56 protein-coding genes are annotated in these 57,671 nt (G+C 41.8%); 21 read left to right on the forward strand and 35 right to left on the reverse strand.

The features are described from left to right. Positions 1-1,136 (forward strand): T9SS type A sorting domain-containing protein (locus tag ABS766_RS06680; protein ID WP_408084354.1); only part of this gene is annotated, 1,136 nt, incomplete at its 5' end. Between the two features lie 86 nt (positions 1,137-1,222). On the opposite strand, the gene ABS766_RS06685 is transcribed toward ABS766_RS06680, so the two are convergent. From ABS766_RS06685 to ABS766_RS06720, 8 genes are all read right to left on the reverse strand, one after another. Then, complete coding sequence (locus tag ABS766_RS06685) at positions 1,223-1,936, reverse strand: 3'-5' exonuclease (protein WP_408084355.1); 714 nt, start codon at positions 1,934-1,936, stop codon at positions 1,223-1,225. 10 nt (positions 1,937-1,946) lie between these two features. Next, entirely contained in the window at positions 1,947-3,167 is a 1,221-nt protein-coding gene (locus ABS766_RS06690) for a serine hydrolase domain-containing protein (RefSeq protein WP_408084356.1), read from the reverse strand. A 72-nt stretch (positions 3,168-3,239) separates the two neighbouring features. Continuing rightward, positions 3,240-3,830, reverse strand: a complete 591-nt coding sequence (locus ABS766_RS06695; RefSeq protein WP_408084357.1) for an SMI1/KNR4 family protein — start codon at positions 3,828-3,830, stop codon at positions 3,240-3,242. A 34-nt stretch (positions 3,831-3,864) separates the two neighbouring features. Next, positions 3,865-4,338 carry a methylated-DNA--[protein]-cysteine S-methyltransferase gene (locus ABS766_RS06700; RefSeq protein WP_408084358.1) on the reverse strand — a complete coding sequence of 158 codons (474 nt, stop codon included), beginning with the start codon at positions 4,336-4,338 and terminating at the stop codon, positions 3,865-3,867. 9 nt (positions 4,339-4,347) lie between these two features. Beyond that, a complete protein-coding gene (locus tag ABS766_RS06705; RefSeq protein ID WP_408084359.1) occupies positions 4,348-5,190 on the reverse strand; it encodes an alpha/beta hydrolase fold domain-containing protein in 843 nt (280 codons plus the stop codon). A 36-nt stretch (positions 5,191-5,226) separates the two neighbouring features. Next, positions 5,227-5,427, reverse strand: coding sequence for a helix-turn-helix transcriptional regulator (locus ABS766_RS06710; RefSeq protein WP_408084360.1), 201 nt, complete (start codon positions 5,425-5,427; stop codon positions 5,227-5,229). Further along, positions 5,417-5,896, reverse strand: coding sequence for a hypothetical protein (locus tag ABS766_RS06715; protein ID WP_408084361.1), 480 nt, complete (start codon positions 5,894-5,896; stop codon positions 5,417-5,419). Before ABS766_RS06715 ends, ABS766_RS06710 begins: the two co-directional genes overlap by 11 nt. Positions 5,897-6,055: 159 nt before the next feature. Next, the gene (locus ABS766_RS06720; RefSeq protein WP_408084362.1) at positions 6,056-6,700 is read right to left on the reverse strand and encodes a DUF1573 domain-containing protein; all 645 of its coding nucleotides are present in this window, start codon (positions 6,698-6,700) and stop codon (positions 6,056-6,058) included. 187 nt (positions 6,701-6,887) lie between these two features. Between ABS766_RS06720 and ABS766_RS06725 the strand changes: the two genes are divergently transcribed. Next, on the forward strand, positions 6,888-8,168 hold the full coding sequence (locus tag ABS766_RS06725; protein ID WP_408084363.1) for a sensor histidine kinase: 1,281 nt from the start codon (positions 6,888-6,890) through the stop codon (positions 8,166-8,168). Further along, positions 8,165-8,845 carry a response regulator transcription factor gene (locus tag ABS766_RS06730; protein ID WP_408084364.1) on the forward strand — a complete coding sequence of 227 codons (681 nt, stop codon included), beginning with the start codon at positions 8,165-8,167 and terminating at the stop codon, positions 8,843-8,845. The genes ABS766_RS06725 and ABS766_RS06730 overlap by 4 nt, the downstream gene beginning before the upstream one ends. Positions 8,846-8,928: 83 nt before the next feature. Here ABS766_RS06730 and ABS766_RS06735 read toward each other — a convergent pair whose 3' ends face one another. The 11 genes from ABS766_RS06735 to hemA form a co-directional block, all read right to left on the reverse strand. Then, a complete protein-coding gene (locus tag ABS766_RS06735) occupies positions 8,929-9,333 on the reverse strand; it encodes a c-type cytochrome (protein ID WP_408084365.1) in 405 nt (134 codons plus the stop codon). A gap of 4 nt (positions 9,334-9,337) precedes the next feature. Continuing rightward, complete coding sequence (gene hemB / locus ABS766_RS06740; protein WP_408084366.1) at positions 9,338-10,333, reverse strand: porphobilinogen synthase; 996 nt, start codon at positions 10,331-10,333, stop codon at positions 9,338-9,340. Between the two features lie 4 nt (positions 10,334-10,337). Then, positions 10,338-11,279 carry a DUF4421 family protein gene (locus ABS766_RS06745; RefSeq protein ID WP_408084367.1) on the reverse strand — a complete coding sequence of 314 codons (942 nt, stop codon included), beginning with the start codon at positions 11,277-11,279 and terminating at the stop codon, positions 10,338-10,340. Further along, positions 11,276-12,178 carry an oxygen-dependent coproporphyrinogen oxidase gene (gene hemF / locus ABS766_RS06750; RefSeq protein ID WP_408084368.1) on the reverse strand — a complete coding sequence of 301 codons (903 nt, stop codon included), beginning with the start codon at positions 12,176-12,178 and terminating at the stop codon, positions 11,276-11,278. The genes ABS766_RS06745 and hemF overlap by 4 nt, the downstream gene beginning before the upstream one ends. A gap of 44 nt (positions 12,179-12,222) precedes the next feature. Then, a complete protein-coding gene (locus tag ABS766_RS06755; protein ID WP_408084369.1) occupies positions 12,223-12,591 on the reverse strand; it encodes a hypothetical protein in 369 nt (122 codons plus the stop codon). Between the two features lie 97 nt (positions 12,592-12,688). Then, the gene (hemE, locus tag ABS766_RS06760) at positions 12,689-13,717 is read right to left on the reverse strand and encodes a uroporphyrinogen decarboxylase (protein WP_408084370.1); all 1,029 of its coding nucleotides are present in this window, start codon (positions 13,715-13,717) and stop codon (positions 12,689-12,691) included. Positions 13,718-13,780: 63 nt separating this feature from the next. Beyond that, entirely contained in the window at positions 13,781-14,470 is a 690-nt protein-coding gene (locus ABS766_RS06765) for a uroporphyrinogen-III synthase (RefSeq protein ID WP_408084371.1), read from the reverse strand. A gap of 5 nt (positions 14,471-14,475) precedes the next feature. Further along, complete coding sequence (locus ABS766_RS06770) at positions 14,476-15,168, reverse strand: potassium channel family protein (protein WP_408084372.1); 693 nt, start codon at positions 15,166-15,168, stop codon at positions 14,476-14,478. A gap of 12 nt (positions 15,169-15,180) precedes the next feature. Next, on the reverse strand, positions 15,181-16,917 hold the full coding sequence (locus tag ABS766_RS06775; protein WP_408084373.1) for a TrkH family potassium uptake protein: 1,737 nt from the start codon (positions 16,915-16,917) through the stop codon (positions 15,181-15,183). A gap of 4 nt (positions 16,918-16,921) precedes the next feature. After that, positions 16,922-17,878: a hydroxymethylbilane synthase gene (gene hemC / locus ABS766_RS06780; RefSeq protein WP_408084374.1), complete on the reverse strand. Its 957-nt coding sequence runs from the start codon at positions 17,876-17,878 to the stop codon at positions 16,922-16,924. Further along, positions 17,871-19,130, reverse strand: a complete 1,260-nt coding sequence (gene hemA, locus ABS766_RS06785; protein WP_408084375.1) for a glutamyl-tRNA reductase — start codon at positions 19,128-19,130, stop codon at positions 17,871-17,873. The genes hemC and hemA overlap by 8 nt, the downstream gene beginning before the upstream one ends. Before the next feature lie 228 nt (positions 19,131-19,358). Between hemA and ABS766_RS06790 the strand changes: the two genes are divergently transcribed. From ABS766_RS06790 to ABS766_RS06825, 8 genes are read left to right on the forward strand one after another with little or no spacing between them, the layout of a single operon-like run. Continuing rightward, positions 19,359-20,231 carry a helix-turn-helix transcriptional regulator gene (locus tag ABS766_RS06790; RefSeq protein ID WP_408084376.1) on the forward strand — a complete coding sequence of 291 codons (873 nt, stop codon included), beginning with the start codon at positions 19,359-19,361 and terminating at the stop codon, positions 20,229-20,231. After that, the gene (locus ABS766_RS06795) at positions 20,231-20,554 is read left to right on the forward strand and encodes a hypothetical protein (RefSeq protein WP_408084377.1); all 324 of its coding nucleotides are present in this window, start codon (positions 20,231-20,233) and stop codon (positions 20,552-20,554) included. Before ABS766_RS06790 ends, ABS766_RS06795 begins: the two co-directional genes overlap by 1 nt. A 34-nt stretch (positions 20,555-20,588) precedes the next feature. Further along, positions 20,589-21,626: a ferrochelatase gene (hemH, locus tag ABS766_RS06800; RefSeq protein WP_408084378.1), complete on the forward strand. Its 1,038-nt coding sequence runs from the start codon at positions 20,589-20,591 to the stop codon at positions 21,624-21,626. Positions 21,627-21,629: 3 nt separating this feature from the next. Then, entirely contained in the window at positions 21,630-22,973 is a 1,344-nt protein-coding gene (locus tag ABS766_RS06805) for an MATE family efflux transporter (RefSeq protein WP_408084379.1), read from the forward strand. Position 22,974: 1 nt separating this feature from the next. Further along, positions 22,975-23,667, forward strand: a complete 693-nt coding sequence (locus ABS766_RS06810) for a hypothetical protein (RefSeq protein ID WP_408084380.1) — start codon at positions 22,975-22,977, stop codon at positions 23,665-23,667. A gap of 1 nt (position 23,668) precedes the next feature. Next, positions 23,669-24,226, forward strand: coding sequence for a CopD family protein (locus ABS766_RS06815; protein WP_408084381.1), 558 nt, complete (start codon positions 23,669-23,671; stop codon positions 24,224-24,226). A gap of 5 nt (positions 24,227-24,231) precedes the next feature. Then, positions 24,232-25,731, forward strand: coding sequence for a sensor histidine kinase (locus ABS766_RS06820; protein WP_408084382.1), 1,500 nt, complete (start codon positions 24,232-24,234; stop codon positions 25,729-25,731). A 13-nt stretch (positions 25,732-25,744) separates the two neighbouring features. Then, positions 25,745-26,527 carry an enoyl-CoA hydratase/isomerase family protein gene (locus ABS766_RS06825; protein WP_408084383.1) on the forward strand — a complete coding sequence of 261 codons (783 nt, stop codon included), beginning with the start codon at positions 25,745-25,747 and terminating at the stop codon, positions 26,525-26,527. A 46-nt stretch (positions 26,528-26,573) separates the two neighbouring features. On the opposite strand, the gene ABS766_RS06830 is transcribed toward ABS766_RS06825, so the two are convergent. From ABS766_RS06830 to yiaA, 3 genes are all read right to left on the reverse strand, one after another. Further along, complete coding sequence (locus ABS766_RS06830; protein ID WP_408084384.1) at positions 26,574-27,137, reverse strand: GDYXXLXY domain-containing protein; 564 nt, start codon at positions 27,135-27,137, stop codon at positions 26,574-26,576. Next, positions 27,127-28,383, reverse strand: a complete 1,257-nt coding sequence (locus tag ABS766_RS06835; protein WP_408084385.1) for a DUF2157 domain-containing protein — start codon at positions 28,381-28,383, stop codon at positions 27,127-27,129. Before ABS766_RS06835 ends, ABS766_RS06830 begins: the two co-directional genes overlap by 11 nt. Before the next feature lie 71 nt (positions 28,384-28,454). Next, on the reverse strand, positions 28,455-28,904 hold the full coding sequence (gene yiaA, locus ABS766_RS06840) for an inner membrane protein YiaA (protein WP_408084502.1): 450 nt from the start codon (positions 28,902-28,904) through the stop codon (positions 28,455-28,457). A 144-nt stretch (positions 28,905-29,048) separates the two neighbouring features. Here yiaA and ABS766_RS06845 point away from each other — a divergent pair, with 144 nt between their 5' ends. Next, positions 29,049-30,560 carry a hypothetical protein gene (locus tag ABS766_RS06845; RefSeq protein WP_408084386.1) on the forward strand — a complete coding sequence of 504 codons (1,512 nt, stop codon included), beginning with the start codon at positions 29,049-29,051 and terminating at the stop codon, positions 30,558-30,560. Here the strand turns inward: ABS766_RS06845 and ABS766_RS06850 are convergent. From ABS766_RS06850 to ABS766_RS06865, 4 genes are all read right to left on the reverse strand, one after another. Beyond that, on the reverse strand, positions 30,533-31,186 hold the full coding sequence (locus ABS766_RS06850) for an HD domain-containing protein (RefSeq protein WP_408084387.1): 654 nt from the start codon (positions 31,184-31,186) through the stop codon (positions 30,533-30,535). The two genes, ABS766_RS06845 and ABS766_RS06850, sit on opposite strands and share 28 nt — an antisense overlap. A gap of 42 nt (positions 31,187-31,228) precedes the next feature. Further along, on the reverse strand, positions 31,229-32,035 hold the full coding sequence (locus tag ABS766_RS06855; RefSeq protein WP_408084388.1) for a helix-turn-helix domain-containing protein: 807 nt from the start codon (positions 32,033-32,035) through the stop codon (positions 31,229-31,231). 65 nt (positions 32,036-32,100) lie between these two features. Further along, positions 32,101-33,513 (reverse strand): aldehyde dehydrogenase family protein, encoded by a 1,413-nt coding sequence (locus ABS766_RS06860; RefSeq protein WP_408084389.1) that lies wholly within the window; start codon positions 33,511-33,513, stop codon positions 32,101-32,103. Between the two features lie 142 nt (positions 33,514-33,655). After that, positions 33,656-35,710, reverse strand: coding sequence for a M13 family metallopeptidase (locus tag ABS766_RS06865; RefSeq protein ID WP_408084390.1), 2,055 nt, complete (start codon positions 35,708-35,710; stop codon positions 33,656-33,658). A gap of 163 nt (positions 35,711-35,873) precedes the next feature. Between ABS766_RS06865 and ABS766_RS06870 the strand changes: the two genes are divergently transcribed. From ABS766_RS06870 to ABS766_RS06885, 4 genes are all read left to right on the forward strand, one after another. Beyond that, on the forward strand, positions 35,874-36,569 hold the full coding sequence (locus tag ABS766_RS06870; protein ID WP_408084391.1) for an SCO family protein: 696 nt from the start codon (positions 35,874-35,876) through the stop codon (positions 36,567-36,569). A gap of 55 nt (positions 36,570-36,624) precedes the next feature. Beyond that, positions 36,625-36,858: a FeoA family protein gene (locus tag ABS766_RS06875; protein ID WP_408084392.1), complete on the forward strand. Its 234-nt coding sequence runs from the start codon at positions 36,625-36,627 to the stop codon at positions 36,856-36,858. Between the two features lie 2 nt (positions 36,859-36,860). Further along, entirely contained in the window at positions 36,861-38,975 is a 2,115-nt protein-coding gene (gene feoB / locus ABS766_RS06880; protein ID WP_408084393.1) for a ferrous iron transport protein B, read from the forward strand. 66 nt (positions 38,976-39,041) lie between these two features. After that, positions 39,042-39,182 (forward strand): FeoB-associated Cys-rich membrane protein, encoded by a 141-nt coding sequence (locus ABS766_RS06885; RefSeq protein WP_408084394.1) that lies wholly within the window; start codon positions 39,042-39,044, stop codon positions 39,180-39,182. Here ABS766_RS06885 and ABS766_RS06890 read toward each other — a convergent pair. The 9 genes from ABS766_RS06890 to ABS766_RS06930 form a co-directional block, all read right to left on the reverse strand. Further along, positions 39,179-41,062: an Nramp family divalent metal transporter gene (locus ABS766_RS06890; RefSeq protein ID WP_408084395.1), complete on the reverse strand. Its 1,884-nt coding sequence runs from the start codon at positions 41,060-41,062 to the stop codon at positions 39,179-39,181. The two genes, ABS766_RS06885 and ABS766_RS06890, sit on opposite strands and share 4 nt — an antisense overlap. A gap of 3 nt (positions 41,063-41,065) precedes the next feature. Then, positions 41,066-41,719, reverse strand: coding sequence for a metal-dependent transcriptional regulator (locus ABS766_RS06895; protein WP_408084396.1), 654 nt, complete (start codon positions 41,717-41,719; stop codon positions 41,066-41,068). Positions 41,720-41,794: 75 nt separating this feature from the next. Next, positions 41,795-42,895, reverse strand: coding sequence for an MBL fold metallo-hydrolase (locus ABS766_RS06900; protein ID WP_408084397.1), 1,101 nt, complete (start codon positions 42,893-42,895; stop codon positions 41,795-41,797). Positions 42,896-42,905: 10 nt separating this feature from the next. After that, complete coding sequence (locus ABS766_RS06905; protein ID WP_408084398.1) at positions 42,906-45,068, reverse strand: M12 family metallo-peptidase; 2,163 nt, start codon at positions 45,066-45,068, stop codon at positions 42,906-42,908. A gap of 36 nt (positions 45,069-45,104) precedes the next feature. Then, entirely contained in the window at positions 45,105-45,764 is a 660-nt protein-coding gene (locus tag ABS766_RS06910; RefSeq protein WP_408084399.1) for an aspartate kinase, read from the reverse strand. Positions 45,765-45,841: 77 nt separating this feature from the next. Continuing rightward, positions 45,842-46,201, reverse strand: a complete 360-nt coding sequence (locus ABS766_RS06915; protein ID WP_408084400.1) for a YraN family protein — start codon at positions 46,199-46,201, stop codon at positions 45,842-45,844. Then, entirely contained in the window at positions 46,201-47,100 is a 900-nt protein-coding gene (locus ABS766_RS06920; RefSeq protein WP_408084401.1) for a S66 peptidase family protein, read from the reverse strand. The genes ABS766_RS06915 and ABS766_RS06920 overlap by 1 nt, the downstream gene beginning before the upstream one ends. A 95-nt stretch (positions 47,101-47,195) precedes the next feature. Next, positions 47,196-47,591: a hypothetical protein gene (locus ABS766_RS06925; protein WP_408084402.1), complete on the reverse strand. Its 396-nt coding sequence runs from the start codon at positions 47,589-47,591 to the stop codon at positions 47,196-47,198. Positions 47,592-47,611: 20 nt separating this feature from the next. After that, the gene (locus ABS766_RS06930) at positions 47,612-48,367 is read right to left on the reverse strand and encodes a helix-turn-helix transcriptional regulator (protein WP_408084403.1); all 756 of its coding nucleotides are present in this window, start codon (positions 48,365-48,367) and stop codon (positions 47,612-47,614) included. A gap of 203 nt (positions 48,368-48,570) precedes the next feature. Between ABS766_RS06930 and ABS766_RS06935 the strand changes: the two genes are divergently transcribed. The 5 genes from ABS766_RS06935 (at position 48,571) to ABS766_RS06955 (ending at position 57,590) form a co-directional block, all read left to right on the forward strand. After that, positions 48,571-48,966: a YbjN domain-containing protein gene (locus ABS766_RS06935; protein WP_408084404.1), complete on the forward strand. Its 396-nt coding sequence runs from the start codon at positions 48,571-48,573 to the stop codon at positions 48,964-48,966. A gap of 5 nt (positions 48,967-48,971) precedes the next feature. Beyond that, positions 48,972-49,688, forward strand: coding sequence for a PspA/IM30 family protein (locus tag ABS766_RS06940; protein WP_408084405.1), 717 nt, complete (start codon positions 48,972-48,974; stop codon positions 49,686-49,688). Between the two features lie 17 nt (positions 49,689-49,705). Beyond that, on the forward strand, positions 49,706-50,368 hold the full coding sequence (locus ABS766_RS06945; RefSeq protein ID WP_408084406.1) for a hypothetical protein: 663 nt from the start codon (positions 49,706-49,708) through the stop codon (positions 50,366-50,368). A gap of 127 nt (positions 50,369-50,495) precedes the next feature. Continuing rightward, positions 50,496-52,553 (forward strand): flotillin family protein, encoded by a 2,058-nt coding sequence (locus ABS766_RS06950; protein ID WP_408084407.1) that lies wholly within the window; start codon positions 50,496-50,498, stop codon positions 52,551-52,553. A 183-nt stretch (positions 52,554-52,736) separates the two neighbouring features. Beyond that, on the forward strand, positions 52,737-57,590 hold the full coding sequence (locus tag ABS766_RS06955; protein ID WP_408084408.1) for a DNA repair ATPase: 4,854 nt from the start codon (positions 52,737-52,739) through the stop codon (positions 57,588-57,590). Positions 57,591-57,671: the final 81 nt, after the last annotated feature.

Here is a 57,671-nt window from a genome sequence, read left to right on the forward strand (position 1 = left end):
CACAGGATTTTTGTACAGGCGCTACTGCCGAAGAGCTTGAAGCTACCGCATCAGAAGGTGCTACCCTTGTTTGGTATGATTCAGACAATGTAGTAATTGAAGGTACGGATGAACTTACAGCCGGCACCTATTATGTAAGCCAGGCTGCTAACGGTTGCGAGAGTGTACAAACCGAAGTAACAGTGGTTATTAACCCAACTCCTGATGCTCCTGCTGCAGCAGCCACACAGGATTTTTGTACAGGCGCTACTGCCGAAGAGCTTGAAGCTACCGCATCAGAAGGTGCTACCCTTGTTTGGTATTATTCAGACAATGTAGTAATTGAAGGTACGGAAGAACTTGCCGCTGGTACCTATTACGTATCTCAGGTAACAGGTGATTGCGAAAGTGTACAGACCGAAGTAACAGTGGTTGTTAACGCAACTCCTGATGCTCCTGTTGCTGAAGCTACACAGGATTTTTGTACAGGCGCTACTGCCGATGAGCTTGAAGCTACCGCATCAGAAGGTGCTACCCTTGTTTGGTATGATTCAGACAACGTAGAAATTGAAGGTACGGAAGAACTTGCCGCAGGTACCTATTATGTATCTCAGGTAACAGGTGATTGCGAAAGTGTAATGGTTGAAGTTACTGTTACAGTAAACGCTATTCCTGATGCGCCTACGGGTGAAGCTACACAAAGTTTTGATGCAGGCGATACTGTGGGCGATCTTGAGGTGACTTACGCTGAAGGTACAACGGCTAACTGGTATATGTTAAACCTTGCTGGCGAACTGGTTGCTGTAAGTGCCGAAGATGCACTTGTTGATGGAGGCGTATATTATGTATCTCAAACAGCTAATGGTTGTGATAGTGATTACCTGATAATTACTGTTGACCAAACTACTGCAACAGATAAATTTGATACAAAAGCCCTTATGGTATATCCTAATCCTGCACAGGAACTACTTACTGTAACCTACAGGGATGCCATTACCAAAGTGGTAATAACTAACGTACTTGGACAAACTGTGCTTGAGCAAACTGCCAACACTACTACAGTTCAGGTTAATGTAGCCTCACTACCGGGCGGTAACTACCTTGTACAGGTACAAACTGCAAGCGGAGCGGCTAACGTAAAAATTGTAAAGCAATAATATAATTTGCGATATAAAAACTAAAAGGGGCTGCCAACTGGCAGCCCCTTTTTTTATTACTTCTTTTTTAATAAAAAATGCGATTATTAAACGTGTTTTATTTCTTCAGGAACAAGCAGTTCCTCCCGGCGGAAACGCAATAACACTTGGGCAACTGCCACTACATCTTTTTCGCAGTAGGTAACAATACGGTCAATATCTTTTTCTACATGGTAAACATGGCCTACCTGGCTGCCGTTAATATCGCCTTTTGGCGAGGGGATGCCCAGTATTTTTGTGAGTAGTTTAAGCGATGTGTAGCTTTTAAAATCGCCAAATTTCCATAACTCCATAGTATCGAGATGGGGTACTTCCCATGGCTTTTTGCCGAAAAGGTTCAGTTTATCGGGTATGGGCATATTATTAATAATCATACGCCTTGCAATAAACGGAAAATCAAATTCTTTGGCATTATGGCCGCATAAAATATGCTGCGGCTGGTTAAAATGGTTTATAAGCAGGTTGGTGAAATCTTTGAGTATTTGCTTTTCATCTCCAAAAAAAGATGTCACCCTAAAATGGCGCACATCATTCCTGAAGGTAAAAAAACCCACCGACAGGCACACAATTTTACCAAACTCTGCCCATATCCCCGCACGGTCATAAAATTCCTCAGCAGAAAATTCTTCTTTCCGTTGGTATTGTGTCTTTAAGCTGTAAAGTTCTTTGGTTTCATCATCCAGAAGCCCGTAATGCTCATGCTCTGGCACGGTTTCTATATCCAGGAAAAGTATATTCTCTAATCGTACTTTATCTATCATTCTAGTGTGTTTATTGCCTGTCAGCGCTTTCTGCCTCTGCTTTGGTAAGTGGCAGTGTATTGCCTTTGCCTTCATTGGGTTTCATCATGCCCATCATTTTATAAGCTTCATCAACATACACATAAAAGTCGTTGCTATGCGGGTCTGTTTCAGTTTGCAGCCCTTTTTGGTGTCCTAAACGGGTTATAATAATTTTATCTTCGGGTATTACAATTACAAACTGGCCTAAATGCCCGCGCATGTAATACATTTTTTTGCCCAGGTAATTATTAATCCACCATCCGTATCCGTACTGTGGTGATGCGGCAAAGCGCGGTGTAACCATTTTTTGTATCGCTGTAGTGTCTAAAATCTGTGTGCCGTTCCAGTTTCCGTCATGTAAAAATAATTTTCCAAACCGGGAAAAATCCCTGGCATTGCTTCCAATACAACAATAAGCTTTTTCAATACCGTTTTTCTCATCCAATTGCCAAAGGGCATTGTTTGCCATACCCATAGGCTTCCAGAATTTTTCTGAAACATATTCCGTAAGCGGTTTCCCAATGGCTTTTGTAATCACCATATCCAGCAGTTCTGTAGCGCCACTTTGGTAGTCAAATACTTTGCCGGGGGTATTAATTACGCCTGCTTTTAGCATTGTTTCGGGCAGGTTGCTATCAAAATAGGCACGGGTGGTTATAGAAAAAGGGCTGCTGTAAGCTTCATCCCAATTAAGCCCCGCCGCCATTGATGAAAGGTCGCCCACGGTAAGTTCAGCAGCCAGGCCGGTACTGTACTCGGGGAAATAATCGCCCACTTTTGTATCTAAGCTTTTAATTTTTCCTTCTTCAATAGCCTTAAAAAGTGCCGCCGATACCACGCTTTTTGCCATACTGAAGGAGTTTGACTTAGAATCCGGGCCATACCCATCATAATACGCTTCGTGCCATATACTGTCATTTTTAATGATGATGTAGGCTACCGTGCCCAGTTCATCATGTGCATGTTGCAGCCTTTTTGTGGGCTTAACCGAGTTATATCCTTTTGCTTCTGCCCAGGGTTGTGGTGTGCCCGCCTCAATAGTGCGGTTATCAAAATGGGTATAATCATCCAGATAGGCAGTGGTCTTGCCATGAAAATATACCACGCGTACGGCTTTTAAAAGGTAGTCTATATCAAAAATATAGGCGAGTATAACAATGCCTGCAAAAATAGCTATAAGCCATACAAGGAGTTTTTTCAGGAATTTCATAATTGTTTGTATAAGGTTTGCCAGATGTTACGAATTTACATAAAAATTCATCATGTCTTTCTTTGTACAGGCTTATGTTTTATAGGGTATGGTTGGGTTATCTTCATCAATTTCAACACCTTCATCATCAAAAAAAGTATATAACCTTTCTAATTCAGATAAAATCATTTCTTCTAACGAGTTCCATGTTTTTTTAGATGTGGCATCCCATCTTTCACAACAATGTATACTATTTGTTTCTTTATCAATATAAACAAGAGAACCATCCCAATTATAGCCTCCTATAAAAAAATAGTTAGGCTTTGAATTATCCGGCCTTTCATATATGTTTGGTGTAATAATAGAGTAAGGCTGACACATATCAACGTCCGGGCTTCGGTTAATGTGTCTCCTTAAACCGTATAAACTTAGTGTTGATGAAAGCACGTCCATGCCATTACTAAAATGTAATAAAAAATCTGAATACTCTTTTGGTATCTCAGTTTTTAGCTCTGCCTCTAAAAGCTTTAACTCTTCCTTGCTCAAAGGGGGGTATAAAATATTTAACCATCCCTTAGGGCCTTGATGTGGCGCTCTTCCAATCATGGTAGCCCCATCATCGGATACTTTTTCTCCCTGTTTTTTGAATTTATATAATAAATTCAGGATTACATCTCGGTTCATCTGATAGTATGTATTTACATTGATTACACACGTATTAAAACAAACGCTGCTGTACCGGTGGATTTTCATGCTCCAGCAGCCATTTTTTGCGCCACAACCCGCCGGCATAGCCGGTAAGTTGCCCGTCAGACCCTATAACCCTGTGGCAGGGCACTACTACCCACAACGGATTTTTACCATTGGCTGAAGCCACAGCACGGATGGCTTTAACATCGCCCAGTTTTATAGAAAGTTCCTGGTATGATGTTGTTTTTCCAAACGGAATCTCTAACAGAGCCTGCCACACTTTTTTTTGGAAATCAGTTCCTTTTGGGTTAATCAGGAAAGAAAATGTAGTGCGGCTGCCTTCAAAATATTCCTGCAATTGCAGTGCGGCATCTTTTAGCTCATCCGGTAAAATACAGGTTACGGGCAGGTTGTCATCAAGCACGTGTACTTTGCTGATGCCCTTGGTATCGCCTTCCAGTAATGCGGTGCCAAGCGGGGTTTTTATATAGGCTTGTGCCATAATTTAACTTTAATCAAACTTCTTTATCCAGATATCTATAGCTTCAAGGTTAGCCTGTTCGGTATCGGGGCTGTTCATCCCCACATCGTGCCCTTTACCGGGGCGCAAAATAAGGTTGGCAGGCACATTCATTTCCTTTAGTTTTTCATTAAATTTTACCGAAATATGGTAATCAACCAGCTCATCACTTGTGCCGTGTATCAACTGTGTCGGGATGTTTTTTATATGAAAATACGGGCTCACTTTTTTAAAGGCGCTGATGTCGGCACCCGGTGCGGGGTTGTATTTAGCATTTGCGAGATCCTCCAGAATTTTAATGCGCCCCTGTTTATAGAGCGGCGCTAAAAAGGTTTTCTCATCAAAAACAGATGGTGCACACATAGCCGTAATAGATTTTATCTCTCTTTTGGCATTTGCAGTATACCCATACAATAACGAAAGGTGTGCCCCGGCGCTTATACCCACAAGATTAAAACTTTTGGCATTATACCCATATTTTTTTGCATTATCCTGCACCCATTGTACTGCGTTGTTAATATCATCCAGCAAATCGTCACCATGTACAGAGTCATTAACGTAACGGTAGTCTACATTGGCCACAACAAAACCGCGGCTGCACATATCCCGTGCATGCTTATCTGTATATTCATTGCCGCCTAAAGTCCAGGCACCACCGTGCAGCATAATAATAACAGGTGTTTTTTTAGTTGGGTCCTTTGGTAAAAAAAGGTCGAGTGTTTGCTGTTTTGCACTGCCGTATTTTTGGTGGTACATATGCTGTTGGGCAAATACAGCAGGGGAAGCAACAAGCAATAAGGCTAAAAAAGGTAATATAAAACTATAGTTTTTCATGCGGATAGCTCAATGTTAGTGTTGCTAAGTTAGTAATTAATCGTTTTCTTCAAGGGCAAAAATATCATTAACGGGCGTATCAAAAAGTTGCGATATTTTAAGTGCCAATACTGTGGAGGGTACATATTTTCCTGCTTCAAGGGTGTTAATAGTCTGTCGGCTTACCCCAATGCGGTCTGCCAGTTCCTGCTGTGTAAGGTTATGTATGGCGCGTTGTACTTTTATGTTATTCTTCATCGTGGCGGGTATTATAAAAACGGAATATTTTGTAGCGGAACAGCAATATAAAAATAATTAATTGCGAAAACATAGCACCCATAAGTACATTTAAGAAAGGCAACCCGTAAATAAATATATAGCAAAATAACAAAATAGCATAGTTGGCAATTGTTGCCCATGCCAGGCTCTGCAGCCTTATAGAAGCAACCAGTTCATCTTCATGCTCTTCTTTGCTAAAGGCATATATAATACCAGAGGCAATTATTATACTTACTAAAATTTCGTCAACAATATTGTTTTCTACCCACCCAAAATAGACTTCTTTCCCAAAAAGCATATTATCCATCAGTGCAAACACTTTAGCTTTAATAATAATTGTTTCAGAAAGGTTAAAGGCAAAAAAGCCAATAAGCAGTAAAAAACAAAGTACAAACAAAATGCCGCTTAAGGTTTTAAAGCGGTGCGGAAATAAATAGTTCGTTTTCATAATGATTGATTTAATATTTCCGCTAATGTAAAAAATATTTTATATAAAGTAAAATAAACTTTACATTTTGTAAAATATATAAGATTTTGAATAAATGTATGATACAAAAAAGCCCCCACATTAATGTGGAGGCTTTTAAAATATCTTTTTATAATGCGCTTACATAGCAGCAGGTATTTTTATAACCTGGCCAGGATAGATAAGTTTAGAGTCGGCAATAATATCTTTATTGGCGTTATAAATAACATTGTATTTGTAGATATCGCCATAATATTTTCCGGCAAGTATAGAAAGTGTTTCACCTTCAGCAACAGTGTGTGTTTTAGATGGTGCAGCAGCTTTAGGCTGTGGTTTTATGGGCTTGGCAGAAGCTACAGCTTTTGCAGGAGCTGAGGCAGCTGAAGCGCCGTCTTCTTTATCTTTAGCAATTACGTTACCTTTAATAATAAGTACTTTGTTTTTATCAGTATCATTACTGGTTACGGTAACTGTTTTTGTAAAGTGGTTGGGGTTACGTGCGTTATATGTAGCAGTTACGCTTCCGGTTTCACCCGGCTTAATAGCCGTTTTAGTATAGTTTGTAGCAGTACACCCACAAGAAGCCTTTACGTTGGTAATGGTAATATCTTTGTCAGAATTGTTTGTAAATTCAAACTCATGAGATACAGGTACGCCCTGTTCCACATCACCAAAGTTAAAAGAGTCTTCGTTAAATTTAAGTCCGGTTTCATCTTGTGCATTAGCACCAAAAGAAATAAATAAAACACCGGCTACGGCTAATAATGATTGTTTAAATAATTTCATAGTCAATTACGTATTAGTTACTAAATTTTTTACTGTATAACATATATTACAAATATATTTACTAAACCCGTTATATTTGTTAACTGCCTTCAAAGTATTGTTAATAACATGTTAACCCTGTAGTTACCGTATATAATGGTTGTGCAAGGTAGCTAATTTTATCAAAAATTACCTAATTTGCTGTTGTTTGAAGCTCACAAAACTTAATATTATTATTTTTATTGGCCTTATTGCCATTGTAGGGGTGATAACCATGCAGCTGATAATGTTGCATGAAGCCTACCTGTTTGAGAAGAAAGAAACCGGCGAAAAAATACATTTTGCCCTTCAGGATGTAGTAACCCGTATTTACCGCGATAACCAAAGCGAGCTACCAACAGAAACCCCTATCAAAAAAATATCTGAAGATTATTATGTGGTTAATGTAGACGACTACTTTGAAGCTTCTACATTAAAATACTACCTTAGAAGTGAATTTGAAAAGGTAAAGCTGGATATGGATTATGAGTATGCCATGTACAATTGCGCTTCGGATGAAATGGTTTATGGCGAATATGTCTCGATGGGCCAAAATGAAATTGAAAAAAAACAGAAATGTGAAAACTGTTTTACCAAACGCCCCGACCTTATATATTATTTCGGAGTGCGTTTCCCACGCCTACAGTACGGTTATGTAAATTCGTTAAAACTCTACTGGATGTATACCGGAGTGCTGTTTTTGGTGCTGGTTATTTATGTATACTCTGTGTTTTTACTTTTAAAGCAAAAAGCCTATACCGAGCTGCAGAAAGATTTTATTAATAACATGACGCATGAATTCAAAACACCTTTATCATCAATACTTATTGCCAGTAATTATGCCGCTAAGCAGGAGGCCATTACTGCCAACCCTAAACTGAATAAATACCTGGGTATTATTATAGAGCAAAGCAACCGGCTTAACCAGCATATAGAGCGTATACTATCAGTAGCCAAAACAGATAATAACCTGGTGAGCCTGCAAAAAAAGCCATTTAATGCTGCCGAAACGCTGGAACTGGTTTGCGAAAATGCCTCAATAAAATTTGAAAATGCCAATATAACGTTTACACCCCAAAACAGGCAGCAATTACTTATAGCCGATGAGTTTCACTTTTATAATATAGCCTATAACATTGTTGAGAACGCTATTAAATACGGAAATGCGGCCGCCAAAGTTCACATAACCCTTACACAGGCAGAAGAAGGCCTTTTGCTGGCCTTTACCGATAATGGCCCCGGTATAGCCCCGGAGCATATTGACTTTGTGTTTGACCGCTTTTACAGGGTTCCGCGTGAAAATAAAAAAGAGATTGAAGGCTTTGGCCTTGGCCTTTTTTACGTTAAAAAAATATGCGAACTCCACAAGTGGCGCATAAGTATTAAAAATAATGTACCGCCACCCGGCATAACCATAACCATTTATATACCTAAAAAAAGCCTGGCATGAAAAAAAAACTACTTTATGCGGAAGACGACAGTACACTGGCGTTTCTTACCACAGACAGCTTGGAGCAATACTATGAGGTAGTGCATTTTACCAATGGTAAAGAGGCTTTTGAAGCCTTTGGGCATGAAGCGTTTGACCTTTGTATACTGGATGTTATGCTGCCCGGTATGGATGGTTTTGAGCTGGCAGCTGCCATACGGAAATGCGACATAGAAGTTCCCATAATTTTTCTTTCGGCCAAAACGCTGAAAGAAGACCGTATTAAAGGCCTTAAGCTGGGTGCCGACGATTATCTGGTAAAGCCATACAGCATAGAAGAACTAATGCTGAAAATAGAAGTGTTTTTGCAACGCAGCCAAAAACAGGCCAGTGTAAAAAATGTTACCTATAGTATTGGGAGTTTTGTTTTTGACCCTGAAAATTATTCGCTAATAAAAGATGGACAAAGTATACAGCTCACTGAGCGCGAAGCGGCATTACTGAAGTTATTTATTGAGAATAAGAATACTATACTAAAACGCGAAAACATACTTAAGCAGCTTTGGGGTACTAACGATTATTTTATGGGCCGGAGTATGGATGTATTCATCTCCCGTTTGCGAAAAATATTTAAGGAAGATGAAAACATCCGCATAGAAAATATACCACGTATCGGTTTTAAGCTGGTAGCCCCATAAATTTGTGTTTGGTTGTGCGTTGGCAGTTGTTGGCAACCTGAAATATATATATCACCTAACAACCGATAACCAGCAACCGGCAACTACTCTGAAAAGCTGTAAAAATAAGCCTCTAAAGCTTTTAACTCATCGTCAGTAAAAGTTTTGGTAAGGTATAAATTGGTTTTCATAACCGGATATTGATCCGGATCAACAATAGGGTCAGCTTTCTCTTTAAGAAATGCTACCATGTCGCCATTTTTTTGTTTATATACTGTTGCAATATCTTTTACGGCAGGCCCAATGGCTTTGCTTTCGGTTTTATGGCAGCTGATGCAGTTACCCTTCCCCTCAAAAATCTCTTTCCCTTTTTGGGCTTCAGCGCTTAGTGCAGGCGCTTGTTTACCTTCCTGAACGCTCCTTGGGGTATATTCCGGCGTTTCTTCTTTTTTGTTTTTGCCACAGGCAATTATCAACAGGGCCGGGATAATATATACTAATTTTTTCATGGTATTATTTGTTTAACAAAATGGCAGCCTCTTTAGCAAAATAGGTTGAAATAATATCAGCCCCGGCACGTTTGATGCTGTGCAGCTGCTCTAAGATTACTTTATCGTTCTCTATCCATCCTTTTTCGGCAGCAGCCTTAACCATAGCATATTCCCCTGAAACATTATACACGGCTACCGGAACGGTAACGGCATTTTTTACTTCGCGCACAATATCAAGATAGGCAAGCCCCGGTTTTACCATAACAATATCAGCACCTTCTTCTACATCATGCAGGGCTTCTCTAATGGCTTCGGTACGGTTGGCATAATCCATCTGGTAGGTTTTTTTGTCTTTAGGCACCACAACACCGGTTTCTTTTGGGGCGCTGTCCAGTGCATCTCTAAATGGCCCGTAAAATGATGACGCATATTTTGCGGCATAGCTCATAATACCCACGTTTTGGTAACCGGCACTATCCAGCCCTTCGCGAAGTCGAAGCACACGTCCATCCATCATATCGCTTGGCGCTACAAAATCGGCACCCGCTTCGGCATGGCTTACTGCCATTTTTACCAGCGCTTCAACGGTTTCATCATTAGCGATATCGCCATTTTTTATAATACCGTCATGCCCGTAAACCGAGTAAGGGTCCAGCGCAACATCGGGCATTACAATCATTTCAGGTACCGCATCTTTTATAGCTTTAATGGCCTGCTGCATCAGCCCGTCGGGGTTCCAGGCTTCTTTGCCTTCGTTATCCTTTAAGTGGTCGCCCACTTTTACATAAATGTTTACGGCCTTGATGCCCAGGTTCCATAACTCCTTAACTTCTTTTACCGTAAGGTCAATAGAGCGACGGTAAATACCCGGCATAGAAGGAATAGGCACTTCTACATTATTCCCTTCTGCAATAAACATAGGGAACATAAAATCGTTTGGTGTCAGTATGGTTTCACGTACTAAAGAACGTATACTTTCGTTGGTGCGTAGCCTGCGGTTTCTGTGTATTGGGAACATACTGTTATAATTTAATTTTATCTTTAATTTGTTTTACTTTTTTTTCAAGCAGCTCTGGCGGATCAAATCGATACCCTGCAAAAATGGTAAAATAACTTATTGTGTCATCTATAGAAACGGCAGATTCTACACTATGGTTGAATACAAAAGCCCGGTCGTTTATTCCGCAAAAAAAGCGGTCTGAATTGTAGCCCAGAGCCAGGTGTAAAGATGCCATTGTTAAAAAGGAAGTATTTTTTTCATCATCATCTGTGTAGTCAAGTCCTGCTCCCAGTGCTGCGCCGCCGGACAGCAGGAAGTTTTTGGCAATTACCCAGTTGTAATAATAGGAAGGTGCTATGGCAACATTTATAAAATAGGCATTACTACCCAACCCTTCCTGTTTTTTACCATTAAGGCTGGTATAATAATACAGTAGCGAAGGGGCAAAGCTCCCGGCACTTTTTAATTGCTTTTTATTTTGAAATGCGGTAGCGGCATACGAAAAGTTCTTGTTTAAGAAATAGGAAGTGCTTCCGCCTATTTTAAGGCTTTTAAGCTCATGGAGGTAAACACTGCCACCTGAACCGGACTCTAATGTAAATCCTTTCTGGTAGTAAAAATCAAGGTGCTGCATCCATTGCCCCGGGGAAAGGTTAACGCCAAAGGATATCATTTTGGAGTTGCCGTTATCTTTGTTGTTGGCAAAAAAAGAGGGTGCAACACCAAAGCTGAAAGAAATAAAATCGTAGTTAAAACTGATACCCATAGTTGTTTTCCTGTTGGGTATAAGCTTCACCTGAATGTCATCATTGGTATAATCCAACGTAAAATCATTAGAGGTGTTAAGTACAAAAAATTGAAGGAAAAGTCTGTCCTGAAACTCTTTATAGTATGCAGTACTGATCGTATCGGTTTGGGAATAACCGGTAATGCTTAACAGTAATGTTACTATCAGTTTTCTCATAGCCAGTTTATAGGTTTGCCTAATATTTTCAGTAATCGTTCTTCCTCACTGCCCGGTTCAGGATGATGGTCATACACCCACTGCACATGTGGCGGCAGGCTCATGAGTATACTCTCTATACGGCCGTTGGTTTTAAGGCCAAAAAGGGTTCCTTTATCATGCACCAGGTTGAATTCTACATAACGGCCGCGGCGTATTTCCTGCCACGTCCTGTTTTCAGGGGTATATTCAATATTTTTTCTTCGTTCTACAATCGGCACATAGGCTTCAAGAAAGCTGTTTCCTACTTCGGTTACAAAATTATACCACTGCTCCATGCTGAAATCGTCTGTTGCTTTACAATGGTCAAAAAACAGGCCGCCTATGCCACGCGCCTCATTGCGGTGCGTGTTGCGGAAGTACTCATCGCACTGCTTTTTAAACTTAGGGTAAAACTCCGTGTTGTGCTTATCGCAGGCTGTTTTACAGGTTTGGTGAAAGTGTATAGCATCTTCATCAAACAGGTAATAGGGTGTTAAGTCCTGCCCGCCGCCAAACCAGCTGTCTACAATATTTCCGGTTTTATCATACATTTCAAAATAACGCCAGTTGGCGTGTACAGTAGGGGCAAACGGATTTTTAGGGTGGATTACCAGGCTGAGCCCGCAGGCAAAAAAATCAACCTCGCCTACACCAAAATAGGCCTGCATAGTTTTAGGTAGCGGACCATGCACAGCCGATATGTTTACCCCGCCTTTTTCTATTACATTGCCGTTTTCGATAATACGGGTGCGGCCACCGCCCCCTTCGGGGCGTTCCCATAAATCCTGTCGGAATTTGGCTTTACCGTCCACCTCTTCAAGCTTTGAGGTGATTTTGTCCTGTAACTGTTGTATGTATGCGTAAAATGTATCTTTCATAAGTTTTCAGTTAACCCGGTACGGTTGGTACGGTTAACATTTTATCAGTGTAAAGCATTTACTTTATTCATAATATCAAACGAAAACATTTTGCTCTCTGCCTGAATGTAATTGTAAACAGCAAGAGCTTTTTGTTTAAGCGCAGATAATTCAGGCTTTGCAGCAAGCTTAGCCAGTACATCGGCAAGCTGCTCCATATTTGCCCAATCGAAATGGCATTTCACCAAAAAATCAAGCAATTCTTCATTACTTATAGTTTGCAGTGTATCCAGGTCAAGGTTAAGCCCTTTTAAAAGCTTTTCCAACTCATCATCATTCCATCCTTCGGGTACAAATACCAAGGCAACCAGCTTATTGAGTTGGTTGTTAATGCGTTGGTTTTCTTCGTCCCGTAATCCTAAACTTAATGGCATTTTTAGTTGTTTGTTATCGGTTGATGGTTGTTAGAAGCTAAAATTCCCTGAAACTGTAAGATAAAGTTGCCAATAACTGACAACCAATAACCAGCAACTATTTTTTATATTCTTTTACAGCATCAATAAATGCTTTGGCATGGTCTACCGGAATGTTGGGCAATATGCCGTGGCCTAAGTTTACTATATAATTGTCTTTGCCAAACTCGTCTATCATTTCATGCACCATTTTTTTGATGACAGGTATTGGCGATAGCAAACGGCTAGGGTCAAAGTTGCCTTGTAGTGTAATTTTACCACCGCTCAGGTAACGTGCATTGCGTGCAGAGCAGGTCCAGTCTACCCCCAGTGCCGAAGCCTTGCTTTGTCCCATTTCTCCAAGGGCAAACCAGCAGCCTTTACCAAATACAATAACATGTGTTTCGGGGGCCAGTGCCTCTACAATCTGGTTGATGTATTTCCATGAAAATTCCTGGTAATCAACCGGGCTTAGCATACCGCCCCAGCTATCAAAAATTTGCACGGCGTTAACCCCGGCCTTTACTTTTTCTTTAAGGTAGGCAATAGTGGTATCGGTAATTTTTTGCAATAACACATGTGCCGCTTCGGGATGGCTAAAGCAGAATCCTTTTGCAGTATCAAAACTTTTAGAGCCTTTACCTTCTACTGCATAACAAAAAATCGTCCAGGGTGATCCTGCAAAACCTATGAGTGGAACTTCATCGTTCAGCATTTCCTTAGTAAGTTTTATGGCATCCATCACATAGCCCAGCGTTTCATCAATATCCGGAACAATTACCTGTTCTACATCTTTAGCCGAACGAATAGGATTGGGCAGGTAGGGGCCAAAGTTTGGTTTCATTTGCACCTCAATACCCATAGCCTGTGGTATCACTAAAATATCGCTGAATAATATGGCGGCATCAGGCTGTACAATTCTAATGGGCTGTACCGTTATTTCCGCAGCCAGCTCCGGGGTGCGGCAGCGGGTAAAGAAATCATATTTATCACGCAGTGCCATAAATTCCGGCAGGTAGCGGCCTGCCTGGCGCATCATCCATACCGGTGGTCGTTCTACCGTTTCGTTACGTAATGCTTTTAAAAAAAGATCGTTCTTTATGCTCATTTTTTTTGATTATTTATCTTGTTTTTATATTTGACTGTCTCTAACAAGGGCAAACTCGTTTTTTTACACCCCTCTTTTTTGAAACAATGGGTTATACTGATTACGTACCTGTATAATTACATTTTCTATACTGGGCTTATTGGCAACTACAATGTTTTGGGTAATGTCCTTTAAAGCCGAAGCAGTGGTAGCTCCAATACAAAAACAGGTTTCGGTTGTAATACTATTTTCTTTTAAAAAACTTTCAATTCCGCTGGGGCTAAAAAACATAATGCCGTTAAGGCTACTATTTATTTTATGCGATGCCAACACGGTTTCATATACTTCTACCTCATTAAAGTCAACACCTGCCGATGTAAGGGTAACAGGTAGTTCATCACGGCTCATGTTGCCGGAAAAAAAGGTAAAGCTTTCTGTTTTGTAATTATTTACAATTGTTTCGGCAAGCTGTTGTGCGTTATCTGCTTCAACTACTACCGTATAACCGTTTTGCCTTATAAAGGTTGCCGTAGTGCTACCCACACAAAACATGTTGCTGCCCCGGTAGGTTACACTTAATTTGTTCTTCAAAAAACTTTTAAACGCATTGCGGCTGGTAAATATCAGGTTTGCTTTTGTGGCATTTATATCAAAATTTTTAGACTGAACTTTTATAAAATCGCCTTCAATTACAGATAACCCTGCGTTAAGCAGAAACTGCCTTTGGTTGGGCAATAGCTTTTTGGTAGATAATATGCGTGCTGAGGTTTGCAAAACGATTACATGTTTGCGCGGTTACAAAACTTGCCAATATCTTTATTCAGTCCAAAAACTACCAATACATCATCAGCAGTAATAACAGTGTCTTTATCTATAAAGCCTTCAGACTGGTGTACCAGGCTTGTAGTGCCTAATATAGATTTACGTACTTTTCTGCGGATGATGGTAACTATTGTAAGATGAAATTTTTCGCGAAACTCCAGTTCTTCCAGTGTTTTACCTTCAAATTCCGGTAGTGCCTTAAGTTCAGATATAGAGTAATTTTTATCGATGCTAAAGTTATCTACAATGCCTTTAAGATTTATTTTTTTGGCAAGCCTTTCGGCAAAATCCTGCTCCGGATGGATAATTGTTTCAATACCCATGGCATTAAGTACCGTATCGTGAATGGGTGACAGCGAGCGGCCAATAATACGCGCTTTGGTAAGTTTTTTTACCACTGCAGTGGCTATAATAGCCGCCCCTTCATTTTCTCCAATGGCTATAACGGCCAGGTCGGCATTGGTAATGGGTAGCGCCTGGTAAGCCATTTCGTTAGTGGCATCCATGCAAATGGCATGAGATATTTTCTCTTTCACCATATTGACTTTGTTCATATTGTTGTCTATGCCAATAACCTCATTGCCGGTTTCGGTAAGGTTCATAGCCAGCGACATACCAAAGTTTCCTAAACCAAATATAATAATCTTCATAACCTCCTGCGTTTAGTTTATTAAAATGTTTTCTTCCGGATATTCATAACTGTACACCTGTAGTTTTTTAAGCATACCGATAAGCAGGTTAAGCAACCCTATACGTCCCAGAAACATAACTACAATTAGCACATACTTGCTGGACATACTTAGCCCCGCTGTTACGCCAAGGCTTAGCCCTACCGTACTGAATGCCGAAAAAACCTCAAAAGCTACCTTAATAAGAGAAAGCTTTTTTTCAAAAAATAATATCATTAATATGGCAATGCCAATAACTATGAGTGATATGCAGATAATGGCAAAGGCTCTTTTAACCGACTGGTTGTTTATTTTTCTTCCGCCCAGCTCAATGTGGTCTTTGCCTTTGGCAAGCGAAAAAATATTTAATGTTGCCAGTGCTATAGTACTGGTTTTTATACCCCCGCCTGTTGAGCCTGGTGAAGCCCCTATCCACATAAGGAATATGGCAAAAAGTATGGCCGGCATAGAAAGGCTGGCAAAATCATACGTATTAAAACCGGCAGTACGGGTAGTTACCGAGGTAAACCCGGCAGCTGTAATTTTCCCGAACAGGGTATTGCCTTCAAAAGCATGGTGGGATTCTATACAAAAAAAGAATATCAAGCCCATTGTAAGCAGTATGGCGGTCGTTACCATTACAATTTTTGAGTTGAGCGTGAGTACGCGCACCGGTGTGTGAAAGCGCCTGCGTGCCACACTGTTTACAACAATCTGCTTAAAATATCTTATGGAGTTAAACACTATAGCATAGCCTAGTCCACCTAAAATAATAAGGTGCATAATAATCCACTGGAAGGCATAAGCTTTTTTAAGGGCAGGTTCTGCCAGCCCGTTTGATAAGGTAGAAAATCCGGCATTGCAAAAAGCCGAAACCGAGTGGAATATAGAAAAGAATACTTTGTTTTTAATGCTGTTTATATCGCTTATAGAATAATAAATAAGCGCAGCGCCCACCAGTTCTATACCCAGGGTAAAAACTACCACACGCATGGCCAGGCGCATAACATTGTGCAGGCCATCACTTTCTACAAAGGCGCTTACACTAAGGCCTTCCCTAAAGGTGGTGCCCTGCTTAAAAAAGAAGGCAAAAAAAGAAGTGAAGGTAAGCATGCCTATACCGCCAAGCTGTATAAGCGTAAGTATTACGGTTTTGCCCATAAAAGTAAAATCGGTAGCGGTATCAACCACTATAAGGCCTGTAACACATACTGCACTTACCGATGTAAAAAGGGCATCGGTAAAACTAATGCCGTGTGTAGTGGCACTTGGCAGCAATAGCAAAAAAGACCCTAAAAGCCCTACTACAGCAAAGCTCCCCACAAACAATATGGTTGGGTTATAATACAGGCTGTATAGTTTTCGCAACAGCCCGGTAAGCCTCAGGAAAAAATAGATTATCAGCCCGGCATCCATTACAAAATTCACATTGTACAGCCTGCGGTATTCATCGCCGCTTATAAATGCTATAACTGCCGCTATCAACGTGAGCGTGAGCACCAGTATATTGGCCTTAAATACCCTTTTTAATGCCGGTTTATTAGAGTATTTGAGCCTGAGCAGGCTAAATACAATAAGTAATACAACCAATAAAGTCAGATACAGGGTTTTATGGTCAACAAAATCATATATGCGGTTTTCATACCCAAAATCAAACACCAGGAACACTATAAGCAGTATGTCTACAAAGCCATATATCCTTGAAAGTGTGTATGAAAGGTTTTTAAACATGCTCTTATTTCTTTTTGTTGAGTTGTGCACGTAAGGTTTTCATAAGGGCATCGCCGCCACTTTGCAAAATTTCTTCGGCACACAGATTGCCAAAATTACGGTAATCTGCGTTAATATGCACAGACTTCTCTATGTATAACCTCTGTCTTCCGTCCAGAGATAGTAATACGCCTTCAAACCGTATTTCGTCATCTATAAAGGTGGCCAGTGCACCAATGGGTGCTGTACAGCCGCCCTCCAGTTTTTTAAGAAACTGCCTTTCTATATGGGTGGCAATTTCAGTAGGTTTATCATTTAGACGGGATAATGCTTCTCGGCTATAGGCATCATGTTCCATTGCTACGGCCAGCATCGCACCCTGGGCCGGGGCGGGTACCATCCAGTCCAAAACCTCGGCAGTACCTTCAAACGCGGGGCTTTTTACTTTTTGTCCCGAGTAAAAATTTAAACGTTCCAGCCCGGCAGCGGCAAATATGGCGCCCTGCCAGTTATTTTCATCCAGTTTTTTAAGTCGTGTATTTACATTGCCGCGAAGGTCGGTAACATTATGGTGCGGGTAACGGTGCAGCCATTGTGCCTGCCTGCGCAGGCTTCCGGTGGCTACTGTTGCCGGGGCATTATAAAAAACCATATCGCTTTTTTGTACTAAAATATCGGCGGTATTTGCCCTTTTGGGTACTGCGGCCTGTACTATGCCCTTGGGTAAGGCGGTGGGTACATCTTTCATAGAGTGTACAGCTATGTCTACCTCGCCCTTTATCATGGCTATATCCAGGGTTTTGGTAAATATGCCTGTTATGCCCAGTTCATATAAAGGTACATCTAAAATAACATCACCGGTACTTTTTACGGCAACAATTTCGGTTTTATAGCCCAGTGCATTAAGTTGGTTTTCTACATAATGCGCCTGCCATAGTGCCAACTCGCTGTCGCGTGTGCCTATCTTTATGGTTTTATTCATTTTGGGTAGCTTCAATCCCGAACACTTTTTCAATCCACTCTATGCTTTCATCCACTACGGTGTCGTTGTCTTTGAGGTGATTGGCAAAATGCGTTGTAATTTTATGAATGATCCGGCGGCTGATGATTTCAGCCTGCTCTTCATCAAAATTACTGATTTTTTTCCGTTGGAAGTTTAATTCGGTATCCTTTATGTTATTCAGCTTATGCTTTAACGCATTGATTGTAGGGGCAAACTTACGGGCGTTCATCCAGTTGATGAACTCTGTTTTCACCTCTTCTATAATAGCCTCTGCTGCGGGAATGTGTTTTTTGCGGTTTTCGAGTGTGCTGTCAGTAATTTTGCTTAGGTCGTCCAGGTGTACCACCGTAACATTAGGGAGTTCTTTCACATTATCGTGTACATTTTTGGGCACCGAAAGGTCCAGTATAAGCAATGGTTTGTTTACCACAAGTATATCCTTATCTATAGTGGGTTCCTGTGCGCCGGTTGCTACCACCAGTACGTCGCATTTGGTGGCCTCAAGGGGTAGCAGGTCATAATCTTTAACAATAAGGTTAAATTTACCTGCTATTTTTTCGGCTCTTTCTTTAGTACGGTTTATAAGTACTATGTGGTTGTTTTTGGTATGTTTTACCAGGTTTTCGCACGTGTTGCGCCCAATTTTTCCGGTACCAAAAAGCAAAATGTTTTTATCTTGTACGGCAGGCACATTATTTAAAATATATTGTACCGATGCAAATGAAACCGATGTGGCACCACTGCTTAATTCAGTTTCATTTTTAATGCGTTTGCTGGCTTGTATAACACAATTTATAAGGCGTTCTAAAAAAGCGTTGGCAAGGCCGGCTTTTTTACTTTCGGCAAAGCCCAGTTTTATCTGGCTAATAATTTCAAAATCGCCCAGTATCTGGCTGTCCAGCCCGGTGCCTACCTTAAAAATATGGGCAATTGCTTCTTTATTCTTATATACAAAGGCAGCCCGTTGAAACTCTTCTACAGAGCCGCGGCTGTTATCGCAAAGTAATTTTATTAATTGAAAAGGATGTTGGGCAAAGCCGTATATTTCTGTACGGTTACAGGTAGAAACTACTATTATGTTTTCTATACCCTCTGTAGCGGCCTGTCTCAAAATAGCTGTCTTGGCCGGGGCATCAAGGCTAAATTTTCCCCTTGTCACGGCATCGGCTTTGCGGTAGCTAAGCCCTACGGCATAAAAGTACAGATGCCTGTGCGCAATTACATTATCCATATACACTCTCCCTAAAAAGTTTAACAAAACTATAACAAAGGCTTTTTAAAAAGTAACGCTCTACGTTCTATTTATACCGCTTGACGATATTTTGGCTTTTTAGCGTTATTTTTTTACAAAATAACTTAAATTTGCAATGAAATCAAGTCTTTACACAAACCTTGTTTAGAAGCGTTCTAAATAAAAACAACACCTGAGAAAAAGAAAATAACGTAAAAAAATACCGCTATGAGTGCTTATGAAGAAATAAGTATTGAGGACGATTTTTATGTGTTGCGGTTTGAAAACAATACCGATGAGACCGTTCATTTTATGAGGGAAGTAGGTGCAGACCTCATACAGTTTCACTTCGGTATTAAGGGCAGCGGCAAGTTTATTTTTAATAATGGGCGTTATGCCCTTAACCTGCGCGAAGAGGTTTCACTTTTTTTATATAATCCGCAAACACCATTACCCATACAGCTTGAAGTGGGTCCGCACAGCTGGGTAGTTTCGGTGCTTATTTCCATAAAAAAGTTTCACGGATTTTTTTCAGACCAGGCAGAGCATATCCCTTTTTTAAGCACTGATAATATAGATCGAAAGTATTATAAAGAAGATACCATAAGCCCGTCTATGACGGTGGTACTGAGCCAGCTTTTTCATTTTAACATGCACCCCTCTATAAAAAAATTATATTTTAAGGGTAAGGTGTATGAGTTGCTGAGCCTGTACTTTAACCGTGCCGAAGACCCTAATGCCGAACAGTGTCCTTTTTTGGTTGACGAAGAAAATGTAATAAAAATACGCAAGGCTAAAGATATTGTTATTGCCAATATGGCCGAACCGCCCGGCCTTGAAGAACTTGCAGAACGGGTGGGCATCAGCCTTAAGAAATTAAAAATGGGCTTCCGCCAGATTTATGGCGATACGGTATATAGCTTTTTGTTTGATTATAAGATGGACTATGCACGCAAGCTGTTAGATAGCGGATCATTTAATGTAAATGAGGTGGGGCTGCGTATTGGCTACAGTACTTCCAGCCACTTTATTTCGGCTTTCAAAAAGAAATTTGGCATTACGCCCAAAAAATATTTAATGAGTATTAATGAGCGTGTGTAATGTGGAAACCCGTAACACTTGATGAGCTGACTAAAGAAATTAATGTCGCTATACCGCAACTGACACATGAGCAATTAGTTTTTTGGCAGCAAATAAAAATTACTCCTGAAAAATGGGAAGAAAAAGGATATGGAGATGAAGGTGGTGGATTTTGGGTTGTTGCTGTTTTTGGAAAAAAAGTAATTTGGTACAATGATATTGAAGAAGGCTTTAATGTTTCTCATTATACTGTTTATGGTAAAATTGACGAATATGGCTGTGAACAGGATCAACTAAACCGGACAATAAATAAAATATTATCATATACACCTACTAAGTTTTAGAAACCTTGCAGGAGTAAACAAACAAAAAACAAACATGAAAGGAGTATTGTTAGTAAACCTGGGCTCGCCGCAAAGCCCAACGCCAAAGGATGTAAAACCTTACCTGGACGAGTTTTTAATGGATAAGTATGTTATTGATATACCTTTTTTAGTACGTGCCCTTGTGGTACGCGGCATCATACTTACATTCAGGAAAAGGCAGGAATCATCGGCAGAAGCATATGAAAAAATATGGTGGGACGAAGGTTCTCCGTTAATTGTGCTAAGCAAAAGGCTGCAGGATAAGGTGCAGCAAAAAACAGAACTACCCGTTGCGCTTTCTATGCGCTATGGACAGCCTTCTATAGAAAGTGGCCTGCAGGAACTTTCGGATAAGGGCGTTACAGATGTATTGCTTTTTCCATTATACCCGCAGTATGCCATGGCAAGTACACTAACCATATTGGTACAGGCAGAGGAAATCCGTAAAAAGAAATTCCCCCACATGCGCTTTACTGATGTGCCTGCCTTCTACAACAAACCCGATTATATTACGGCACTGGCCAACTCCATTAAAAAAGGGCTTGAAGGTTTTGAGTATGACCACCTGCTGTTTAGCTACCACGGCATACCTGAGCGGCACATACGTAAAACCGATGTAACCAAAAGCCATTGCAAAATAAATGACACCTGCTGCGTAACCGAAAGTGCTGCACATGCATTTTGCTACCGCCACCAGTGTTATGAAACTACCCGCCTTGTGGTAGAGCGGCTTGGCATACCAAAAGATAAATATTCGCAAACTTTTCAGTCACGGCTATCAGGCGATAAATGGCTTGACCCCTATACTGATGTTGAGGTAAATGCTATGCCGGCCAAAGGCATTAAAAACCTTGCTGTAGTTACCCCTGCTTTTGTGAGCGACTGTCTGGAAACGCTGGAAGAAATTGCCATGCGCGCTAATGAAGATTTTAAAGAACACGGTGGAGAAAATTTTTTGGCAATACCCTGCCTTAATGATGGTGATGAATGGGTAGGCGTAGTAGCCAATTGGATTAATGAATGGGCACACGCCGAAATGCCGGTAACATAAATAATGGGAGTCGCCTCGCAAGACCTCGCCACTAAAAGCATTAAAAGCCTGCTTATAAAACAATCGGTACCGGCATCTATAGGTATCCTGTTTATGTCAGTCAACGTGCTTGTTGATACTATTTTTGTAGGCCGCTGGATAGGGTCTTTGGCTATTGCGGCAATATCGGTAGTAATGCCGCTTACCTTTTTTATATCCTCTCTGGGTATGGCTATAGGTATAGGGGGCAGCTCTGTTTTAAGCCGTGCCCTTGGCAGCGGAGATAAAGATAAGGCCAACAACACCTTTGCCCACCAGATTATCATGACGTTCATTATATCGGCTATAGCCGTTGCGGCAGGGCTGGTATTTAGCGACCAGGTGTTGTATGCTTTTGGAGCAGCAGGAGATATTAAAGAACCTGCCGGACAGTTTTACTTTCCTGTGCTTATTGCGGTGCCTTTTCAGGCATTTTGCATGATGGGTAACAATGTAATACGTGCCGAAGATAAGGCCAAGCATGCCATGATAGCCATGATACTTTCGGCAATAACCAACCTGGTGTGCGATGTGCTTTTTATAAAAATACTGGGGTGGGGCCTTTTTGGTTCCGGCCTGGCAACAGCCACCTCCTTCTTTGTATGCTTTTTATATGTGCTCTGGTTTTTTATTTACAGGAGTGAATTAAAAGTAAAACTAAGGCACTTTGTATGGCATACTAAACTGGCAGGTGAAATACTCTCTTTAAGTTTTGTAACCTTTGCACGGCAGGGTGTTATCAGCATCCTTGCTATTATCTTAAACCATACACTTTTTGCACAGGGCGGAGAGCATGCTGTAACAGTTTATGGCATTATAAGCCGTATGCTTATGTTTATGCTGTTCCCCGTATTGGGTATTACACAAGGCTTTATGCCTATAGCGGGCTATAATTATGGCGCCGAAAATTACGGAAGGGTCCGCAAGACAATCAATACCGCTTTACTATATGCCGGTGGGCTTGCCATAGTGGTTTTTGCAGTGATTCTGATATTTGCCAGGCCTATAGTAAGTATATTTACTACCGATGCCGAAGTGATTAAAGATACCCCCGGGGCACTGCGTTGGGTTTTTGCCGCATCGCCTATTATAGCGGTGCAGCTTATTGGTGCGGCTTACTTTCAGGCCGCAGGCAAGGCAACAAAAGCCCTGCTGCTTACACTCACAAAACAAGGCTTTTTCTTAATACCGTTGATACTTATACTGCCACATTTTTTCGGTATTTTTGGAGTATGGATATCCTTCCCAATTGCCGATGTAATGAGTACGCTGGTAACGGGCATTTTCCTGAAAAAAGAAATGAGTAACCACCTTACCGATGCAACTTAAAATGAAAAAAACAGCATTGTCATTGCTAATGTTTTGTGTTTTTACAGTTATGTCAGCACAGGAAATAACAAGAGATGAATCTGAATCAGTACTCACTTTCAGTCTTTTTACCCCTACATTTTCGTATGCACCCCGTTATAAAGTGGGCTTTATGCATAAAATAAGTTCACGGTGGTGGGCAGGCTTATCTGCAGGCTATGGCAATTATGATACATCATTTAACTTTACGCGTAATGATGATAACAATATTGTAAACAAAGATTACAAGCTATATGAAGTAAGGCCTGAAATTTATTATGATTTGAGGCCGACTTCTAAACTTAAGCACTTACTTTCAGCCGAACTGTTTTATATTCACCATACCGATGTTTTTTATAACGACAGGTATAATGAAAATATTTACACGTATAAATATACGACTGCAGATTACCGACGTATAAAAACAGGTTTAAACATTAATTATAACCTGCTATTTTATTTTACAAAAAAACTTGGACTTACCCTTACTACCGGATTGGGAGTAAAATTCAGGAATGTAAATTTTAATAACGTTACCGGCAAAACAGAAGTTGATATAAGCGGCGATGACGAAGGAAACCTGGGGCTTTTTGAGATTGACGGCTACAGAAAAGAGGCAGGTAATGATACTAACATAAATTTTAATTTTGATTTAAAGCTGTTTTATAAATTTTAATATGGATCAATATTACGATTACATAAAAGCATTACACCTTATATTTATAATTACCTGGTTTGCGGGGTTGTTTTATATTGTCCGTCTCTTTGTATACCATATAGAAGCCAATGATAAGCCATCGCCCGAAAAAGAAATACTTACCAAACAATATATATTGATGAGTTACCGCCTGTGGTACATCATCACCTGGCCTTCAGCCATACTGGCCAGTATTTTTGCTTTTACCATGCTGTTTTTTACCTATCGGGGCAACCTGGTACTAACCATGCCATGGATGCATGTAAAACTGGCATTTGTATTGCTGTTGTATGCCTACCATTTAAAATGCCACCAGATATTTAAGCAATTACAGCGAAATGAGGTTAAATACACTACCGGGTTTATGCGCCTGTGGAATGAGGGTGCCACGCTTATTTTGTTTGCAGTGGTTTTTTTGGTAATTTTAAAAAACACCTTAAGCTGGATATTTGGTGTAGTGGGCATTATAGTATTTAGCATGTTGCTTATGCTGGGTTATAAATTTTATAAGAAGATACGGGAGCGCAACAACTCCTGAAGGGTATGAACGAAAAATTTAAAATAAGGCGGTGGTCATTACGGGTAAGGATATTCTTTTCGCTTATTTTTATTACGCTTATTGCCTCGTTTCTTATTGCTACCGTATCTATATACCAGTTTAAAAAAGAAGCCATAGAATATCACCAGGACAGGCTGGAGCGTAAAGAGGCCACCATAAAGCAAAATATTAATTATGTACTCTCTACCACTACCTATCCGCTTACGGCAGAAAATCTTCCCCTCATTTTCCGGGATAAAATTCATGATCTGGCAAATATACACGGTATGGAGATTAATATTTATGGACTGGACGGCCATCTGATAAAATCTTCAACCGCAGCCTTTTCGGTAGATACCATAGCACAGCGTATTCCATCAAAAATTTTAAAAGTAATACGCTCTACTGCCGAAAAAAGATATGTAGACCTTAAATCTGAAAACGGCAAAAGGTTTCGCTCTTCCTATAGTTATATTACCGATAATAAATTTAAGCCCCTGGGTATACTTAACCTGCCCTATATTGAAGATGACGGGTATTATGAAAAAGAGATAAACAATTTTATGATACGCTTTGGCCAGGTATATTCATTTATGCTTCTTATATCTATTATAATAGCCTATTTTCTAAGTAGCTATATTACAAAGTCAATAAAAGAAGTGAGCGACCGTATTAAGGAAACCCGGCTAAACCGTATAAACCAGAAAATACACATGACCGATTCGCCACAGGAGATAAGCCTGCTGGTGAATTCATATAACAACCTGATTGATGAGCTGGATGAAAGCGCCGCCAAGCTGGCGCAAAAAGAGCGTGAAGAAGCCTGGCGCGAAATGGCCAAACAGGTAGCGCACGAAATCAAAAATCCGCTTACCCCCATGCGGCTTACTGTACAGAGTTTTCAGCGAAAGTTTAACCCTGACGACCCGCAAATACACGAGAAACTGGCAGAATACAGCAATACGCTTATACAACAAATAGATACCATGACATCGGTGGCATCGGCTTTCAGCAGTTTTGCCTCTATGCCGGCACAACAAAATGAAACACTTAATGTGGTAAAGGTAGTGCAGCTTGCCCTTGAAATTTTTAATGAAAGCTTTATTACTTTTCATGCCGGTGAACCGGATATTATTACCCGGATGGACCGCACCCAGCTGATACGTATTATCACCAATCTGGTAAAAAATGCGATACAGGCTATTGATGAAGACAACCCCGACCCGCATGTAGACGTGCGCGTGTACCGTAAAGGTGATATGGCTAAAATAGCCGTTGCCGATAACGGTAAGGGCATAAGCATGGAAAATAAAAGCCGTATCTTCGAGCCTAAGTTTACTACCAAAACAAGTGGTATGGGACTTGGGCTGGGTATTATTAAAAATATTGTTGAAAATTATAACGGCGCTATAACTTTTGACAGTACCCCCGGTAAGGGTACGGTTTTTTATGTATCGTTACCCATAATTTATGTAGGGCCCGAAGGAGATATCTATAAAACATAATAACATAACTACTATGACTTTTGAAAACATTACGGTTGTAACCGAAAATAATTTAGGGCTAATAACTATTAACAGGCCATCAAAACTTAATGCCCTTAACAAGCAAACTATTATAGACCTTCATGAGGCATTTAAAGCTCTTGATGCTGACGCGTTGGTTAAGGCTATTATTATAACAGGCAGTGGCGAAAAGGCTTTTGTTGCCGGGGCCGATATAGCAGAATTTGCTCATTTTGATGAGGAAGAAGGCGAAAAACTGGCTGCTGAGGGACAAATTCTACTGTTTGACCTTGTACAGAACTTACGCACACCCGTAATTGCCGCTATAAATGGTTTTGCGCTTGGCGGCGGACTGGAACTGGCCATGGCATGCCATTTCAGGATTGCAAGTGAAAATGCCAGAATGGGCCTGCCGGAAGTATCGCTTGGGGTAATACCGGGTTATGGTGGCACACAACGCCTGCCACAGCTTATAGGCAAAGGCCGTGCTATGGAAATGATAATGACGGCAGGCATGGTTACTGCGCCCGATGCGCTGGCCTGGGGACTGGTAAACCATGTAGTGCCACAAGCGGAGCTCCTGGATTTTGCCAGAGGTATAGCTGCTAAAATCACCAAAAACTCCCCTGTTGCCATAGCCAAAGCTATTAAAGCTGTAAACGCAGGTTTTGAAGAAGGTGCAGACGGTTATAACGTAGAAATAAAATCTTTTGGAGAAGCTTTTGGTACTGTAGATTTTAAAGAAGGCACTACTGCTTTTTTAAAAAAACGGAAGCCGGAGTTTCCGGGTAAATAACAAAAAAAGCCGGTTAGTTTTCTAATCGGCTTTTTTACGCTCTGTTTTATTTTTCATCATACTCTAAATATTCTTTAATAGGTTTTCCGCCTATAATAACATCTTTTAATACAGCATTGCCGTGGCTTACCGCCACAAGGGCATAGGCAGGCAGCACCCTGCTTTGTCTGTTATTATATTCCCTGTAAGCTGTTTCAGCCTTTGGCGCTTTACTTTCTTCCATATAAAAACGGTCAAAAGGCAAATCAAAATACTGCGTGCCGTTTATATTGTAACTTAAAGTTACCTGTATATAATCAGTATCATTATCAGGCCTGTCATGTACAAGGGAAGAAATACGGGCAAAACCTTCGGCATCATGCTCCAGCATGGCGTAGGCTTTTTCGCCTTGCTCCCAGACACCCGGAAGGGCAGCAATAGTGTCGGCTTCATAATCAAGTGAAATATATTTTCCCCTAAAAGGGTCATTTGGGTCAACAGGTTTTGTTCTAAACCGGAATATCTTACCCTGTGTAACCGTAATTTCGTTATCGTACACCATTTTTAGCGGTACAAATAACTGTGCCAGTAGTGTGGCTGCCAGGGTAATAATTATATATTTAGTTTTCATGGCTTATATTTTTATTTTGTTTCTTTTTGATGAGTATGTAGTTGGCCGCAAAAAAGCCCAGGCCTACTATTAAAAATAATATGCCCCGCAGTTCAAAGCTTATGTCAGTATCAAAAAAGCGGCAAAGCGTAAGCAGGGCTATTACAATCAGCCCAAAGTTAAGTTTCCCGAAATTATAAGTCTTAATACCTTTATAAACAGTAGCAATACCAATAACCAGCAGTAAAATGTTGCACAATACCATAGCTATAACTTCGCTTGCCAGCGCCAATGCAAAAATAGCCGGATACAACACTGCTGTAGCAGCATATAATGTAATGGTTTGTTTTTTAACGGCTACGGCAAAGCACAATATTAAAGCGGATAATACCACTGCCAACACAAACCAAAGGTTTTCAAACCTTGCATCTAAGGCTGTAATTTGCCAGGATGTATTAAAAGTGCCTATGAATAAAACAGGTAGCTGGGTTGCAATACCAAAAAAGCGGTAACCGGTAGCGGCTCTCCGCCTTTGGCTAAAATAGGGGGTGAGGGTTATAGTATAAAAAACACAACCCATAGCCATATAAATGAGTATTAAAAAAGAATCTGCCGGAGAAAAAGCATATAGGCAACTTACCACACTGAGGGGTATCAGCCAGCCCGAAACTATTGCTGTATTGCCCTGCGCATTGTTTTTAAGCATCCTGAAGTAAAAAGGCAACAGCAGGGTAATAAAAACAAAATACAGGTAAGGGGGGTGCTCCCCGGCAGTGGTTGCACCTCCATAGCTTGTGCTGCACAAGAGTAATAGTATCCATAACGCGTAAGAACGAAAAATATACACCAGGGGCAGGCATAATAATATGAGAGTTGCAGTGTACGTATGTATATCACCGGGTATATTATATATTTGAGAAATTAATGCTATGCAGGCGCCAACAGCAAAAAGCAGCAGTGTTGCCGCTGTTTCCTGCCAGCCGCGGCTTTTATTTTTTATATAAGTATATACTGCCAGTGCCTGGGCTATAACCAGCGGCAGGAAAGCCAACAGGGTGCGGGTAGTTTTGGTAAAGTTATCCCAGTTGTGGGCAAATAGTAATATAATTCCCAAGCCGGCAAGTGCAGCCCCCACTATACCAAAAACAGCCAAAAGCCAGCCTTCTGTGGGCCGCTTTTTCTGTTCATAATAAGTTGTAATGGCCCGGGCAGTTTCGCTGCTTATAATATTATGTTCTAGCAGCTCGTCTATCTCTTTTTTATTCATAACATAAAATTTTAAGATTATAAAACCCCGCAGCGGTATCAAAACCGCCACAGGGTTCACCGCTAAAACGGTTAGTTGGTTAGTTCCTCAAATTGTTTCAGGTCGCGGGTGTTTTTTTGTACCGATATGGCAGCAAACAGGCTAAGGGTGAACGACATGCCGTAAAAACCTTTTTCGCTCAGCCATAAATCGGCATTCCATAACCCTACCACCAGCAATACCAGGCTGGCAATGGTGGCAAACCAGCTCAGGCCATAATACATTTCGGTAACCGGTAGCCCTTCAAGTTTATCGCGCACGCTTTTTTGTACCGATATTACAGAGAACAGCCCAAAGAGCAATATGGTAAAATAATATCCTTTTTCGTTTAACTGCATTTCGGCATTCCACAAACCAATGCAGTAAGATACCATGCCAACAATAAGCACAAACCATGAGGCCCCTATAAAGGCCGGGCTTGGTTTTAGTGGCAGCATGCCGTTAGTGTTTTTCTTTTCTTTTTTAGCTGATGGCACAGGCATATCAAATGTTTTTAGCGGTTCCATAAATTATAGTATTAATGATTTACAGAAGCAAAGCTGCGCCAAAAAATAACCATTCAAAACCCTTTTTTATTATAAAACTGATGATATAATAATTATATTTATTGCTGTAAATTATTATTTATGAATGCGATAGAAGATATTATAAAACTCATGGATTATGAAGATAAAAAACTTTTTATAAGCTATCTTGATAAAAATAATAAACGTAAGGGTACTAAAAACATTCAGTATTTTAAATTGTTAGAAACTGATGATATAAATAGCTTAAAAAAATTATATAAAAGCAAAGATAGCCGCGATGCTTACCATGCCTTAAGAAAGCGCCTGTATGACAGCCTGGTTAATTTTATGGCCAACCGAACGTTTGAAACCACTACGGGCGAAGCCCACGAAACACTACGGCTTTTGGTAGTGAGCCGCTTTTTTTTAGAACACCAGCTCACTAAAACAGCGTTTAAATGTTTAGAAAAAGCCGAAAATAAAGCAATGGCAATGGAAAATTTTAGCCTGATGAATGAAATTTACCATACGCAGGTGCAGTATGCCCACCTTAACCCGGCTGCTAAGCTTGATGGTATTTTGGTTAAGTTTAAGGATAACCGCAGGAAACTGCAGCTTGAGGAACAACTTAATATGGGGTATGCCTTACTGCGCAGGGAACTGGATGAAATTCAACATAAGGGCAAAATTATTGATCTTACCGCCCTGGTTGCCCAAACCATGAAATCACTTGGGGTATCTATTAAGGAAATATTGACGTTTAAATCGCTTTACCAAATACTGTTTATTGCCAATGAGTATGCTACTATACAAAACAATTTTACCCTTATAGCGCCGTTTGCCCAAAAGAGTTATGCCTTTATTTCATCACGTGGCCAGCAAGCGGACGGCCAGCTGTATTACCATATTTACATTCTCTATTTTATAGCGAATATCTACTTGCGTAATCATAATTTTGATGAGAGCCGCCATTACCTCACCCTAATGGGGGAGCAGATGCAAAAGCAGGACAGGCGGTATTATAACCGGTTTGCCTTAAGGCACGTTTTGCTTGTGGGGCTCAATGCCAATTTTACAGGCAATGCCGCTACTGCTATAGCTGTTACCGAAAAGGCATTAGCCGCACCCGCACCACACCGAAACAGTGTTGATGTGAACGACCTGCAATTGTGCCTCGCCATGATGTATACACAGCAAAGCGATAAAAAGGCCCTGAAAGTAATGAACAGTTTTAACCATACTGACAGCTGGTATGAAAAGCGTATGGGTATGGTGTGGGCCATACGCAAAGCCCTGCTTGCTATTATTATACTGGCTGAATTTGAGTATACTGAGCTAGCCCTCTCACAACTTAAAAGCTTTAAAAAGCGCTATAAAAAATATTTATTGGAGGTAAAAGAAAACCGGGTTATGCAGTATGCACTGCTGGTTGAAAAGTATTTGCTAAATACTGATATTATAAAAACCCCCGGTTTTAAAGCAGAGGTACTGGGTTTACTAAAGCCTGATGAAAAAGAAGACCTTTTTGTACTGGGCTTTACCGCATGGCTACTTTCTAAAACAAATCAAAAACCGGTTTACCACACTACCCTGGAGTTACTGCACTACAATTCACCGTCCCATTCAGCATAAAACTGTGCCAAAAAACCTTCCATATAGATGTGGCGGCCTTCGGCTATTTTTTTACCGGTTTGGGTATTCATACGGTTTTTGAGTAACAGCAGTTTTTCATAAAAATGGTTTAGGGTAGGGGCAGTGCTTTTTTTATATTCCTCTTTGCTCATGTTGAGGTTGGGTGCAATGTTTGGGTCATGCAGTGCCCGGTTTTTAAATCCGCCATAGTTAAAAGCGCGTGCAATGCCAATAGCCCCAAGCGCATCAAGCCTGTCAGCATCCTGAACAATTTCCAGCTCTTTACTGCTAAAACTGCGCTCTGTATTTCCGCCCTTAAAAGATATATTTTCTATTATGGCAATAACGTGTTCAATAATGTCTTTATCAACATTGTTGCTCTCCAGAAATTTCCTTGCCATCCTGGGGCCCACGGTTTCATCGCCGTTATGAAATTTGCTGTCGGCTATATCGTGCAGTAATGCCCCCAGTTTTACTACCGTAAAGTTACACGGTTCAGTTTCGGCAATATGCAGGGCATTGTTATATACACGTTGTATATGAAACCAGTCGTGCCCGCCTTCGGCATCGGCAAGCTGTTGTTTTACAAAAGTTATAGTGGCGTGTATAAGGGCGGCATCGTTCATTATAAAATTTTTATGCTGCAAAAGTAAGCTATACTATAAATTTTACCTAACCTGCGATGGCGATAAACCAAACTGTTTTTTAAAAGCATAACTAAAATGCGAAAGATTTTCAAAACCAAGGTCCAGATAAACTTCGCTAACCGATTTGCCTTTTTCTTTTATGAGGTAAAAAGCCTCCTGTAGCCTGCGCTGCTGCAGCCAACGGTTGGGGGTGGTGCTGAATATTTTTTCAAAATCACGCTTAAAGGTACTCAGGCTGCGCCCGGTGAGGTATGCAAAACGTTCCAGGCTTACGTTGAAATGATAATTTTTTTTCATGAAAGCTTCCAGGTCTATCTTGCCGGGCTCTGAAAAATCAAAAAGTATATTTACCAGTTTTGGGTATAACTGCACCAAAAGCAATACAGCTTCTTCCTGCTTCAGCATCATAAGGCTTTGGCTTCCCGGCTTGCTGAAAAGATTTTCGTATTGTTTTAAAGACTGCATAAAATCTGCCAACAGGGATGCATTTTCTAAAGAATGAAATGTGGACAGATCTTTTTCTTCCCCGGCTTTATAACCATATTTCAGGCTTATGGTATGTAAAAGTTCCCGTGTAAGAAAAATAGATACCGAACGGTATTCGCCCTCTTTTCCCGGTTCTTTTTCAAATTTTGCCAAACTGTTGCGGCGGCAAAAATAGATATTGCCTTCTGTAAAAGTTTTGGTGCCCAAAACATCGGTCATAACCGTTTTGCCCGAAAGTACATATACCAGGGAATGTTCCGGTACAAACTGTTCACCCACCCTGCTGCGGGTAAAATAGCATGAATAGCGTATGGCGGGTATAATAGTATCAAGCGTATCCATAAGTTAAAGATACCATTTATATTAATAAAAAAGGGTGGCTAAAGGTATAGCCACCGATATTATATTTACAGTACAGATTTGGTTTCAAGGTATTCTTCAAGGCCGTACACGCCAAATTCGCGCCCTATGCCTGATTGCTTAAACCCGCCGAATGGCGCCATAGGATCATGCTTAAAACCGTTTATGGCAATGCGTCCGGCATCTATCCTGCCGGCAACTTTTTTTGCCCTTTCTTCATCAGCCGAACTGATATAGGCATGCAGGCCATAAGTAGTATCGTTAGCTATGGCTATAGCATCTTCTTCATCTTTATAGGTTATAATGCTAAGCACAGGGCCAAAAATTTCTTCGCGGGCAATACGCATATTGTTGTTTACATTGGTAAAAATTGTAGGTTTTACAAAATTACCGGCTTCCAGCCCATCCGGCTTGCCGGGGCCGCCTGCCAATAGCTCAGCACCTTCTTCAAGGCCTGTATTTATATAATTTTGCACACGTTCATACTGTTTCTGGCTTACCATTGGGCCTACGGCAGTATCTTCATCTGCCGGGTTACCCACCTTAACCTGTGTAACAGCGACTTTTGCCAGTTGTTCTACCTCGCCCAGCCTGTTTTGCGGCACTAACAACCGCGTTGGGGCAATACAGGCCTGTCCACTGTTCATATACGCACCAAATACTGCCATAGGTACAGCGGTAGCCAAATCGGCATCATCCAGTAATATGTTAGGCGATTTGCCACCCAGTTCAAGCGTTACGCGTTTCATAGTATCTACAGCGCCACGGGCAATAGCTTTACCTACCGCGGTAGAGCCTGTAAACGAAATCTTGGCAATATCCGGATGGCGTGTAATTTCGGCGCCCACAACATCGCCACGGCCGTTAACTACATTATAAATACCTTTTGGTACATTGGCTTCGGCAAAGCACTGCAGCAATAAATCGGTTTGCAGGGCACTCATTTCGCTTGGTTTTATAACAGTAGTACACCCTGCCGCAATAGCGTTAGAGAGTTTGCTGCAAATAAAGCCCGTGCTTGAGTTCCACGGTGTGATAACGCCTACTACACCCACCGGTTCCATAATAACATTGGCGCTGCCTGTTTTACGCTCAAAGCAAAATGTTTTTAAAATTTCTATTACCGATGAAATGCCGGAAAGGGCAAAGCCAATGCTGTTATTGCAAAACTGCCTGGTGCCGCCATATTCGGTTATCATAATTTCTATAAGCTCATCTTTCCTGCGGTTTACAGCATCATACATGCGTTGCAATATGGCAATGCGCTCTTCGCGGCTGCTTTTTGAAAAAGATTTAAAAGCTTCTTTTGCAGCCGCTACTGCAGCCTGAACATCAGTTTCATCTCCCAAAACCACTTCGCCTATTTTTTGATTGTTGGAAGGGTTAATAAGGTCAAACAATTCGGTGCCATGCGGGGTTACAAAGGCGCCGTTTACATACATTTTGTCTATTGTTTTCATTCTGTTGAATTTTTAATACAACAAAGTTCCGGCTTACCTCTTAGCTTTATTTTGTTGAAACGTTCAGTGTTGTTTTGTTAAAACGTTCAATAAAAAAGGGCTGCCTTTTTAAGACAGCCCTATAACTATTTTTGGTTTTAAATTACCAGATTTTTACACGCTTTTCAGGTACTACATACATTTTATCGCCTTGCTCAATATTAAATGCATCATAAAACGCATCTACATTTTGCAATGGCACGTAGGCGCGGTACATGCCCGGAGAGTGCGGGTCTGTTTTTACCTGGTTTTTAATGGCTTCGTCCCTCATTTTTGTCCTCCAGATGGTAGCCCAGCTGATAAAGAAACGCTGTTGGGGTGTAAATCCGTCAATCAGGCCGGGGCTGCCATGCTCTTTTAAATATAGCATAAGTCCGTCATAAGCAGCGTTTACACCGCCAAGGTCACCAATATTTTCACCCAGCGTAAACTTACCATCTACATAAGTGCCCGGTAGCGGTTGTAACGCACTGTACTGGTCTGCAAGGGCGCCACCAAGGCCGGTAAATTTTTCAAGGTCTTCATCGCTCCACCAGTTTACCAGATTACCATCGGCATTATAACGTGATCCTGAATCATCAAAGCCGTGTGATATTTCGTGCCCTATAACGGCGCCAATGCCGCCATAGTTTACCGCTTCATCAGCCTTGTAATCATAAAACGGAGGCTGTAATATTCCGGCAGGAAATACAATTTCGTTATAGGCCGGGTTAAAGTAGGCATTTACAATTTGCGGCGCCATGTGCCATTCGGTTTTATCAACCGGTTTGTTCAGGTCTTCAAGATTTTTTTTATACCTCCAGCGGGCCACATTTTTCATGTTGTTAAAAAAAGTACCACCATTTGCAGGATTGTTTATAGTAAGTGCCGAATAATCTTTCCACTTGTCCGGATAGCCAATTTTTATCTGTAGCCTGTTTAGTTTTTCAATAGCAGACTCACGGGTGCTTTTAGCCATCCATGGCAGGCGGTTAATACGGTTTTCATAAGCCTTCATTACATTTTTAATCATAATTTCGGCTTTCTCTTTTGCTTCGGGCGGAAATTTTTCAGCAACATACAGCTTACCCAGTGCTTCGCCTACACTGCCGTTTACAGTTTGCAGGGCATTTTTATCGCGGGTTTCTTCTTTAAGGGCACCACGAAGGGTTTTGTTGTAAAATTCCCAATCGGCTGTTTCAATATCAGTAGAAAGATAATTTGCCGAATGGTTAATTAATGTCCACTTCATATAATCTTCCCAGGTAGCCACATCACCCTTTTTCAGGATGTCATCCAGTGCAGCCATGTACTTGGGCTGTGTCACAATAATGGTATCAATATTAGCTATGCCAACGCCTGCCAGGTACTCATTCCATTTAATAGACGTAGTTAATTTTTGCAGGTCGGCAATACTCATTGGGTTATAGCTCTTACGGCTGTCGCGGCGTTCTACGCGATCCAGCCTCGGCTGTGCCATTGCCGTTTCCAGCTCCAGTATTTTTTTTGCGCTTATGGCAGCCTGTTCTGGCTTATAGCCAACATATTGCAGCATACGGGCTACATGCTGTACATATTTTTCCCTCTTTTCCTTACTGTCGGCATCATCAGATACATAATAGTCGCGGTCAGGTAAGCCCAAACTTCCCGGGCCTAAATGTACCACGTTGCGGTTACTGTCTTTGGCATCGGCGCCAACGCCAACACCAAAAAATCCAAGTCCGCCTTCCCATTCCATCTCTTCAAGCAACGCCTGTAAACTTTTTACGTCTTTTACCTTGTCAATTTTTGCAATATAAGGTTTAAGCGGTTTTACCCCGGCTTTGTTACGCGCCACGGTATCCATAATGGTATTGTACAAACCGGCTGCCTTACCCTCATCACTTTTAGGGCTTAAAGATTTATTGGCGGCAGCCCTTTTTAAAATGGCAAGAGCATCATTATTAGTGTTTTCCCTTAGCTCATCAAAACTTCCCCAACGGGTTTTGTCATCAGGGATTTTAGTATCATCCAACCATTTTCCATTTACAAAACGAAAAAAATCATCGCCGGGTTTTACGCTTGTATCCATGTATTGCATTTCAATGCCTGGTTTTTGTTGATTGTTTTGTGCCATGCCTGCAACGCTGCTCAAAAGCAGTGCAGCAAATGCGGCAGGAGCATTAGTTTTTAATTTCATTCTTTACTGTTTAAAACTTAGATTTACAAATATATGAAAAGGAGGGTTTCAAAAATCCAGCCGAAAAATGTTAAAAATGAAATTTATTGTATTTGTACCAATATATGTGCACATAATGCCAGCCAATCGGCGTATTGTTTTGTAATTTTGCAAAAAATTTACCATGATTGCCTTTTTAAAAAAACAGTGGATTTTTGTTGTAAGCCTTATTGTATTGTGTGGGGTTATTTTGTTTTTGTTTATGCAGGCACTTACCCCACAAAAAGACCTTAAAATATACAGCCCGGCCGATGTAAACCCTGAACTTGCCGACAGTACCATATGGCACATTAGCCGCCACCATACCATAGCCCCGTTTGCCTTTACCAACCAGAACGGTAAAATAGTTACCAATAAAGATTATGAAGGTAAAATTTATGTAGCCGATTTCTTTTTTACTACCTGCCCCACCATTTGCCCTATTATGGCCGATAATATGGAATGGCTGCAGGATAAGATAACTGATATGCCCGATGTGATGCTTTTATCCCACTCGGTTACCCCGGATATTGATTCGGTTCCCGTATTAAGGGCGTATGCAGACCGCAAAGGCGCTATTGACGGGAAGTGGAACCTGGTAACCGGCAAAAAAGAAGATATTTACTACATAGCCCGAAAATCATACCTTGCGGTAAAGACCACCCGGTCTTCGGATTTGTATAATATGGTGCATACCGAAAACTTTGTACTGGTAGACAAAAAAGGCAGGATACGCGGTTTTTATGACGGTACCAACCTTGATGCTGAAAAAGAAGACGGTACAAAAAATGTGAAACAGCTGCTGGAGGATATTAAATGGCTCCGCGAGCATGGAGATTAATGTTATCTGAATATTAATTTGTAATTTCGCAATCTGAATTTATTCTAAATAAAAGTTGAAGACTACACTTGCAGGGCTTAAAAAAGGCCAGGTGGCCATAATAACCGATTTTAATATTGAGGCTATTCCGCTGAAATTACTTGAAATGGGGTGCCTGCCCGGCAATGAGGTTACACTTTTGCAGGTTGCCCCCATGGGCGACCCTATTTATATAAACGTTAACGGCAGCTATGTGGCTATACGTAAAGATACCGCAGCCGAGATTGACGTTGTACTAATTACCGAATAAACATGGCAAGCCCTGTTATTAAAATAGCCCTTATAGGCAACCCCAATACCGGAAAAACCTCAGTTTTTAACAGGCTTACCGGCCTTAACCAACAGGTGGGCAACTACCCCGGTATTACCGTAGAACGCAAAACCGGCACCTGCAAACTGCCCGGAGGCGTAAAAGGAGCCATATCTGACCTGCCCGGTACCTACAGCCTTAATGCCAGTTCTATGGATGAGAATGTGGTGATTGAGCTGTTGATGAATAAAAACGACAGGGATTACCCCGATGTAGCCGTGGTGGTTACCGATGTAGAGAACCTGAAGCGGAACCTGTTGCTTTTTACCCAGATAAAAGACCTTGAAATACCCACCATACTGGTTATAAACATGGCCGACCGTATGGAGCGTAAAGGGATAACGCTTGATGTGCCTTACCTGGAGCAGCACCTCAATACCCGCATTGCTCTGGTTAGCTCCCGTAAAAATACAGGCATAGAGCATATAAAAGACCTTATTGTAAATTACAAAGGGCTATCTACCCAGCCGTGCCTTAACGCATCGTCTATAGATCCGGACTATTTTGACAGGCTCCGCAAAACCTTCCCTACGCAACAACTTTATAAACTTTGGCTGGTTATTACCCAAGATGCCAATTTTGGTATTATTGATATTAAGGAAATGCAGGGCACATCGTTTACCAAAACAAAGCCTGAACTGAAACGCCTGCAACAAAAAGAAACCATAAAGCGGTACCAGTTTATAAATGACGTATTAAAGGTGGGGCAGAAAATAGACGTAAGCACGGCTAAAGACCTGCGCGCGCGGTTAGACAGGATACTGATGCATAAAGTGTATGGCTATATTATTTTCTTTGCCATATTACTGCTCATTTTCCAGTCGATATTTTCCTGGTCTGAAATACCCATGAACCTTATTGAAGAAGGTTTTGCATGGCTATCCTCTTATACTGCTACCCATATGCCCCAAGGTAAATTAACCGATTTGGTTGCCGAGGGTATTATTCCCGGCATAGGGGGCATTGTAATATTTATTCCGCAAATTGCATTTTTATTCCTCTTTATATCCATACTGGAAGAAACCGGCTATATGAGCCGGGTAGTTTTTTTAATGGATAAAATTATGAAACGCTTTGGCCTTAGCGGTAAAAGTGTAGTGCCATTGGTGTCGGGTACTGCATGCGCCATACCGGCCATTATGGCATCGCGGAATATAGAAAACTGGCGTGAAAGGCTTATTACTATACTGGTAACGCCTTTTACCACCTGTTCTGCCCGATTACCGGTATATACCATATTAATATCTATTATTATACCTAACCGCTATGTACTGGGTGTTTTTAACCTTCAGGGGCTTACACTTATGGTGTTATATATGTTGGGTTTTGGCGGGGCTATACTGGCTGCCTGGATATTTAATAAAATAATAAAGCACACATACAAAAGCTTTTTTGTGGCAGAAATGCCCAACTATAAAGTACCGCTGGTTAAAAATATAGCCATTAATGTGCTGGAAAAAACTAAAGCATTTGTGTATGGGGCAGGAAAAATTATACTGGCCCTCTCCATAATAATCTGGTTTTTGGGCAAACACGGCCCGGGTGAAGATTTTAACAATGCCAAAGCTATAGTTACGCAACAGCCAGCCAGCAGTAACTTTACCCAAAGCGAACTGAATGATGAAGTGGCAGCCTACCAACTGGAACACTCTTATATTGGTATTATGGGCAAGGCTATTGAGCCTGCCATACGCCCGCTGGGGTATGACTGGAAAATAGGCATTGCCATAGTATCATCTTTTGCGGCGCGCGAAGTGTTTGTAGGTACGCTGGCTACCATTTATAATATTGGCAGCAGCGCCGAAGAGAAAGAGGGCGAAGCCACGATTAGCCAGCGTATGGAAGCAGAAATAAACCCGGTTACCGGCAAAAAAGTGTTTAACTTTGCGACCGGAATTTCGTTATTGCTTTTTTATGCTTTTGCCATGCAGTGTATTAGTACGCTTGCTATTGTAAAAAAAGAAACCAACTCATGGAAGTGGCCAATAATACAATTGGTGAGTATGAGCACGTTTGCGTATGTGGTGTCGTTAATTGCTTATCAGTTACTAAAATAGAAGCTAACGGTTATTAGGCTTTGTATGCATTTTGTTGTAACTTTATAGTAATGTTTGAACGGTTTAATGAAGATTTTACTTATGGATTTACAGGATATTATAGTATATGTTTTGGTGATTGGTGCAACGGCATTTCTTGTAAAAAAGTTTTTCTTTAAAAAGAAAAAGGCAGGCAACTGCGGCAGTGATGACTGCGGCTGTCATTAATCTTTTATAATCATTACCGGTATATCTACTTTATGGCGTACGGCATCTACCGTAGTTCCAAATATAATATCCTTTAACAGTTTATGCCCGTGGGCACCCATAATCAAAATGTCAAAATCACCACTTTGATTTATAATATTTGGTATCTGCTTTTTAGGGCTGCCAAAGTTTAGCCGTATGTTTACTTTATAGCCCTGGTTTTCCAGGCTTTTTTTATACGTTTCCAGATATTCTTTATCGCTCGATGTTTCATAATCATGTGCCTGCTCGCCATGCACCATTGCGCCTACGGTTTCAACAATATGTATCAGGGTATAGGTGGCCTCTTTACCCCCCAGCTGTATGGCGCTTGAAAGGCTACGGGCATCGGTTTTACTAAAATCGAGCGCAAGGGCAATATTGCGGTATTCCCTTTTTTGAGGCAAATCGGTTAGCAGCAAGGGGTCTACGTGTGGTACCGCTGTAGCCCTGGCACGACTTTTTAACACAAATGGCTCTATCATAATATACAGGAGCAGTACACCTGCACCAACGGCAAGGGGTACCACAAATAGCCAGATGTAAATAGGGTCTTGAGACGTGGTTAGCCATTTAAAAATCTCGTCATAAACCAATTTGGCGTTTAGCGCCACAATAACCAGTGCTATTGTCCAGGAAGCAATTTTTGTCCATGTGCCAATGGCAAACTCTTTCATTTTTACTTTATCGCTAACAAAATGAATCAGCGGAATTACCGCAAAACCCAGTTGCAGGCTCAGTATAACTTGGCTTAGTACCAATAGCTCGCCGGTTGCACCTTCGCCAAAATATACTATGGTTAAAAAGGCGGGTACTATGGCAATAAGCCTTGTAATAATACGCCGTACCCACGGCTGTATGCGCAGGTTGAGGTAGCCTTCCATAACAATTTGCCCAGCCAGCGTGCCGGTTATGGTACTGCTTTGCCCAGCGGCAATAAGCGCCAGGGCAAACAATACGGCTGCCCAGCTGCCCAGCATGGGTTCTAAAAGCTTATGCGCATCCTGTATATCGGCTATATTATACATGCCCTGAGTATAAAAGGTAGCGGCAGCCAGTATTAAAATGGCTGCATTTACAAAAAAGGCCATGTTTAGGGCTATAACAGAATCGTATAAATTATATTTTATAGCCTGTTTTATACCTTGGAACGTCCTGTCGAACTTCCGGGTTTGTACCAGAGATGAATGCAGGTACAGATTGTGAGGCATTACCGTGGCTCCGATAATACCAATGGCAATGTACAGTGCCGCGCTGTTGGGTATAGAGGGTACAAGCCCGCTAAATACAGAGCCCATATCGGGTTTGGCAAAAAACATTTCGACAAGGAAGGAGAGCCCTATTATGGCAATAAGCCCTATAATAAAGGCTTCCATTTTTTTTATGCCCTTGTTCATCAGAAACAGTAACAGGAAGGTATCAAACATAGTAATGCCCACACCCCACAACATGGGCAGCCCAAAAAGCAGGTTAAGGCCTATGGCCATACCCAGCACCTCGGCAAGGTCGCATGCAGCAATGGCAACTTCTGCCAGGCCGTATAATATAACATTTACGGCTTTAGGATAGGTTTCACGCGAGGCCTGTGCCAAATCGCGGCGGGTTACTATACCCAGACGCGCGCTGAGGCTTTGTAGTAACAGCGCCATAACATTGCTCATTAGCAACACCCAGAGCAGCTTATACCCAAACTGGCTTCCACCCGCTATATCGGTGGCCCAGTTGCCGGGATCCATATACCCTACACTTATCATGTAGGCGGGGCCAAAAAAGGCAAGTATCTTTTTCCAGACCGATTTATGCCCGCCGGTGGTAACCGACTCATGTACTTCTTCCAGGCTATGGCTGTTGCGGTTTTCCATATATTATACAGGTTTTACAAAAAGGTTGGATGCTATTTTATGAGATACAGTAACTGTTTTGCCGTTTACTTCAAGGTTAAGGGAAAGGTCAAAATCTTCTTTGCCCAGCACATCTATTGATGAGCCCAGGGCTATTTGTTGTTTATCAAGATATTGCAAAAAGGATGAGGAGCTGTCTTTAACCCCTACACAAATTACTTTTTTACCGGTTGAAATATCAGAGAGTAATTTTTTTTCTTTTTTGGGCAGTATGCCTTTACGGTCCGGAATGGGGTCGCCGTGCGGATCTTCGGTCGGGAATTCAAGAAATTCCTCCAGTTTATCAGTAAGTTTCTCGCTTTTGATGTGTTCCAGCTGTTCAGCCACATCATGCACCTCATCCCAGGTAAAACCCAGTGTTTCTACCAGAAACACTTCCCATAAACGGTGCTTTCTCACAATCATGAGCGCGGTGTAACGTCCTTTTTCGGTAAGGGTAACACCTTGGTATTTTTTATAGGACACCAGACCTTTTTCGGCCAGCTTCTGTATCATATCCGTTACCGAAGAAGGCTTGCTTTCCATAACACCGGCAATGGCGTTGGTGGTAATTCCTTTTGTGGGATTAGTAGAAAGGTGGTAAATTACTTTCAGGTAGTTTTCTTCAGAATATGTCATCTCATTTGCAGTACTGTAACTACAAATATACAAACATTCGATGAAAGTAAAAACATTTTTAGGAAAGCCTAAATGTTAATCAGCCCTGTTCCACCAGGCTTCAAATTGCTGAGAGGTACCTAATTGTACTTTTTGCCCTATCATGGGGGTAAGTATAGGCATATTTTGGCGTGCCGCAGCAGCAGTAACCCTTATAATGGGTTCATCCCAGTTGTGCAGTGCAAGGGAGAATTTTGCCCAGTGCACCGGCATAAGCTTTTTGGTATTAAGGTCTTCAGCGGCCTGTACTACCTGTTCCGGTAGCATGTGTATGTACCTCCATGCCTCATTGTACTGCCCGCACTCCAGCAAAGCAAGGTCAAACGGGCCATATTTTTTGCCTATTTCTTTAAAATGACTATCGTAGCCGGAATCGCCACCCAGAAAAAGTGAAAATGAAGGCGTTTTTAAAACAAAAGAGGTCCATAAGGTACTGTTACGTGTAAAGCCCCTGCCGGAAAAATGGCGCCCGGGAGTTATATACCCCGAAAAGCCCTGTGCCATTGTTACTGGCTCATACCAGTCGTATTCGTTTATAGTTTCAGGGCTATACCCCCAACGGCGCAGGTGTGCACCCGTGCCCAAACCTGTAATAACCCGCTTTACTTTAGGTTTTAATTTCAGCAGGGTTTCATAATCCATGTGGTCCCAATGGTCATGGCTTATATACAGGTAATCTATATCGGGCATATCATCCGTAGTATAAACGTCTGACCCTTTATAGGCTTTTGTAGTAAAGCTTAAAGGCGATGCATTTCCACTAAAAACGGGATCTGCCAAAAATGTTTTACCATCGGCCTGTATAAAGTATGAGGAGTGCCCAAACCATACCACCACATTTTCATCAGGGTTTAATGTTTTGAGGTTTGTTTTTTCTGAAGGCAGGGCAGATAATGGCTTATTACGCCTGCCTTTGCCAAAAAAGAATTTCCATAATACACCGGCAAACGAATGACCTTCGGCGAGGCTGGGGGTGGGGCTTAGGTTTTGAAATGCCCCGTTTGTATAATTAGGGGAGTTTTTACTTTTTTGTGTTGCCAGCGCTTTTGGGCTTACGCCGAATTTTGGCTGCTTAAAAAAGTAATAGCCACCTGTAAAGCATGCAATGCAGGCTGCTATTATATATATTGCTGTCATGTACTGTTTTCTATTGTTTTATAATCCTGAAATAAGCCTCGCGGTTATCTCCTGTAACTTTAAAGATATAAACACCTGATGCAAACGCAGAAATATCGGTATCTATTACTGTGCCGTTAACGGCTTTGTCAAACAATAACTGGCCGGATATATTGTATGCCATTATATGGTTTATTGTCTGCCCCGCGCTTATGTGCAAGTTGCCATTTGTAGGGTTAGGGTAGTACTGAAATTGTGTAAAAGCAGCTTCGTCTATACCTAATACGCATGAAACTGTTGCGTTCCATCCGGCCTGGGTAGAAAATTCATCAGAAATAAATTCAAACGTAAGTGCGCCGTCTGTTGCGGATGATACAAAAGGGCCCGGAATTTCATTACCTGTATACGCCCCAAGTAACGGTGCTGTAGTATCGGCACCATCATATACGTACATATAATCATAATTCTCTTCAAGGCTAAACTGTGTAAAGGTTACCGTAAAACTTTCTGAAGGGCTTTCCGGCCTTATGGTGCGTATAAGGTGCTGCTTATTGCCATAATTTCCAAAAGCCCCACCCGTATCAGTAAATGTGGCACCACTGCACCAGTTGGCACCTCCGGTAAATATAACACTGTGAGTTTCTGGCTCCATACCTTCTACGCATATTGGCCTCACGCCAAAAGTATAATAGGTTTCCGGGTTTAGGTTATTAACGGTAAAAGTGTTTTCGGTTACGGTTTGCCAGTTTGTGATAGCACTATTAATAGTATTATAGCCTACCTCCCATGGGCCACCGTTGTCATCAGTCCACATAATGGTAGCCGATTGCATGCTGTTATCCATTACAGAAAAGGCAGAAACGGTATTAATGCAGGTATTAATACAATCGGTACTAAGGCATGAAGAAGAAGTTATATGGTTTAGTATGCGGTTGGCCGGTTGTGGCCCAAAGCCGTTGGCAAAGTTAATACCCACACCAGGCACCAGGTGACAATAGCTCATTATGGTACCTTTTACGGCAGGGTCTGGTATAGGCCCCTCATCACAATTGCCTTCTACAAAGCCTGCCTCGGTGCCGCAGCCATCTATGGCAGTATTGTTGCCATTCCAGTAACAGCCATGTGTGTGGGGGGAGCCATACAGGTGCCCCAGTTCATGGGTTATTACTTCTACCGTCCACGAAAAAAGGGGTACCTCCTCAAATTCAAAGTAAATATCGCCATAGCTTATATTATAGTCGCTGCACAACCCGGCTACATCTATAGCCACGCCGCCAAAACCGCCATTATCCATACCCAGCAACTGGCCTACATCGCCATCAAACACAGGGCGCATCTGGTAAAATTGAAAAAGATAGTCACCAGAGCCTACACCCGAGTAAGGGTCTGGCTCTGTCCATACAAAAACAGATTTTATAGCGGTGGTAATACCGTCATTTGCAAAAAGAGTCTGCACATTATTAAATGCCGCCGTTATCCAGGCAACGGTTTGGTTGGTACTGAAATTATTTTGTACATACAGGCTGTAATCCAGCTCAAAATATACGGTTACACAATGCTCACTTAAGGTATTTTGGGGGCTTTTTTGTCCAAACTGCTGTGCCGGCACACCTGTAATACCGCCATCGGTACTACAGGTAAAATTATTTAGCACAGTAAGGTTGGCATCGCTGTAAACAATATAATCTGTTGTATTACCAGCTTTTTGCCTGCGGCCTGCAACAATGTTGCCCAGCTGGGCAGAAGAGGCGATGCCGCTAAACTCATCATTAAAAAAAGTAAATGCAGCTACCGATGTATAATCGCCACTTATAATACCGCGGTAGTATACCCCATTTTTAACAGGGATGTTTTTTTGCTTATCAGTATCTACATGAAACCCTTCGGCTGTTATATCTACTTTATACAACAGCAATGTTATATCGGTACCGTTATAGGGCAGTGTAAGCGCTATGGTATTGTATGCATGTGATACTACCGTATGCAGCTCCTGCGGGTTTATGCGGGCATAGGTTGCATTTTTTACAGCTTTTTCGGTATGGGCTTTATCAGCCCAGGAGTTTACACTAAGCGGCATTACAGGCCTGAAATTGGCCTGTTGCCCCATAAGGCGTTCTACTTGTTGCCCTACTTTGTGCTGGGCAAAAACAGGCAAAGCAAAAAGCAGTGCCAGGATATAATAAAATTTTTTCATGTAAGTAATTACGAAAATTTTATAAAAGCAGATGCCTTATAAGTTTTTTAAGTCTTTTATAACCTTAAAGGCAAGGTCTACTTCTTCTTCGCTTACCAGTATGGTAAACTCAAAAGAGGTAGAAATAACCTCATTAATAATGATGCCTTCCCAGGCCAGCCTTTGGAATATATAGTAATATACGCCTGGTGTAGAAATGTTGTCTTTTGGCAGTTTTACAGTAATAGAAGCCAGGTCTTCGGTACGGGCAATCTGTTTTTCATCACTAAACAATTTCTCTACAACATTTTTTATAGAAGAGCTTACTACTATATTGGTTTCGTTTACCCCGCGAGATGAGGTGTAAAAAACATCGGGGTTGGCGTTTATTGTTTTTATAAGCTCTGCCTGTTTGTTGAGTATGGTATCTGAAACAGCAAACGAAAAATCGGTAAGGGAAGAGCGCACCGTAATTTCGCCAATGTTCTTCAACACTTTTACTATTTTATGGTTTACCCTGAAATCGAGGTCTTCTGAAAGCCTTTTTAGCGACATGACCACGGCGCCCTGCTTTATATCTTTACCTAATTCCTGCTCCAGTTCAGGCATCATGGTACGGGCCAGTGAGGTTAAATTTATAATACCCTGCGAAAGGGCACTTAATAAAAATGGTTTGGTTTTAATGTAATGTTCTACTACTGATGAGATGGTTTTCATGGTGTGTAATTTGTTGTGTATGTAGCTTTTAGTTGGTGTAAAGATATAAAATAAAACAATTTGTTATATATTTAACATTAAAAATAAAAAAAGGCATCTTCAAGATGTTCAACGTTATATACTGCCCCTTTTTTATGTATGGCTATAATATCAAACCGCGTTTGGGCATCAAGTTCATATTGCATTATATATTCATTAACGGCTTTTAGCAAGAGTTGTATTTTTTTTGGTTTTACAAAATCCTGCGGCAAGCCAAATTCAACGCTTGACCTTGTTTTAACTTCTACAACGGCCAGTATATTACCTTTTTGCGCTAAAATATCTATCTCAGCTTTTTGGTATACATAATTGCGCTGCAATATGGCGTAACCCGCTTTTTGCAGGAACGCAACGGCTATTTCTTCCCCTTCTTTACCCAGCTCATTATGCTGTGCCATTATTTAAAAACAATTTGGGTTGCGTTTTCCCTAACCTCAAGGGTAATTTCTTTGCCCATTACCAGCGCGCGGTTATCATGTATATGCCCTGCCGGAAAATTAAAGCAAATGGGTATGTTATAGTCTTTTGTAATATCCTTAATAATTTCTAAGGCATTGTGCCCCCAGGGTATATCATTATCATTCATGTCACTCATCTCACCTATAATAATACCCTTAACATTTTTAAAATAGCCATTTCGCTTAAGGTTCATCATCATACGGTCTATGTGGTACAGGTATTCGTCTAAATCTTCAATAAACAGTATTTTACCTGTCATATCAACCTCTGAGGGTGACCCTATAATACTGTATAATACCGAGAGGTTGCCACCTACCAGTATGCCCGTTGCCGTGCCGGTTTTATTAAATGGGTGTGCAGCAACAGTATATTGCAGCGGCTCACCAAACAGGGCCTTATGCAGGGTTTCTTTCGCTGCGGCCGTGGCATGCAGTACACTAACACACATAATGCCGTGTATGGTGGCAATATCCATATTGTTGATATGGCTGTGCAGTACGGTAGCGTCGCTAAAACCTACAATCCATTTGGGGTGAAGCTTAAAGTTGTTAAAATCAACACGGTCTATCATCCGGGCGGTACCGTAGCCCCCTTTGGCGCACCATATTGCCTTAACCGAGGGGTTGTCCAGCATTTGCTGAAAATCGGTAGCACGCTGCCAGTCGGCACCTGCCAATTGGTGGTTGTTGTCTTTGCCAATAGTGTTGCCCAATACTACATTGAGTCCCCAGCTTTTAAGCAATGCAATGGCAGGCTTAAGCGGGGCTTCGTCTATTTTACGGGCAGTAGCCACTATAGCCACGGTATCGCCTTTTTGCAGGTAGGGTGGTATTTTCATTTTGTGTTGCTGTGCATAAGTTGAAATACAAAATAACAAAAGTAGTGCATAGGTATATCGAAATGTAATATAAGCTTTTGGCATATTATTGATGTCTAATTATATAAACGCTTTACTTTATCTGATATTTCTTTAATAAGTAAATTTTCATTTGAAGCAAAGTTGAGAATACGGCCGTCATATTCTTTAGCTTTAGCCGTTATTTCACGGCTTATGGAGGTTCCGAACAAAATTATTTTAATTTTTCTGCATTTTTTTAAAGTACGCAAACCCCGTAATTGTGCCTGTGTAGATTTTAAAAAAGCATTTTGTGATATAAAAATGTAATCAGGGGCGGCTATAACATCTATTTTCACAAGGTCTACGGCCTCTTTAACACTGGGAAATGTATTCTTAATAACATTAGGGTAGGTTTTATTAATGGTGTCAATATATTTTTTTCTGTTAGATGATTCAATATCAATAATATAAACAAATGTTTTGTGCTGCATACATATTATTTTATTGCGATTCAATGTTTCTTATTCATGCCTGCAATCATGCTTTCAAGCTGTGCCAGGCGTTGTTCTGTCTTGTCAGAATTTTCAGGTATAGTATACCGGAAAACATGCAAAATCTTCCACAATCCGGTTATTTTTTTACATTCCAGTGTTAAAGGTTCTACGCCGGGATGATTAGCCTTTAAAACTGCTTTTTCATCCTGTATATATATGGTACGCAGGTAAATAGCATTATCACTAACAGCAATAACCAGCTGCCCTGATATATCAGGGTCTTTCACACTTGTCACTGCCTCACCAATCACCACATCTTTAGGTAAAAATTTTTCAGCCCCGCCAGACATAGAGAGGTCATTTACTACATAAGCCAGCCTGTCGATTCCACCAATATTAGGCAGGTGTATGTAGGGCAGGTAAATACTGCCAATGGTATTAGAAGTGCGGTATTCTTTTAAAAAAGACTGTTCAACCTCTGGTGTAATGCAGGCTACCCCCTCAAAAACTGGGGTAGAAGGTATGCTGGTGCCGGTAGTCATGGCTTCGTTAAAATGCAGCAGGTCGTTTATCGTAAGTTCTTTGGTTAGCAGATTTTCAAGACCAATGCTAAAATGGTTAGCAATTTTTATAACAGTATCTAATTTTGGGTTACTACGGTTTTCTTCATACGCGCCAAGTGTAGCTCGCTTTAAATCAAATAGTTCTGCAAAATCTTGCTGACTTAAACTATGTACTTTCCGTATTTTTTTGAGATTTTTACCAAATACCATAAAAATATTATGCTAATATTATTTGCAAATATTAAAACCTTTTGTAACTTTGTGCTAACAATATGAGCAAATATACAAATTTATGCTAAGTATATGAGCGTAGATTTTAAAAATTGTTCGGTTGTTAAAAAAATCATAACAATATTATTTGCCTCTATGGGCAAAAAAAGCGAGTTTTATAACCAACTAATACCTGTAAAAACATGAAAGACTATTTTGGAGTGGTGAAAAATTACCTTAACGCTCTTGAGCTTGAAATCAAGTACGAAAACAGCCGGGACGGCATTGTGATTGTAAGCAATGAGCAGGAGGGTATTTTTAACCTTATTATTTGCGTGGCCTACCCCATTGTGATTTTTGAGCAGTTTCTGTTTGAGGTCAAAAATGAGTCGCCAAACGTTTATAAAGCGCTGCTCCAAAAGAACCGCGACATCATTCACGGGGCTTTTGTGCTGGATACTACGGGTAGGAAAGTTATATTCAGGGACTCGCTGCAACTCGAAAATTTAGACCAAAATGAGTTTGGGGCAACTATAAATTCGCTCAGCCTGCTGCTAAGCGAGTATTCTGACCAGATTATTAACTTTTCAAAAAATTAACAACGATGAAATTCTTAAAACGATTATTCAAAATAGGGCAGGCCGAAGTGCACCACACCATAGATAATATGGAAGACCCTATAAAAATGACAGAGCAGGGACTGCGCGATATGCGCGGCGACCTTGATAAAAGCCTGGAAGCCCTGGCACAGGTAAAAGCCATGAGCATACGCGCCAAAAACGAAATGGAAGACTGCGCCAACAGGGCAGAGGATTATAATGAAAAGGCCATGCTAATACTTAAAAAAGCACAAAAGGGCGACCTTGATGCCGCCGAGGCTGACCGCCTGGCTACAGAGGCGCTGATTAAAAAGGAAGAAGCCTTGGCAAACCAGAAGCGTGCCGAAGCCGATAAGGAAAAGTTTGACCAGAATGTGCTGCAGATGGAAGGCAATGTGCAAACCATTAAGCAGAATATAGGTAAGTGGGAAAACGAACTTAAAATACTCCGCTCCCGGGTTAAAGTGGCCGATGCCACCCGCAACCTTAACGAGCAAATGGCCAAGATTGACAGCAACGGTACCATAAACCTGCTGGAACGTATGAAAGAAAAAGTATTGCAGGAAGAAGCCCTTGCCGAAGCCTATGGTGAAATTGCCGGGGCATCAAAATCGGTAGATGATGAAATAAACAGTGCGGTAGATGTAAAAAAAGACAAAGCCAACAGCGAGCTCGAAAAGATGAAAGCACAGCTGGGCATCGGCGCCGCTAAAGATGAATAAATAACAAACCAACCACCATGAAGGAATTAATAGAAATTTCTTTTTCGCCCGTAAATGCTTTTTTTACCATAATGTGCATCATCATGGTACTGTACTGGATATTGGTTATAATTTCCGGTATAGACCCAGACCTGTTCAGTGTCGATTTTGATTCGGCCGATGTAGACCTGGACGCTGATATTGATGCAGATACTGATGCCGACGGGCAGGGTATAGAAGGGCATAGCGGGTTTATGAAGGTGCTGGAATATTTCAATTTTGACGAACTGCCACTCATGTTCATCATCACCGTAATATTCTTCTCCATGTGGTTTATCAGTGTAAACATTACCTACTACCTCAGTATCAATACTGTGTGGCTGGGCTTTGTATTGCTGATACCCAACCTTATAGTAAGCCTGTTTTTGGTAAAGCTTATGGCAAAGCCACTGGGCTATCTCTACAGGCAGGTAAACCATAAGGGAGAACCCGAAATAGATTTTTTAGGCAGGCGCTGCAAAGTGGTATCATCAGTAGGGCCGCAAAAAACCGGGATGGTAGAGCTTATAGTGAGTGGAGACCCTATTAAACTGTATGCCCGCAGCAATACAAACGAGGTAATACCCGCGGGGCAACAGGCCGTTATAGTGCGCGAAGCCGAAGGCGGAAGGCACTTTCTTATAGAAAAATTCGACTACTAAAAACAAAAGCCATGATAGCTGTATTAGTGTTTATTGCCATGGCCGTTAAGCATGTAATAATGCATACGGCAGCTTATTTTATATAAAACCAATTCAAATATAAATCAATTCAATAACTAAAAACAAAATGTTAGGAAACTCATTACTCATTTTTTTGATAGCCGGGATAATAGTGGTTATCGGTGTCCTTGTCTGGATTATCTCCATGTACAAAAAAACCATTCAGGGCAAAGTTATCGTGCGCACCGGCAGCGGCGGTACCAAAGTATTTTTTAATGCCGGGCTGGTAGTGCCGGTACTCCATAAAATGGAGGTTATGGACATCTCGGTAAAAAAGCTCGATGTAGAACGCAGCGGCCTAAACGGGCTTATCTGTAAAGACAATATCCGTGCCGATATTAAGGTAACTTTCTTCATCAAGATAAATAAATCGGCTGGCGATATTATAAACGTTGCCCAGACCATAGGCTGTGCCCGTGCTTCAGAAATTGGCGTACTGCGCGAGTTGTTTGATGCCAAATTCTCAGAAGCCCTTAAAACCGTAGGTAAAAAGTTTGATTTTATCGAGTTATACGAAGCCCGAAGCGAGTTCCGCGAGGAGATTATCTCCATCATCGGTACCGACCTGAACGGTTACATACTGGACGACTGTGCCATTGATGATCTGGAGCAGACTTCGTTAAGCCACCTTAAGACCGATAACATTCTGGATTCTGAAGGTATCAAAAAGATTACCGAGCTTACTGCAGCGCAAAACATCAAGTCTAACCTTATACGCCGCGATGAGGAGAAAACCATCCGCAAGCAGGACGTAGAGGCGCGCGAGGCAATTTTGGCATTAGACCGCCAGCTTGCCGAAAAAGAAGAGGTTCAAAAACGCGAAATAGCCAATATAAAAGCACGCGAAGAGGCAGAAATTGCCAAAGTGTTTGAAGAAGAAAGGCTGAAAAGCGAAACAGCTCGCATAAGCACTGCCGAAAAAGTTCAGGTAGCTGAAGAAAACAAAGACCGCCTGGTTATTGTGGCTGCCAAAAACAAAGAGCGTACCGCTGCGGTAGAAACCGAGCGTGTAGAAAAAGACCGCGCCCTGGAGCAAACCGAAAGGGAGCGTATTGTTACCCTTGCGCAGATTGAAAAAGAAAAAGCGGTAGAGGTAGAGCGCAAAAACATTCAGAATGTGATACGCGACCGCGTAATGCTGGAAAAAGGCGTGGTGCAGGAGCAGGAAAGCGTTAAGGATATTGAGGCGTTTAAAGATGCCGAAAGGAAGAAAAAAGTGGCTGTTACCCTTGCCGAGAAAGAAAGTGAGGAACTGTACATTAAACGCCTTAAAGCTGCCGAAGCAGAAAAAGAGGCTGCGAAGCAAAAAGCCGAGGAAATTAATATTGAAGCGGCTGCCCGTATGGCTGCCAGCGAGAAAGAAGCCGAAGCCCGCAAGATACTTGCCGAGGCCAAAGCCAAGGAAGATGCTACGATAGGCCTTTCTGAAGCACAGGTAATGCACGCCAAGGCCGATGCCAGCGAAAGGCAGGGTATTGCTGATGCTACGGTTATCGAGAAAAAAGCCCTTGCCGAAGCTGCTGGTATTAAAGCCAAAGCTGAAGCCGAAAGGGAGCTTGGATTCTCTGAAGCGAATGTTATAAAAGAAAAAGCCCTTGCCGAAGCAAGCGGTATAGAAGAAAAAGCCGAAGCCATGAAAAAACTGGATGGTGTAGGTAAAGAGCACGAAGAGTTCAAGCTAAGGCTTAACAAAGAACTTCAGGTTGACCTTGCACACATTAACATACAGAAAGATATTGCCGATGCCCAGGCCAATGTTATAGGCGAAGCGCTTAAAGCAGCTAAAATTGACATTGTGGGTGGCGAAACCATGTTCTTTGACCAGATTGTGGGCCAGATTACCAAAGCCAAAGGCTTTGACAGGCTGGTAAACCACAGCGAGAACATTACCGATATTAAAGAAGCCATTTTAGGCGAGGGCGAAAGCACAGAAAACCTCCTGGACAGGGTGAAAGGCTTTGCCGATAAATACGGTATCTCTTCAGAAGATATTAAGAACTTTACCGTAGCCGGACTGCTGCTGGAACTGCAAAAACGCAGTGATGACTCCGGAGAAAAAGGCCTGTTCTCTAACCTTATGGGTATGGCCAAAAACCTTGGGCTGAGTGATAAGAAGCTGGGGTAAGTAAGCTGCAAAGAAGCAAAGTAACAGGTTAGCAACCGTCATTGCGAGCGAAGCGCGGCAATCCAAACAGATTGCTTCGTCGTTCCTCCTCGCAATGACATTCCCCTTCTTTGGAGGGGTTAGGGGAGGCTTCCTTTGGACAGGGGATGGGGGTGAGAAATAACAATAATAACAAAAACCAACATGAGTAAACTGGAAGGCGGTACTTATGAAATTATACAGGGGCGTTTGCAAACCCAGAAGAACGACCTTTCGGGTCGGCTGCAAAAGCTCAACGAGGCACGCAAAGAAGTTTTTGGCAGTATAGAAACCAAACTTATTGCCAACAACCGTATAGTAACCCAAAACAACTGCATACCTGCCGATATTGTTTCGGTAGGCGATAAATGCATCTTTGGCTACAACGTGCACTTCGGGCTGCGTACCGATATCAAAACGGAAGATGTTTTCAGCATCTATGTGTATGAAAACGGTGAGTTTCGTGAGGAGGGGCTGGGGCTGATTAACGATGAGGCGTTCCTTACCGATTTCTTCAACCTGTATAAATATTACCGCGATACAAATTTCAGGAAATTCTTTATTACGGGCAATTACCTGCACATGGTATTCCAGTTAAGCGACCGCCTGTCAGATATCAAAACCTTTAAATGGCTGATAAAAGACAATACGCTTACCTATGTAGACAACCGCAGCGACCACGAATATAAATTTCCGCGCCAGCATGATTTTAAGTGGCTGCAAACCACGCGCGATATGCAGGTATACGGTAAGCACCCGCACGTTTCTATACTCGATAAAGTGTTTGTAGAAACCATTGGCGGCACTCTTACCATAAAAATTGAAGACAACACCACAACCGGCAAAGGCATATATGAGGAGGAGGTAACCCAACCCGACCAGACCCTTGACGACGGCGAGTTTGCCTATTGCGATTTGGGCAATCTTATTGCACTCCGAATCAAACCCTTTCAGGAGGAGGCGCGATATTTTATATACAACCACAAATTGCAGGAAGTCCGCAAGATAGACAGTCTTGAAACTTCAGCCATATTGCTGCCGGAGGGCCACGGGCTTATCTTCAGTAACGGTTATTATCTGCAAACCGGGGAGTATAAAATATTTGAGAACAGCCTGCAAAATCTGATGTTCCAGGAGCGTATAGCCTCACCCAACGGGGAAGACTTTATGTATGTGTTTTACGAGGAAAAATACGGGCAGTATGCCATGATGACCTATAACCTGATTACACGCCAGGTAAACACACCCATAGTATGCAACGGTTTTACCATTTTAAAAGATGGTGAACTCTGCTATTTCCGCGCGGCAGAAGAGCAGGCCAAAACACACCTGGTACAAATATGGCAAACCCCTTTTGTAAAGGCCGATGTAATGCCTTCGCAGCACAAGGACAGCTACATTTATAAAATTGGCAACAAGGATATTGTTAAGGCAATGGCCGATTGCCAGGCGATTATCACCCTGCTGAATAAAAATGACGATTATGAGGGGTTATATGCCGACCTTACCCGTATGGCACAAAACATACTGGACGGTTATTACTGGATTACCAGTAAAGAAACTTTTGAACTGCATATACCCCTTACCGAAATAAAAAATACGGCAAATGCTGCTATTGACGAGTTTGAAAAGGTGGTACAATTGCGGCAGAACGCCCAGAAGATAACTGAAGAAATACAGCAAAAAGCAGAGGAGCTGTTTATTAGGATAAAAAGTTCGCCGCTAAATGACATTGATGTTTTTGTAGCTGACCTTGCAGGGTTGCGTGCCCTGCGTGGTGAAGTTATAGGCCTGCGGGAGGTGCGCTATGTAGATGCGGAGTTCATCAATAGCCTTGAAGCAGAAATTGTAGCCCAGACTGAGGATATATCGCAAAACTGCGTACAGTTCCTTATGGATGAAAAGGCGCTGGAGCCGTATCATAAACGCGTTGCAGAGAAACAGGGCGAAGTTGACAGCATTACTACCGTAGTAGAAGGCAAAAAACTGAATGAGGAAGTAGGCGCCATTACGGCCGACCTTGAAATGCTGATTGATATTGTGTCGAACCTGAAAATTGAGGATACCTCACAGTCCACACAAATTATCAATAACATATCCCTCATTTTTGCCACGCTCAACCGGGTTAAGGCCGATATAAAAAATAAGATAAGCACACTGGGCAGCAAGGAAGCCAAAGCCGATTTTGCCGCACAGATTAAGCTGATAGACCAAAGTATTGTAAACGCGCTTGACAGGGCAGTTACCCCCGAAAAGGCCGAAGAACTGCTCAACAAGGTTTCGGTACAGATTGAAGACCTGGAGGCGCGTTTTGCCGATTTTGAAGAATTTACCGCGCCCATCATCGAAAAGAGGGAAGAAGTATATACGGCGTTTGAAGCCCGCAAAAATGCGTTGGTTGAAGCCCGTAACAAAAAGGCTTCGGCAATAGAAAGCGCTGCTTCGCGCATCCTGAAAAATGTGGCATCCAAGGCACTTACATTTAACTCGGCAGAGGAGATAAACGGTTATTTCGCAGCCGACCTTATGGTGTCTAAACTGCGCGACCTGGTAACACAGCTTGTAGCACTGGAAGACACCGGCAAGGCCGAAGCCCTGGAAACCGAACTGAAGTCGGCCCGTGAAGATGCACTGCGCAAACTGAAAGACCGCCAGGAATTGTATGAAGATGGCGAAAACATCATCCGCCTGGGCAACCACAAGTTTGCTGTAAACAGGCAACCGTTAGACCTTACCATTGTGTATCGTGACGGCGGCCTGTATTATCACTTAACTGGAACCGATTTTTACCAGGAGCTTAAAAGCGGTACGCTGGCGGCATCTAAAAAATACTGGGACCAGGAACTGGTTTCAGAAAATGAGGCCATTTACAGGGGTGCCTACCTTGCGTATAAAATTTTCCGCAGCCATAAGACGGATGAACTTTATAACATGACCGACGAAGCCCTGCAGGCATTAGTGGCGGAGGAAACCTCCCGCAATTATACCGAAGGCTACGTTAAGGGTGTACACGATGCCGATGCCTTTAAAATTTTAAAGGTACTGGCAGAAAAGCACCACAGCCTCGGCCTGTTGCGTTACAGCCCTGATATACGGGCAGTGGCACAGTTCTTCTGGCATAGTTTAGATGATGATGCCCAAAAGGTACTCAACAGTAAAATAAAAGCAGCAGGTGGCGTGCTGGCGGTGTTCCCCAACAGCAGTGAATTTGAATATATTATTGATGAACTCAAAGCTAAAATACAGGAGTATCTGGCTTCAGGCGTATTGCCAAAAGCCTTAAAGCCCGATGCCGCACAAATAGCACACTACCTGTTTGCTGAGCTTAAGGACAACGATGCCTTCAGTATCAGCCATAATGCAGCACAGCTTTCAGGAGCCTTTGCCAAAATGCTTGAGAGCAAAGGTGCTACAGTAACTTTTCGGCACAACCTTGAAAATGCACCCGATGCGGCAAGCGCCATACAACTGGCGGCACAGTGGGTACGCTCTTTTTTGGCCGATGCCGGAGAGAAAAACAACAACAGCTACCTGTTTGAAGTAGTGGCCCTGCAATTGTATAAAGATGCCTCAGCAGAAAAAAGTATTGCCATAGCGCCCGATGCCGTTATTACCGGTATGGCAGGTGCACACCGTAATATTATTAATGGTGAGTATCATTTTAATTACCATGATTTCATGGCAAGGCTTTCGGCTTATGTTGAGCATGAGGTACCTGCCTTTGAGGGATTCCGAAATGAGCGGCACAACCTTACACAGGACTTAAAAGAACAACTGCGGCTGAATGAATTTATGCCGAAGGTACTTACCTCATTTGTACGGAATAAGCTGATTGACCAGGTGTATCTTCCGCTTTTTGGCGAAAACCTTGCAAAACAACTGGGCAGTGCGGGCGAAAACCGCCGTACCGACCGTAGCGGGATGTTGCTGCTGGTATCACCCCCCGGTTATGGTAAAACCACACTGATGGAATACCTTGCTAACAGGCTTGGGCTGGTGTTTATGAAGATAAACGGCCCCGCCATAGGGCATGAGGTAACTTCGGTTGACCCGTCTTCAGCTAATAATGCCGCGGCGCGGGAAGAACTTAAAAAGCTGAATCTTGCATTAGAGATGGGTAATAACGTAATGTTGTATGTAGATGACATTCAGCATTGCAGCCCGGAGTTTTTACAGAAATTCATCTCCCTTGCCGATGGTACCCGTAAAATAGAGGGCGTATATAACGGGCAACCTAAAACGTATGATATGAAGGGGAAGAAATTCTGCGTGGTGATGGCGGGTAACCCTTATACCGAAACCGGAGAAAAATTCCGTATACCGGATATGCTTGCTAACCGTGCCGATATTTATAACCTTGGTGATGTAATTGGTAATACTGCCGAATTGTTTGAACTGAGCCTGATTGAAAATGCGCTAACGTCTAACCCGGTACTTACAGGGCTGATGGCTAAAAATGCCGATGATTTATATCCGCTTATTAAGGCAGCCGAAACCGGGCAGCGCGATGGCATGGAACTGAAAGGCAACCACAGCAAAAATGAAATTGAAACCTATCTTGCCGTACTGGATAAGGTGGTAAAAGTGCGTGATACCGTGCTAAAAGTAAATGCGGCCTATATTGCCTCTGCCGCTATGGAAGATGCCTACCGCACCGAGCCACCGTTTAGGCTACAGGGCAGTTACCGGGATATGAACAAGCTGGTAGGTAAAATTGTACCGGTAATGAATGATGCCGAAATACAAACACTATTGCTTTCGCATTACCGTAACGAAACACAGACGTTAACCAGTGCCGCAGAAGCCAACCTGTTAAAGTACAAAGAAATGTCCGGTCAGTTAAATGAAGAAGAAAACGCACGCTGGGCAGCCATAAAAGAAACCTTTGTAAAAAACAACAAACTCAAAGGCTTTGGCGACAGCAACAATATGGCACAGGTACTCAGCCAGATGATGGAGTTTACCAACCATATAGAAGGCATAAAAGAAATATTACGCGAAGGACTTAACAATAACTAACCAATAAAAAACTACCATGTTTTTTAGGGCTGATACTTAGGTGTCAGCCTTTTTTTGTTTTCCATTTCGAACGGAACATTG

Source organism: Flavobacterium rhizosphaerae (assembly GCF_046000445.1).
In the GTDB taxonomy this organism is placed as follows: domain Bacteria; phylum Bacteroidota; class Bacteroidia; order Flavobacteriales; family Flavobacteriaceae; genus Flavobacterium; species Flavobacterium rhizosphaerae.

Coding starts and splice junctions, on each gene's coding strand:
- ABS766_RS06715 (WP_408084361.1), bottom strand. CDS start 5,896: ATGAAAACGAACTATTTATTTCCGCACCGCTTTAAAACCTTAAGCGGC.
- ABS766_RS06755 (WP_408084369.1), bottom strand. CDS start 12,591: ATGCCATTAAGTTTAGGATTACGGGACGAAGAAAACCAACGCATTAAC.
- ABS766_RS06935 (WP_408084404.1), top strand. CDS start 48,571: ATGAAAGACTATTTTGGAGTGGTGAAAAATTACCTTAACGCTCTTGAG.
- ABS766_RS06925 (WP_408084402.1), bottom strand. CDS start 47,591: ATGCAGCACAAAACATTTGTTTATATTATTGATATTGAATCATCTAAC.
- hemH (WP_408084378.1), top strand. CDS start 20,589: ATGAAAGGAGTATTGTTAGTAAACCTGGGCTCGCCGCAAAGCCCAACG.
- ABS766_RS06900 (WP_408084397.1), bottom strand. CDS start 42,895: ATGACAGCAATATATATAATAGCAGCCTGCATTGCATGCTTTACAGGT.
- ABS766_RS06855 (WP_408084388.1), bottom strand. CDS start 32,035: ATGGATACGCTTGATACTATTATACCCGCCATACGCTATTCATGCTAT.
- ABS766_RS06905 (WP_408084398.1), bottom strand. CDS start 45,068: ATGAAAAAATTTTATTATATCCTGGCACTGCTTTTTGCTTTGCCTGTT.
- ABS766_RS06695 (WP_408084357.1), bottom strand. CDS start 3,830: ATGAACCGAGATGTAATCCTGAATTTATTATATAAATTCAAAAAACAG.
- ABS766_RS06940 (WP_408084405.1), top strand. CDS start 48,972: ATGAAATTCTTAAAACGATTATTCAAAATAGGGCAGGCCGAAGTGCAC.
- ABS766_RS06865 (WP_408084390.1), bottom strand. CDS start 35,710: ATGAAATTAAAAACTAATGCTCCTGCCGCATTTGCTGCACTGCTTTTG.
- ABS766_RS06690 (WP_408084356.1), bottom strand. CDS start 3,167: ATGAAATTCCTGAAAAAACTCCTTGTATGGCTTATAGCTATTTTTGCA.
- ABS766_RS06805 (WP_408084379.1), top strand. CDS start 21,630: ATGGGAGTCGCCTCGCAAGACCTCGCCACTAAAAGCATTAAAAGCCTG.
- hemB (WP_408084366.1), bottom strand. CDS start 10,333: ATGTTCCCAATACACAGAAACCGCAGGCTACGCACCAACGAAAGTATA.
- ABS766_RS06730 (WP_408084364.1), top strand. CDS start 8,165: ATGAAAAAAAAACTACTTTATGCGGAAGACGACAGTACACTGGCGTTT.
- ABS766_RS06820 (WP_408084382.1), top strand. CDS start 24,232: ATGAACGAAAAATTTAAAATAAGGCGGTGGTCATTACGGGTAAGGATA.
- ABS766_RS06850 (WP_408084387.1), bottom strand. CDS start 31,186: ATGAACGATGCCGCCCTTATACACGCCACTATAACTTTTGTAAAACAA.
- ABS766_RS06860 (WP_408084389.1), bottom strand. CDS start 33,513: ATGAAAACAATAGACAAAATGTATGTAAACGGCGCCTTTGTAACCCCG.
- ABS766_RS06735 (WP_408084365.1), bottom strand. CDS start 9,333: ATGAAAAAATTAGTATATATTATCCCGGCCCTGTTGATAATTGCCTGT.
- hemE (WP_408084370.1), bottom strand. CDS start 13,717: ATGAGCATAAAGAACGATCTTTTTTTAAAAGCATTACGTAACGAAACG.
- ABS766_RS06775 (WP_408084373.1), bottom strand. CDS start 16,917: ATGTTTAAAAACCTTTCATACACACTTTCAAGGATATATGGCTTTGTA.
- ABS766_RS06895 (WP_408084396.1), bottom strand. CDS start 41,719: ATGACATATTCTGAAGAAAACTACCTGAAAGTAATTTACCACCTTTCT.
- ABS766_RS06920 (WP_408084401.1), bottom strand. CDS start 47,100: ATGAAAATACCACCCTACCTGCAAAAAGGCGATACCGTGGCTATAGTG.
- ABS766_RS06950 (WP_408084407.1), top strand. CDS start 50,496: ATGTTAGGAAACTCATTACTCATTTTTTTGATAGCCGGGATAATAGTG.
- feoB (WP_408084393.1), top strand. CDS start 36,861: ATGGCAAGCCCTGTTATTAAAATAGCCCTTATAGGCAACCCCAATACC.
- ABS766_RS06930 (WP_408084403.1), bottom strand. CDS start 48,367: ATGGTATTTGGTAAAAATCTCAAAAAAATACGGAAAGTACATAGTTTA.
- ABS766_RS06910 (WP_408084399.1), bottom strand. CDS start 45,764: ATGAAAACCATCTCATCAGTAGTAGAACATTACATTAAAACCAAACCA.
- ABS766_RS06720 (WP_408084362.1), bottom strand. CDS start 6,700: ATGAAATTATTTAAACAATCATTATTAGCCGTAGCCGGTGTTTTATTT.
- ABS766_RS06795 (WP_408084377.1), top strand. CDS start 20,231: ATGTGGAAACCCGTAACACTTGATGAGCTGACTAAAGAAATTAATGTC.
- ABS766_RS06945 (WP_408084406.1), top strand. CDS start 49,706: ATGAAGGAATTAATAGAAATTTCTTTTTCGCCCGTAAATGCTTTTTTT.
- ABS766_RS06810 (WP_408084380.1), top strand. CDS start 22,975: ATGAAAAAAACAGCATTGTCATTGCTAATGTTTTGTGTTTTTACAGTT.
- ABS766_RS06710 (WP_408084360.1), bottom strand. CDS start 5,427: ATGAAGAATAACATAAAAGTACAACGCGCCATACATAACCTTACACAG.
- ABS766_RS06700 (WP_408084358.1), bottom strand. CDS start 4,338: ATGGCACAAGCCTATATAAAAACCCCGCTTGGCACCGCATTACTGGAA.
- hemF (WP_408084368.1), bottom strand. CDS start 12,178: ATGAAAGATACATTTTACGCATACATACAACAGTTACAGGACAAAATC.
- ABS766_RS06745 (WP_408084367.1), bottom strand. CDS start 11,279: ATGAGAAAACTGATAGTAACATTACTGTTAAGCATTACCGGTTATTCC.
- ABS766_RS06815 (WP_408084381.1), top strand. CDS start 23,669: ATGGATCAATATTACGATTACATAAAAGCATTACACCTTATATTTATA.
- ABS766_RS06790 (WP_408084376.1), top strand. CDS start 19,359: ATGAGTGCTTATGAAGAAATAAGTATTGAGGACGATTTTTATGTGTTG.
- ABS766_RS06915 (WP_408084400.1), bottom strand. CDS start 46,201: ATGGCACAGCATAATGAGCTGGGTAAAGAAGGGGAAGAAATAGCCGTT.
- hemA (WP_408084375.1), bottom strand. CDS start 19,130: ATGGATAATGTAATTGCGCACAGGCATCTGTACTTTTATGCCGTAGGG.
- ABS766_RS06845 (WP_408084386.1), top strand. CDS start 29,049: ATGAATGCGATAGAAGATATTATAAAACTCATGGATTATGAAGATAAA.
- ABS766_RS06705 (WP_408084359.1), bottom strand. CDS start 5,190: ATGAAAAACTATAGTTTTATATTACCTTTTTTAGCCTTATTGCTTGTT.
- ABS766_RS06685 (WP_408084355.1), bottom strand. CDS start 1,936: ATGATAGATAAAGTACGATTAGAGAATATACTTTTCCTGGATATAGAA.
- ABS766_RS06825 (WP_408084383.1), top strand. CDS start 25,745: ATGACTTTTGAAAACATTACGGTTGTAACCGAAAATAATTTAGGGCTA.
- ABS766_RS06885 (WP_408084394.1), top strand. CDS start 39,042: ATGAAGATTTTACTTATGGATTTACAGGATATTATAGTATATGTTTTG.
- ABS766_RS06835 (WP_408084385.1), bottom strand. CDS start 28,383: ATGAATAAAAAAGAGATAGACGAGCTGCTAGAACATAATATTATAAGC.
- ABS766_RS06955 (WP_408084408.1), top strand. CDS start 52,737: ATGAGTAAACTGGAAGGCGGTACTTATGAAATTATACAGGGGCGTTTG.
- hemC (WP_408084374.1), bottom strand. CDS start 17,878: ATGAATAAAACCATAAAGATAGGCACACGCGACAGCGAGTTGGCACTA.
- ABS766_RS06770 (WP_408084372.1), bottom strand. CDS start 15,168: ATGAAGATTATTATATTTGGTTTAGGAAACTTTGGTATGTCGCTGGCT.
- ABS766_RS06830 (WP_408084384.1), bottom strand. CDS start 27,137: ATGAAAACTAAATATATAATTATTACCCTGGCAGCCACACTACTGGCA.
- yiaA (WP_408084502.1), bottom strand. CDS start 28,904: ATGCCTGTGCCATCAGCTAAAAAAGAAAAGAAAAACACTAACGGCATG.
- ABS766_RS06870 (WP_408084391.1), top strand. CDS start 35,874: ATGATTGCCTTTTTAAAAAAACAGTGGATTTTTGTTGTAAGCCTTATT.
- ABS766_RS06890 (WP_408084395.1), bottom strand. CDS start 41,062: ATGGAAAACCGCAACAGCCATAGCCTGGAAGAAGTACATGAGTCGGTT.